The 44,523-nt window shown below is 71.7% G+C and carries 44 protein-coding genes, 1 tRNA gene and 1 riboswitch; of the genes, 23 read left to right on the top strand and 22 right to left on the bottom strand.

Going from position 1 to position 44,523, the window contains the following annotated elements; translation table 11 throughout:
• A partial coding sequence (locus ABD140_RS35295; protein ID WP_344246488.1) for a hypothetical protein occupies positions 1-1,142 on the top strand: 1,142 nt, incomplete at its 5' end.
• Between the two features lie 203 nt (positions 1,143-1,345).
• On the opposite strand, the gene ABD140_RS35290 is transcribed toward ABD140_RS35295, so the two are convergent.
• Both ABD140_RS35290 and ABD140_RS35285 read right to left on the bottom strand, forming a co-directional pair.
• Positions 1,346-1,831 (bottom strand): hypothetical protein, encoded by a 486-nt coding sequence (locus tag ABD140_RS35290; protein ID WP_344246486.1) that lies wholly within the window; start codon positions 1,829-1,831, stop codon positions 1,346-1,348.
• A 276-nt stretch (positions 1,832-2,107) separates the two neighbouring features.
• Complete coding sequence (locus ABD140_RS35285) at positions 2,108-2,461, bottom strand: hypothetical protein (protein ID WP_344246484.1); 354 nt, start codon at positions 2,459-2,461, stop codon at positions 2,108-2,110.
• Between the two features lie 89 nt (positions 2,462-2,550).
• Between ABD140_RS35285 and ABD140_RS35280 the strand changes: the two genes are divergently transcribed.
• Together ABD140_RS35280 and ABD140_RS35275 are read left to right on the top strand one after the other, a co-directional pair.
• Positions 2,551-2,626, top strand: a tRNA-Thr gene (locus tag ABD140_RS35280).
• Positions 2,627-3,051: 425 nt separating this feature from the next.
• Positions 3,052-3,480, top strand: coding sequence for a hypothetical protein (locus tag ABD140_RS35275; protein ID WP_344246482.1), 429 nt, complete (start codon positions 3,052-3,054; stop codon positions 3,478-3,480).
• A gap of 61 nt (positions 3,481-3,541) precedes the next feature.
• Here ABD140_RS35275 and ABD140_RS35270 read toward each other — a convergent pair whose 3' ends face one another.
• The 7 genes from ABD140_RS35270 to ABD140_RS35240 form a co-directional block, all read right to left on the bottom strand.
• On the bottom strand, positions 3,542-5,335 hold the full coding sequence (locus ABD140_RS35270; protein WP_344246480.1) for an ABC transporter permease: 1,794 nt from the start codon (positions 5,333-5,335) through the stop codon (positions 3,542-3,544).
• A 5-nt stretch (positions 5,336-5,340) separates the two neighbouring features.
• Positions 5,341-6,081, bottom strand: a complete 741-nt coding sequence (locus ABD140_RS35265; protein WP_344246478.1) for an ABC transporter ATP-binding protein — start codon at positions 6,079-6,081, stop codon at positions 5,341-5,343.
• Positions 6,078-6,590 (bottom strand): PadR family transcriptional regulator, encoded by a 513-nt coding sequence (locus ABD140_RS35260; RefSeq protein WP_344246494.1) that lies wholly within the window; start codon positions 6,588-6,590, stop codon positions 6,078-6,080. The genes ABD140_RS35265 and ABD140_RS35260 overlap by 4 nt, the downstream gene beginning before the upstream one ends.
• 869 nt (positions 6,591-7,459) lie before the next feature.
• On the bottom strand, positions 7,460-8,395 hold the full coding sequence (locus ABD140_RS35255) for an HAAS signaling domain-containing protein (protein ID WP_344246476.1): 936 nt from the start codon (positions 8,393-8,395) through the stop codon (positions 7,460-7,462).
• Positions 8,392-8,730, bottom strand: a complete 339-nt coding sequence (locus ABD140_RS35250) for a PadR family transcriptional regulator (RefSeq protein ID WP_344246474.1) — start codon at positions 8,728-8,730, stop codon at positions 8,392-8,394. Before ABD140_RS35250 ends, ABD140_RS35255 begins: the two co-directional genes overlap by 4 nt.
• An 80-nt stretch (positions 8,731-8,810) precedes the next feature.
• A complete protein-coding gene (locus ABD140_RS35245; RefSeq protein WP_344246472.1) occupies positions 8,811-10,421 on the bottom strand; it encodes an MFS transporter in 1,611 nt (536 codons plus the stop codon).
• 78 nt (positions 10,422-10,499) lie between these two features.
• Positions 10,500-10,901, bottom strand: coding sequence for an SHOCT domain-containing protein (locus ABD140_RS35240; protein ID WP_344246470.1), 402 nt, complete (start codon positions 10,899-10,901; stop codon positions 10,500-10,502).
• 235 nt (positions 10,902-11,136) lie between these two features.
• Here ABD140_RS35240 and ABD140_RS35235 point away from each other — a divergent pair, with 235 nt between their 5' ends.
• Together ABD140_RS35235 and ABD140_RS35230 are read left to right on the top strand one after the other, a co-directional pair.
• A complete protein-coding gene (locus ABD140_RS35235) occupies positions 11,137-11,703 on the top strand; it encodes an LURP-one-related/scramblase family protein (protein ID WP_344246467.1) in 567 nt (188 codons plus the stop codon).
• Between the two features lie 139 nt (positions 11,704-11,842).
• Positions 11,843-12,178 (top strand): hypothetical protein, encoded by a 336-nt coding sequence (locus ABD140_RS35230; RefSeq protein ID WP_344246465.1) that lies wholly within the window; start codon positions 11,843-11,845, stop codon positions 12,176-12,178.
• Positions 12,179-12,384: 206 nt separating this feature from the next.
• On the opposite strand, the gene ABD140_RS35225 is transcribed toward ABD140_RS35230, so the two are convergent.
• Positions 12,385-13,200 (bottom strand): acyl-CoA thioesterase, encoded by an 816-nt coding sequence (locus tag ABD140_RS35225; protein ID WP_344246463.1) that lies wholly within the window; start codon positions 13,198-13,200, stop codon positions 12,385-12,387.
• Positions 13,201-13,297: 97 nt separating this feature from the next.
• On the opposite strand from ABD140_RS35225, the gene ABD140_RS35220 reads away from it, so the two are divergent.
• Positions 13,298-13,891, top strand: a complete 594-nt coding sequence (locus tag ABD140_RS35220) for a TetR/AcrR family transcriptional regulator (RefSeq protein ID WP_344246461.1) — start codon at positions 13,298-13,300, stop codon at positions 13,889-13,891.
• Between the two features lie 28 nt (positions 13,892-13,919).
• Here the strand turns inward: ABD140_RS35220 and ABD140_RS35215 are convergent, their stop codons facing one another.
• Together ABD140_RS35215 and ABD140_RS35210 are read right to left on the bottom strand one after the other, a co-directional pair.
• On the bottom strand, positions 13,920-15,155 hold the full coding sequence (locus tag ABD140_RS35215; RefSeq protein ID WP_344246459.1) for an RNA polymerase sigma factor: 1,236 nt from the start codon (positions 15,153-15,155) through the stop codon (positions 13,920-13,922).
• 4 nt (positions 15,156-15,159) lie between these two features.
• Complete coding sequence (locus tag ABD140_RS35210; protein ID WP_344246492.1) at positions 15,160-15,501, bottom strand: YciI family protein; 342 nt, start codon at positions 15,499-15,501, stop codon at positions 15,160-15,162.
• Between the two features lie 582 nt (positions 15,502-16,083).
• Here ABD140_RS35210 and ABD140_RS35205 point away from each other — a divergent pair.
• The gene (locus tag ABD140_RS35205) at positions 16,084-16,431 is read left to right on the top strand and encodes a hypothetical protein (protein ID WP_344246456.1); all 348 of its coding nucleotides are present in this window, start codon (positions 16,084-16,086) and stop codon (positions 16,429-16,431) included.
• A 121-nt stretch (positions 16,432-16,552) separates the two neighbouring features.
• Positions 16,553-17,209: a hypothetical protein gene (locus tag ABD140_RS35200; RefSeq protein WP_344246454.1), complete on the top strand. Its 657-nt coding sequence runs from the start codon at positions 16,553-16,555 to the stop codon at positions 17,207-17,209.
• Here the strand turns inward: ABD140_RS35200 and mycP are convergent.
• Positions 17,188-18,642, bottom strand: coding sequence for a type VII secretion-associated serine protease mycosin (gene mycP / locus ABD140_RS35195; RefSeq protein WP_344246452.1), 1,455 nt, complete (start codon positions 18,640-18,642; stop codon positions 17,188-17,190). The two genes, ABD140_RS35200 and mycP, sit on opposite strands and share 22 nt — an antisense overlap.
• Before the next feature lie 70 nt (positions 18,643-18,712).
• Complete coding sequence (locus ABD140_RS35190) at positions 18,713-19,243, bottom strand: MarR family winged helix-turn-helix transcriptional regulator (protein ID WP_344246450.1); 531 nt, start codon at positions 19,241-19,243, stop codon at positions 18,713-18,715.
• A gap of 478 nt (positions 19,244-19,721) precedes the next feature.
• Here ABD140_RS35190 and ABD140_RS35185 point away from each other — a divergent pair, with 478 nt between their 5' ends.
• The 5 genes from ABD140_RS35185 (at position 19,722) to ABD140_RS35165 (ending at position 25,431) form a co-directional block, all read left to right on the top strand.
• Positions 19,722-20,054: a DUF3263 domain-containing protein gene (locus ABD140_RS35185; protein WP_344246448.1), complete on the top strand. Its 333-nt coding sequence runs from the start codon at positions 19,722-19,724 to the stop codon at positions 20,052-20,054.
• A gap of 104 nt (positions 20,055-20,158) precedes the next feature.
• A complete protein-coding gene (gene otsB / locus ABD140_RS35180; RefSeq protein WP_344246446.1) occupies positions 20,159-20,926 on the top strand; it encodes a trehalose-phosphatase in 768 nt (255 codons plus the stop codon).
• Positions 20,927-21,019: 93 nt separating this feature from the next.
• Entirely contained in the window at positions 21,020-22,600 is a 1,581-nt protein-coding gene (locus ABD140_RS35175; RefSeq protein ID WP_344246444.1) for a serine/threonine protein kinase, read from the top strand.
• A gap of 64 nt (positions 22,601-22,664) precedes the next feature.
• Positions 22,665-24,143 (top strand): serine/threonine protein kinase, encoded by a 1,479-nt coding sequence (locus tag ABD140_RS35170; RefSeq protein WP_344246442.1) that lies wholly within the window; start codon positions 22,665-22,667, stop codon positions 24,141-24,143.
• Positions 24,144-24,189: 46 nt separating this feature from the next.
• Positions 24,190-25,431, top strand: coding sequence for an FAD-dependent oxidoreductase (locus ABD140_RS35165; RefSeq protein WP_344246440.1), 1,242 nt, complete (start codon positions 24,190-24,192; stop codon positions 25,429-25,431).
• Here the strand turns inward: ABD140_RS35165 and ABD140_RS35160 are convergent.
• Both ABD140_RS35160 and ABD140_RS35155 read right to left on the bottom strand, forming a co-directional pair.
• Positions 25,428-26,075 (bottom strand): response regulator, encoded by a 648-nt coding sequence (locus tag ABD140_RS35160; RefSeq protein WP_344246438.1) that lies wholly within the window; start codon positions 26,073-26,075, stop codon positions 25,428-25,430. The two genes, ABD140_RS35165 and ABD140_RS35160, sit on opposite strands and share 4 nt — an antisense overlap.
• A 1-nt stretch (position 26,076) precedes the next feature.
• Entirely contained in the window at positions 26,077-28,065 is a 1,989-nt protein-coding gene (locus ABD140_RS35155; protein ID WP_344246436.1) for a sensor histidine kinase, read from the bottom strand.
• A gap of 115 nt (positions 28,066-28,180) precedes the next feature.
• Here ABD140_RS35155 and ABD140_RS35150 point away from each other — a divergent pair, with 115 nt between their 5' ends.
• Entirely contained in the window at positions 28,181-28,885 is a 705-nt protein-coding gene (locus tag ABD140_RS35150) for a hypothetical protein (RefSeq protein ID WP_344246434.1), read from the top strand.
• Between the two features lie 46 nt (positions 28,886-28,931).
• Here the strand turns inward: ABD140_RS35150 and ABD140_RS35145 are convergent, their stop codons facing one another.
• Positions 28,932-30,638 (bottom strand): serine/threonine-protein kinase, encoded by a 1,707-nt coding sequence (locus ABD140_RS35145; protein ID WP_344246490.1) that lies wholly within the window; start codon positions 30,636-30,638, stop codon positions 28,932-28,934.
• Between the two features lie 87 nt (positions 30,639-30,725).
• Here ABD140_RS35145 and ABD140_RS35140 point away from each other — a divergent pair, with 87 nt between their 5' ends.
• Entirely contained in the window at positions 30,726-31,277 is a 552-nt protein-coding gene (locus ABD140_RS35140; protein WP_344246432.1) for an RNA polymerase sigma factor, read from the top strand.
• A 91-nt stretch (positions 31,278-31,368) separates the two neighbouring features.
• On the opposite strand, the gene ABD140_RS35135 is transcribed toward ABD140_RS35140, so the two are convergent.
• Positions 31,369-31,776 (bottom strand): type II toxin-antitoxin system PemK/MazF family toxin, encoded by a 408-nt coding sequence (locus ABD140_RS35135; protein ID WP_344246430.1) that lies wholly within the window; start codon positions 31,774-31,776, stop codon positions 31,369-31,371.
• 40 nt (positions 31,777-31,816) lie between these two features.
• Positions 31,817-33,241, bottom strand: a complete 1,425-nt coding sequence (locus ABD140_RS35130; protein WP_344246428.1) for an alpha,alpha-trehalose-phosphate synthase (UDP-forming) — start codon at positions 33,239-33,241, stop codon at positions 31,817-31,819.
• Between the two features lie 179 nt (positions 33,242-33,420).
• Positions 33,421-33,561, top strand: a riboswitch (SAM riboswitch).
• A gap of 15 nt (positions 33,562-33,576) precedes the next feature.
• On the opposite strand from ABD140_RS35130, the gene thrC reads away from it, so the two are divergent.
• From thrC to ABD140_RS35115, 3 genes are all read left to right on the top strand, one after another.
• Positions 33,577-34,806, top strand: a complete 1,230-nt coding sequence (gene thrC, locus ABD140_RS35125; RefSeq protein ID WP_344246426.1) for a threonine synthase — start codon at positions 33,577-33,579, stop codon at positions 34,804-34,806.
• Positions 34,807-34,808: 2 nt separating this feature from the next.
• Entirely contained in the window at positions 34,809-35,084 is a 276-nt protein-coding gene (locus tag ABD140_RS35120; RefSeq protein ID WP_344246424.1) for a MoaD/ThiS family protein, read from the top strand.
• 236 nt (positions 35,085-35,320) lie between these two features.
• Positions 35,321-35,521: a cold-shock protein gene (locus tag ABD140_RS35115; RefSeq protein WP_344246422.1), complete on the top strand. Its 201-nt coding sequence runs from the start codon at positions 35,321-35,323 to the stop codon at positions 35,519-35,521.
• Between the two features lie 70 nt (positions 35,522-35,591).
• On the opposite strand, the gene ABD140_RS35110 is transcribed toward ABD140_RS35115, so the two are convergent.
• Positions 35,592-36,254, bottom strand: a complete 663-nt coding sequence (locus ABD140_RS35110; RefSeq protein WP_344246420.1) for a hypothetical protein — start codon at positions 36,252-36,254, stop codon at positions 35,592-35,594.
• Positions 36,255-36,646: 392 nt separating this feature from the next.
• On the opposite strand from ABD140_RS35110, the gene groL reads away from it, so the two are divergent.
• The 5 genes from groL (at position 36,647) to ABD140_RS35085 (ending at position 43,250) form a co-directional block, all read left to right on the top strand.
• Positions 36,647-38,272 (top strand): chaperonin GroEL, encoded by a 1,626-nt coding sequence (gene groL, locus ABD140_RS35105; protein WP_344246418.1) that lies wholly within the window; start codon positions 36,647-36,649, stop codon positions 38,270-38,272.
• A gap of 156 nt (positions 38,273-38,428) precedes the next feature.
• Positions 38,429-39,223: a CPBP family intramembrane glutamic endopeptidase gene (locus ABD140_RS35100; protein ID WP_344246416.1), complete on the top strand. Its 795-nt coding sequence runs from the start codon at positions 38,429-38,431 to the stop codon at positions 39,221-39,223.
• Positions 39,213-40,442, top strand: coding sequence for a sensor histidine kinase (locus ABD140_RS35095; RefSeq protein ID WP_344246414.1), 1,230 nt, complete (start codon positions 39,213-39,215; stop codon positions 40,440-40,442). The genes ABD140_RS35100 and ABD140_RS35095 overlap by 11 nt, the downstream gene beginning before the upstream one ends.
• Positions 40,433-41,074: a LuxR C-terminal-related transcriptional regulator gene (locus ABD140_RS35090; protein WP_344246412.1), complete on the top strand. Its 642-nt coding sequence runs from the start codon at positions 40,433-40,435 to the stop codon at positions 41,072-41,074. The genes ABD140_RS35095 and ABD140_RS35090 overlap by 10 nt, the downstream gene beginning before the upstream one ends.
• A gap of 577 nt (positions 41,075-41,651) precedes the next feature.
• Positions 41,652-43,250: a TROVE domain-containing protein gene (locus ABD140_RS35085; protein ID WP_344246410.1), complete on the top strand. Its 1,599-nt coding sequence runs from the start codon at positions 41,652-41,654 to the stop codon at positions 43,248-43,250.
• Between the two features lie 148 nt (positions 43,251-43,398).
• Here the strand turns inward: ABD140_RS35085 and ABD140_RS35080 are convergent, their stop codons facing one another.
• Complete coding sequence (locus ABD140_RS35080; protein WP_344246408.1) at positions 43,399-43,680, bottom strand: hypothetical protein; 282 nt, start codon at positions 43,678-43,680, stop codon at positions 43,399-43,401.
• Between the two features lie 26 nt (positions 43,681-43,706).
• Entirely contained in the window at positions 43,707-44,105 is a 399-nt protein-coding gene (locus ABD140_RS35075) for an NUDIX hydrolase (protein ID WP_344246406.1), read from the bottom strand.
• Positions 44,106-44,523 lie beyond the last annotated feature (418 nt).

Here is a 44,523-nt window from a genome sequence, read left to right as displayed (position 1 = left end):
CAACGAGTACCTCGAACGGCAGCTCGCGGCGTGAACTAACCGCAAATAAGCTGTCCGGAATCGGCAGGGCACATCAGATTGACGATGACCGGGCGGATGGTGGCAACGACGGCTACCTGAAGTCGCAGAAGCGTCTGTACGCAGCACACTGCTTCAAGCGGATCCAGAACCGCGGTCTGGATCGGGAGATCCGCACCAAGATGTTGGGTGACCTGCAGAAGGCGGTGAAACTGAGAGATTCCGGCCGGTGGGATGTCGTCTGCTGGACGTTTCTCTCTAACTATCCGATCCCAGAGCCGATCGCCGCCGAGGTGATCCAGGCCGGCCGTAGTGCTGGGATCGACGTCAGCTGGCTGGGGCCGAGGTACTTTGCTGGTGTTCTGACCGCGACCGAGAGCGTGCGTGTCCAGTTCCCGAACATGGTCGCCAATGATGTGCTCCGTCGTCTCGATGACATCAAGATGATGCTGGAGACCGCGTCCAAGCCGCTCCTCGATGAGCCGGTGAACCGTGTGCCGCGCTCCTCCGAGGAACAGCGTGCGCTCATCGCTCAGGCCCCTCCGGCTTGGGAGTACATGCTGTATGCAGGCGTGCTCCTGCAAGGAAAACAGGCGCTCGAGCCTCGCTGGCAGGACTTCCAGGCTGGGTACAGCAGAAGAACAGGGAGACAGTACGGCAGGGAGGGAGCTATCGACTACTTTACGAACTTTACCGAAGGAGCCCTGCAGATCGTTGACGGCATGAACCTCTCGTTCCTACCCGAGGCGCAACTCCCCGCATTCGGCCCCCCGGGAGCACCTGGCGATCCCGAAAAGATTGAACGTCTCGCCCAGAGGGTCGTCACCACCTATGAAGACCTCATGGAATGGGCGAACGACATCCGCGGTTCGGTCTTCCCGCCCGCCTTCCGAGAAGCGGCTCGCTGGGGTGCTCAAGTGGCCATGCGTCCCATCGCAGACATCCGCTCCTTTATCGACCACGCCGTTGAATCGACGGACCGGATCCCCGCTGCACTCGCGAAGAGGGAAGCGCAGTCCCCACCCGTCGCCTTGAACCTGGTCCTGAAGCTGACAGTCGACGACGACGTCATGGCCAGGTTCTGGCGAGAGAAGAAGAACGCGATACGACGAACGCGCCACTAGATGGCTTTGGGTGAGTGTCTAACTGGGTGACAACCGAGGCGGACGAGGGTGAACGTTGCCGGACTTGGAGGAAGCTGCGAGGCTGGTTAAAGGGAACAGGGAGGCTGCTGGGGATCTTGGCGAAGATGCTTCGCATCGAAGTTGCGGAGGTCGGCTGATCGAGCTCGAAGCGGAAGCTCGCTGCTCTTGAGATGGGTGGGTCGTCAGGCGGTCATTGTCTGGATGATGGTGGCGATGGTTCCGATTGCCGTTATCACGATGCTCACGATGGCCAAGAAGAGCTGCTTGGATTCGATGCTTGCTGCTTCAAAGGGCGGCGCGGGCATTGCTGCTGCGGAGCCTGCACGGCGAGGGCGGCCAGCCGCTGGTGCCGTGATGGGGCGTTGCGGGCGTCCGAGACCGATCAAGCGCAAGAGCACGTTGCGTTTGTCCACGTCGTGGGATGGCTCACGGGTGCAGGCCATCAGGCGGCCATAGGCCCGGAACCGGCAGGGAGTGCCCCTACTGGTCTCCACTCCGCAGAGAGTCGGGACGGCGAACATCTGGTAGTAGCCCCACACCAGAATGGCCAGTCCCCACAGGGCCGGGTTTCCCTGCTGCCAGCCGACCAGGCACAGCAGTCCGATCGCGCTCCACCATCCGATAATTCGGTTTCGTTTCTTCTCCGTCAGGGTCTGCCGTTGCGCCATGTTCTCCGTCCCGGGATGGTAACCGCGGGCCAAGGTAGTCGAGGCCACTCGACATGGCTGCGTCATCTGCAACACTCGAATAGAAAGTTGCGCGAGGTAGTGGCATTTGTTTTCTGTGAGGCTGATGAGGCTTCCACGCCTGCCGTGCCACTGGTCAAACAGAGGGGCTGGTAGGGATTGCCACCGCTGGTCCAAGATGAAGACCAAAGTCTCAGCCAGGGTGGATACTGACGGTCTCCAAGATCATTTCTTCGGCGTTGATCGAGCGGATATCCGTCAGTCCTCAGGTGGAAGCAATCCGCAGGCATGCTCGAGATCGCCGGTGCTGATCAGGTCGCGGATGGCGTCGGCCATGGCGTTGAAGCCAGCGCCGTTGATGACGACCAGGTCGGTGCAGTAGAAGTAGCGGCCGTTGAGGCACTCGCCGGTCTCCTGCCAGCGGGACATGATCTTCGCTATTCCCTCAAGAGTCATGAAGGTTGCGTAGCGGCGGGTGCCGTCCGGGAGGTAGATCGTGGCGTCGGCCTCTTGAGCCGTCGCGGGGTCCATCCCCTCCCAGTGAGGGATCACCAGCTCGAATGCGGGATCAACGACGCGGAAGAGCCAGCCATCGGTATGGACCTCGATCATCGGCCTGATGCTAACGCCTTGCTAACAACGGTCCTGGACAACGGGGGGGGCGATGGATCGGATGGCGTTCGCACAGCAGGTCAGAGATAAGCCCTGGACTGCCGTGGACAGCCCTGATCTTGCTTGTAACCAGCAGGTCATCGGTTCGAATCCGATACGGGGCTCTCGGCTCGAAGGGCCTGTCCGATGTTCGGACAGGCCCTTCGCCATGCCGTACGGCTGACAAGTACAGCGGCCGCTGCCCCTCCGCGCCCTTGGTCCCTCGCTACGCTCGGGGCCCTGCTTTCTGGGGCTCTGCCCCAGACCCCGGGCGAGGGGCTCCGCCCCTCCCGCTCCCCGCCTTCCGGGACCGGTGTTCTTTCTCGTCCAAGGATCTCTGTTCTTCCCCGTTCGAGTAGGTGGGGCGTACCAGAGTGGGCGGCTTTGCGGTCGTGGGGCTTCTTGGTCTGCCTTCGCTGGTGGCGGCGTTCGCGCAGCCGGTGACCTTTCTCGCGTCCGGCCTGGTTGTCCTTCCCTGCCGGGACATGTGTCTCTTCTGGGAGGGAGGGGTCCTCTTCTAGCTTCGGCCCATGTATGGATTCACTGCGTCGATGAGCTTGGGGAACGGAATCCTCGTCCTGGTTCTTATGGGGATGCCTGGTTTGGGCTTTCTGGGTGGGTCCTTGCTCGTGGCGTGGGAGATTCTGCGTGCGAAGCGTCTGGACCGTGTCGCCGTGATCGCACCCGAACCGGGGTGGGTCGTCAGCCGGAGGGTGAGCCGGGGTACGAACGGGATGGTCATCGCCCACATCGGGTTCACCACGGTGGAAGGTGAAGAGGCCGTGGCCAGGCTCCTCACCAGAGGGTCGTTTCTCGACTCGGGCCGTGAGATACGCATCAGGTACGATCCCGCGGACCCCGGGCGTGCGGACTTCGCCCGTGACCATTCCTATGCGGCGGAGTACGTCGCCCTTCTCGTTTTCGTCGTTCTGGGGATCGGCGGGTTGATCCTTCCCCTGGCGGTTCTGATCTCCTCATGATCGTCCTGGGGCTCAGCGGTCGGTCTTGACCTTGTTGGTGAACAGGTAGAGGAGAGGACGTTCACTTCGCTTCGGTGGTGAGGGTTCGGGCTACGGAGTGGCGGGCGGCGAGGCGGGCGGGGACGGCGGTGAGGGCGGCTGTTGCGGGGAGGGCGGCCAGGGCGGCGGTGAGCAGGGTCCACAAAGGGGGCCAGGTGGTGTTCGCGCCGCTGAAGGGGAGGCACAGGAGGAGACCCAAAGGGATGCCGGCGAGGGCGCCGGGGAGGGTCGGCAGGAGTTGGGCGGTGGACAGGCCGGCGGTGATCTGGCCGGGGGTGGCGCCCAGGGTGCGGGCGATGGCCATGGTGGGGCGGGCTTCCTGGGCGGTGGTCCAGGTGAGGGTGATGGTGTTGACGGCGGCCAGGGCGATGAGCACGGCGGTGACGGCCAGGATCACGTGGTGTTCTTGGGCGACTCGCAGGTCGTTCGCCATGGGGGAGCCCGGGTAGCCCTTCGCGGGCTGGGCGTAGATGACCATGAGGCCTGTGACCATGGTCAGCGTGGTGGCGGTGGTGCAGGCGTGCAGGACGGCGCGGCCGGGGCGGCGGGCGATGAGGCGCAGGCCGAGGAGGAGGGGGGTCGGGAGCAGCGCGGACAGCCTGGTCAGGTGGGCCCGGTGCTGGGGGCGGTAGGCGCTGTCGGCGAGCGCGGTGACGGTTTCGGTGCGGACGGCGCGCAGGGTCGGGCCGAGGGTGGTGAGGCCGGCGACGGCCAGGGCGACGATGGTCGTGAGGGCGATGGTGTTGCCGGTCGGTCCGGTGGCGGCGGTGAGCAGGCCGGCGCTGGGGTTGACGACGGAGGGCTCGATCAGACGGGCGGCGACCAGGCCCAGCGCGTCGGCGAGAAGCGCCAGGGTCAGGTATTCGGCGAACAGCACGGTGGCGATGAGGCCGGGGGTGGCGCCGACCGCCTTGAGCAGTCCCACCCGGCGGGTCTGCTTGGCGGCGCGGCCTGCGGCCAGCGTGGCCACGCCGCCGATGGCCAGGAAGCCGAGGAGCCAGCTGCCGATGACCAGGATCGGCTGGCTTCCCTTGAGCATGCGCGAGTCCTGCTCGGCTATCTCCTGCCAGGTTCTGAAGCTCACCCGGGCGTCGGTGAACGCCGGGGCCATGGCGGGGCCGTGCTGCGTCAGTTCTCGGGCCGCGTCGGGGTCCCGCAGCCTCAGGTTGATGAAGGAGGTCACCGGGGTGTTGGACGACGCGAGCGCCCGGGTGTCCTGTTCGGCCAGCCAGACCAGGCCGCCGCCGTCGCTCGGGCCGCCGCCCGGACCGATTCCCAACGACCACGGATAGACCGAGCGGGCCGCGGTCACGGCGATACCGACGACGGGAAGCGAACGGCCGGCGACGGTGACGCGGTCGCCGACGCGGACGTCCAGGGCGGTGGCGAAGCCGCGTTCGACGACGGCGCCTCCGGCGCGCACCCAGGTGCCCGAGGTCACCAGCGGACGGTCGACGGGGCCGGGCGCCGTGCCGGCGGCCTGCACCACCGCGGCTCCCGTGGAGCCGTGCGCCGTGAGCTTCGTGTAGTACTGGCGGTGGGGGCCGCTGTGCGCGACGACCTCGGGCGCGTGCTCCAAGGACTCCAAGACCGTGATCATGTTCCGGTCGGCGCCGGGGGAGAACGCGACCACGTCCGGTCCGGCGGTGGCCGCGCGTGTCTGCCGGTACAGGGCGTCGGTCGCCCCGCCCAGCGACGCGCCCAGGCTCAGCGCGGCGGTGGCGGCGGTGATCGCGAAGAGGAGCATCGCGGCCTGGCCGGGATGCCGTCGCACGTCGGCCAGGACGAGGCGGAACACCAGCAGGATGCGGCCCACGGCGTTCAGCCCTCCAGTTCGATCTGGCCGTCGAGACGCCCGGTGCCGCGTCCCGCCAGCCGGGTGTCGTCGACGAACATGCCGTCGCGCATCGAGACCAGCCGGTCCGCGGTGGCCGCGACCCGCTCGTCATGCGTGACGATCACGACGGTCTGGCCCGCGGCGCGCAGTCCTACGAAGAGCCGGAGCACATCGCGTGTCGCCGCGGTGTCCAGGTTCCCGGTCGGCTCGTCGGCCAGCAGGACCAGCGGCTCGTTGGCCAGGGCGCGGGCGATGGCCACCCGCTGCCGCTGGCCTCCCGACAGCTGCCAGGGCAGATGCCGGGCGCGGGCGGCGAGTCCCACCCGTGCGAGCAGGTCGGCCGCGCGGCGTCTGGCGGCGCGCGGTGAGCGGCCGGCCAGCAGCGCGGGCAGCTCCACGTTCTCCGCCGCGGACAGCTCCTCGACCAGGTGGAAGGACTGGAAGACGAAGCCCACCGACCGGCGCCGCAACCGGGCCAGCGCCCGCTCGCTCAGGCCGTCGATCCGCTGCCCGGCCAGCCACACCTCCCCGCGGGTGGGCCGCTCCAGGCCGCCCATCAGGTGCAGCAGGGTGGACTTCCCGCAGCCGCTGGGCCCCGTCACCGCCAGCGTCTGACCCGCCGGTACGTCCAGGTGGACCTCGTCGACCGCCCGGACCCGGCCCTGCCCCTGGCCGTGCTCCTTGCGCAGTCCGCGGACCCGCAGCACGGCGTCGAACTCGTTCATGACCCCTCGGATCCCTTCCCGGGCTTCGACCAGACGCGTTCGCAGGCCTCCAGCCAGCGCAGGTCCGCCTGCAGCCGCAACGCGACGCCTTCCAGCAGCAGGCCGGCGGTCGAGTCGTCCGGCTCGGCCAGCACCGCGCGCTGGACGTCGCTCAGGCGCCGCAGCAGCTCCCGGCGCTGCGCGTCCACCAGCTCCACCGGATCGGCGAGCCGGGCCGCGGCGGCGGCGGCGAGTTTGAGGTGGAACTCCGCCAGGTTCGGCTTCGGCCAGTTCACCTCCGCCAGCCAGGCCGCCACCCGCTGCTGCCCGGCCGGCGTCAGCGCGTACACCTTGCGGTCCGGCCGGTCCGGCAGTCCCTCGGCGTGCTCGCAGACGACCAGTCCCGCCTTCTCCAGCCGGCCCAGCGTCACATAGACCTGGCCCGCGTTCATCGCTTCTCCCAGCGGCCCGAGAGCCCGCCGCAAACGCGCGCGCAAGTGGTATCCGTGCGACGGCTCCTTAGCGAGCATCGCCAGCACCGCGTCCTGCATGCAGCTCCCTAACGGTTAGCTAATGGATAGCGGTTAGCTGGTGGAGGTGTCAAAGCCGGTCGGGTTGCGGAACCGGGCGTTCCTCGCAATCTGTGGGAGATCGGCCGCCTCGCCGCAGGCCATGGAACCGAAGCCGCACGCTGATCCCACGTACTCCATCACCAACACTCCGCCGGTCTCCACAGACGACAGGACGCTGTACATCCGGGCCCCGAGGAGTCCCGCGCGTTGACCGGTTCGTTCCTCTACGCCACCGTTCGAGCCCGCTTGAGGATCGCCGCCTAGAGTTGTGGTCGGATGAAGTGCCCGGTAGCCGGGTGACCGAGGATCGGTGACGTTGAACAACTCCGGCATGGTTCGCGCGTCTGTCGGCTACGCGGCGCCGTGCCCTTTCTGTGGAAATGACGCCGAGTTCTGGGGAACGCAGGTCCTGGTCGACAGGCGGCTCCGGTGGGATATCGAGCAGCGCTGTCCGCACTGCGGGCAAGAGGTGGCGATATGCGGGGGCTCGGGCCACGATGTCCCGGCCGAGTTGCGGGACAGACTGCTTTCGGCGTCAGGGCCTGTGAGGCTTGTGCTCCCGGCGGGCGCCGGAGCCGCCGTCACGATGAAGGTCCTTCGTTCCGTCTATGGGGGAGATCTCCAGACCACGCGTCGGCTGTTCCAGCAGGTGAGGGAAGGTGATTTCTCCGGGACTCTGCCGGAGGTGATCCTCCTCGTCCGTTCCCTCGATGAGGCGGGGATCGCCGCAGAAGCCGTTCGTTCCGGGGCGCTCCCCGGACGATCCGGCAGAAAGCGGAAGGACCCGCTGGGGGCGGGTCCTGGAGGGGGTGGGGCGGGGGCTCGGGTCAGGTGCGGGTCTGGCGGAAGCAGCCGATGACTTCGGTGGCGCTGATGACGAGGACGACCAGGATGGTGGCGGTGTAGAACTCGTCGGGGACGGTCCAGCCCTTGCCGTCGTTGACGGTGGCGAGGAAGTCGGGGTTGAAGAGCGACTGCTGGTGGAGGACCCAGATGAGGGAGGCGGCGAAGAGGGCCTCGGCGGCGGCGTAGGCGGTGGCGAGGGGGACGGTCCAGCGGCGCACGGCGACGCGGACCAGTTCGCAGAGGACGGTGCCGGCGAGGCCGGCGAGGATCGGCCAGATCCAGCCCGACCACAGGGCCGGGTCGAGGATCGGCATGTGGTCGCCGTCCGCGCGGTAGGGCTCGGCGACGTGCTGCCAGATGATCAGCGCGAGCAGCAGCGTGCTGAACGCGGCGGAGGCCAGGGTGCTGGCGCTCGCCGCCTTCTCCGTCTGCGGGGCGTCGGGCAGGTCGTCGGGGGTCCAGCCCTCGGTGCCGCGGAACAGGCGGTCGAGGGAGCGGGAGCGCTCCACCACGGCGAAGACCACGGTGAGCCAGGCGATCATCTGGGCGCCGACGGCGAGCAGCGCGCCGATGCCGTCGCCGATCGCCGAGCCGACGTCGCCGCCGTCGAGGACGTCGACCGCCATGGACGCGGCGACGACCACCGGCAGCACGCCGGCCAGCAGGACCTTCAGCGTCCGGGCGTACGCCGGGTAGAGGTCGGGGCCGATCAGGGCGAGCGGCCGGTCGGCGTAGCGGGCGGCGAGACGGATCGGGTCGCCCATCTCGGTGAGCACCTCGTGCTCGGTCGCACCGCGCGCCTCGGTGGTGTCGGCGATCACGGCGCGCAGCTCCTCGGCGACGTCGTCGCGCTGGTCGGCGGGGATCCGCCGGACGACCTCGTGTACATAGCGCTCGGTCAAGGTGTTCGCGTTCATGCCTTCTCTTCTGTCAGTCGTGAGATCGAGGCGACGAGGTCGTGCCATTCGTCCACCAGGCCCGCCCGCACCCGGGAGCCTTCGGGGCTGACCCGGTAGAACTTCCGCGGCCGGGACTCGTCGGTGTTCCACTCGCTGGTGAGCAGCTCCTGCTTCTCCAACCGGCGCAGCAGCGGGTAGAGGGTGTTGCCGTCGACGGAGACACCCGCATCGTTGAGCGTCTCCAGCAGCGCGTAGCCGTACTGCGGCTCCTCGAGCAGCGCCAGGCAGGCCAGCACGACGGTGCCGCGGCGCAGCTCCTGGGCCTGGGCCCGGATCAGTTCCTCTGGGGACATGTCAGACACCATAGTGTGCGCCGCACACTAATGTCCACTGCCCAATGACTCGAGTGCTCTTCCCTGGTGGCGCGGGTGTCTTACGGGCGGTCCGCGCCCGTGTGGCCGGGCGCCGGTTCCTCCGGGCGGCGGGAAGGGAGGCCGCGGGTGAACATGAGGCCGAGGACGGCGATGCCTCCGGCGCCGAGGATGGCGGTTTTGAGGCCGGTGAGCTGGGCTGAGGAGTACTGCTCCACGAGGGCGTCGGCTTCGCCCGGCGGGATTCCGGCCTCGGCGAGGGCGACGCGTACCTCGTTGGAGGGCACGAAGGAGACGCCGGATTGCAGGGAGACTCCCGCCTGCTCCTTGACGGCGGCCGACACCCGGGGGTCGTCGGTGATCCGTTGGGTGAGCGCGGCGGCCAGGGCGCTGATGACCAGGGCGCCCATGAACGCCGTGCCGAGCGCCGAGCCCAGGTTCTGAGAGGTGTACTGGAGGCTGCCGGCCTCGCTGCGGTCCCTTTCTCCGACGCTGGACTGCACGACGTTGCCCAGTTGGGAGGCGAGCAGGCCCATGCCCAGGCCGAGCACCGCCATCGCCATGAGGAAGGAGAGGTCGTCGATCCGGGGGTCGATGGTGGTGAGCAGCCACAGGATCGCGACGAGCAGGACCGCGAATCCGGACCGGACGACGGTTCGGGGCGCGGCGATGCGGGACAGCAAGGGACCGCTCAACGATGCCAGCAGCATGGTGACCGACACGGGGAGCAGACGCAGACCCGTCTGGAACGCGTCCAGGCCCTGGACGACCTGGAGGTAGAGCGGGATGGCGAAGAACAGGCCGAGGAGGATGGTGTTCTGGCCGAGCAGCACCGCGAGCCCCGAGCGCAGAGGCGTGACGTCGAAGAGCGCGAAGTGGATGAGCGGATCGCGGCCGTGCTCCTCGCGGTGCCGTTCCCAGGCTCGGAAACCCCACAGCAGAAGGACCCCCGCCCCGATCACGAACACCGTGAGCGAGAACCCGAAGACCGTGACCGGTGAGTTGCGCGGCCGGAGGAGACCCCAGGAACTGCTCTGCAGGATGCCCAGGACGACCAGTGCCAGCCCGGCCGCCGACAGGGCCGCGCCGACGGCGTCGAAGGACGCGCGCCGGCCGGAGGGCGGATCCCGCTCGATCCAGCGCAGCACCGCCAGCATGGCGACGACGAGGACGACCTCGCCGACGAAGACCAGCCGCCAGGTCAGGTAGGAGGTCAGCCATCCGCCGAGCAGCGGGCCGACCGCGATGCCCGCCCCGGCCAGTCCGCCGATGACGCCGTAGGCGACGACGCGGTCCCGCCCCCGGTAGGCGCCGGCCACCAGGGCGGCGAGGGCGGGCAGGACCATCGCCGCGCCGAGGCCCTCGACGACCGACCAGCCGAGGGCCAGCATCCACAGGGTGGGCGCGGCCGCGGTCAGCGCGGATCCCACGCCGTACACGACCAGGCCGGCGCCGAACAGGCGGCGCCGGCCGAACATGTCGCCGAGCCTGCCTCCGGTGATCATGAAAGCGGCCATGACCAGGGAGTACAGGGTGATGACCGCCTGGATCGCGGTGACCTCGGTGTCGAAGTCCTCGACCAGCCGGCTGATCGACACGTTCATCACCGAGGTGTCCAGCACCATCAGGAACTGGGCGGTCCCCAGCACGACCAGCGGCTTCCACCGGCCCATCTCGCCTCCCCCGACCGGCCTTCCCCGAGGGGCTCCCGGAGGGGGAGCCGCCGACGGGGCCGCCGTGGCAGTTCCCGCTCAGGCCGCGAGCACCTGCTCCTTGGCCCGCTGGTACTCCTCCTCCGTGATCTCGTGGCGGTTCTTGAGGTCCACGAGCGTGGCCAGCGCGTCGGCGTGGTTCGAAGGCGGACTCTCCGCCCTCTCCGCCGCGAGGTGGCGCGTATAGGTCTGGAGGGCGACGCGCCGCTCCCGCTCCATCTCGCGGTCGGCCATGCCGCCCCCGCGGGCGAGGAGGTAGACGAGGACGCCCAGGAAGGGCAGCACGATCACCAGGAGCGTCCAGCCCGCCTTGCCCCAGCCGCCGAGGTCGTGGCTGCGGAAGATGTCGGCGAAGACCCGGAAGAGGATGATCAGCCAGATGATCCACGCGAAGAAGACGAACATCGTCCAGAAGATGCTGAGAAACGGATAATCGTCCATAAGATAAATTCATATCTCATGCAGGGATTATTGCGGAACTTTTTGGTGGTCATCTTTCTTTCGTTATTGCGTAGATTCCGATCTTTCTTGGACGGTCCGGGGTGCGGTCGCCTTGCGCGGTCCCTGCCTCGGCTTGGCCTGGTGTTGGAGGGGTCGTGGAGATGCTGGGAGCTTTGGTCGTGAATTGACCATTTAGCTTATTTATGTGGGGGCTTGCGGGGGAATAGTGGTCTTGGTGGTGGGGAAAGGCCTCTGCGCTGGTGTCGACGAGGAGGAGGACGAGATGTTCGACCGCAAGTCCGGTACCACTCCGGTGGTCACCGAGACCTACCAGATGCAGCAGAAGATGCTCTCGTTCGGCGATGACTTCTGGATCGAGAACGGCGTGGGGCAGCGCGTCTTCCGCATCAACGGCAAGGCCCTGCGGCTGCGCAGGACGTTCAGGCTGGAAGACGCCGGCGGCCGTGAACTGCTCGACATCCACAGCAAGATCCTCCGGCTGCGGCAGACCTTCGTCATCGAGCGCGACGGGGAGACCGTCGCGACCCTGAGCAAGGCGCTGATCAAATTCCGCGACCGGTTCACCGTGGACGTCGCCGGAGGAGAGGAACTGCACGTCCGCGGAAACATCGTCGACCACGACTACGCGATCAGCCGGAACGGCGTCGACATCGCCAGGGTCTCCAAACGATGGATCCGCGCCCGCGACACCTACGGCATCTCGATCTCCTCCGGAGAGGACGTCCCCCTGCTCCTGGCCATCGCCGTGTGCATCGACGCGACCAGCCACGCCGACCGCTGATCGCGGCGGGCCTCCTGTCCTGGTCCATGTCCTGAGGAATCGCCCCGAACGAAGGACATCGGTCTCAAGCTTCCGGGACGGCGCCACCTCGACCATGAGAGCACCGCCGGGACCGTCCCGCGTGGTGAAGGAGAACCTCATGAGCGCTCGCACGAAGATCAGAGCCGTCGTCCTGGCCGCGGCCCTCGCCGCCCCTGCCGCGGTGGTCGGGACGGCCGCCCCCGCTCACGCGGAACCGACCGGTTGCACGATCACCACCAGGAACATCGGCACGACCCTTCCCAAGCTGCTCACAACGGCGCAGTGCACCGGTGGTTCGGGCTACTACCGCGCCGTCGCCAGGTGCACCTCCATGGTCGCGCCCTTCGCCACCCGCACGCTGGAGGGGGCGTGGGCCACCGCAGGCCCGACACCTTCCTCCTCGTACACCACCTGCATCGGCTACCTGCGGTCCGCCGTCATCGAAACCGCATGACTTGAGGACACCGCCGTCTGCGGCGGCGTTCAGGCGGCGTTCAGGCGGCACCCGGCACGGGACGGCCGCCCGGGGCGCGGTTCCGGTATCGCGGTGGCGGTCTCGCCGTCTTCGCGGTACCGAGGCGCCTTTGCCGGTGGCTCGGGCGTACCGGCTCGGGTCCGTGATCGGCCGGGGCGAACGCCCCGGGGAAGGCCGATGGCGGGTCAGTCCTTGAAGTAGACCCACTGGTGGGTGGTGGCGAGGAGGGTGCCGGTGCGGGACCAGAGGTGGGCGGTCTGGTCGAAGTAGCCGCGGGTGAAGCGGTGGGCGCGGGCGGAGCCGAGGACGTAGCCGTCGGGGTGGGACTGGAGCTCGGCCGCGTCGGCGTGGAAGTAGATGGTGAGGGAGACGGTGCCGGCGGCCATGTAGCGGGCCTGGCGGAGGAAGACGCGGGGGTAGAAGGCGTCGCAGAGGGACGTCAGGCCGAGGTGGTCGAGGGGGCGGGGGCGGGCTTCGCGCATCCACAGGGTGGAGGTGGAGTCGGGGGTCTTGTCGTCGTCGTCCTGGGGGATGGGGCCCTCGACGAAGCGCATCTCGTAGTTGTGGGCCCAGCGGATGAACTCGGGGAAGTCCGAGGCGGGGACGTCTTCGGGGGCGGGGACCTGCGGCATGGCGGTCTCGGTGTCGGACCAGGTCTCGCGGCGGGTGCCGAAGACGGCGGTGGCGGTGGTGGCGACGGTGCCGTCCTGGACCAGTTCGAGGATCCAGTGCTGGTTGGTGCGGTTGGTGCGTGCGGGCCGGGCGGTGATCTCGAACTCGCCGTCGGCGACGGGGCCCGCGTAGTTGACCGTGAGGGAGAGCGGGTCGCCGAGGCGGTCGGGGTGCTGGAGGACGGCCTGGAGGAGGGCGGCGGCGGTGACTCCGCCGAAGGGGCCGACCATGTTCGCGTAGTCCGGGTGGGTGCGGCCGAGCAGGCGGCCGTCGGCGGCGGGGGTGAGGGCGACGGCCGCGTCGAACGGGTGCGGGAGGGCTTCGGACACGCTGGGGTCTCCTCGGGAAGGTCGGCGCCGGATTCCGGTGCGGGCAGAGAATATGTATGTCACTCTACATAAGAAAGTGGGAGCGGAAAGGGGCGGGATGGGCAGGAAGCCGGATCCGAACGGGCCGCGCAAGGCGATGATCCGCAGCGCGATCGCGCTGATCCGCCGGCGCGGTGTCGCCGCCACCTCGTTCGCGGACGTGCTGGCCGACAGCGGCGCGCCGCGCGGCTCGGTCTACCACCACTTCCCCGGCGGCAAGTCCCAGCTCGTCGAGGAGGCCACCCGCAGCGCCGCCGAGTACCTGGACGCCGGGGTGGCCGGGGTGCTCGCGGCCTCGGACACGCCGGGCGCCCTGCGCGCGCTGGCCGACCTGTGGCGGCGCGGCCTGGAGGAGGGCGACCACACGGTCGGCTGCCCGATCGTCGCGGCGGCCCTGGGCACCGAACGCGCCGCCCGCGACGTGGCGGGCGCGGCGTTCGAGAACTGGCGCGGCATGATCGCCGACAGGCTCGTCGCGGACGGGGCCGAACGGGGGAGGGCGCGCTCCGTCGCGATGCTCGTCGTCGGCGGCCTCGAAGGCGCGCTCATCGTCGCCCAGGCCCGGCGCTCCTCGGCCCCGCTCGACGAGGCGGTCGAGGAGCTGAGCGCCCTGTGCCGCTCGGTGACCGCGCGGCCGGGGGACGGGCGCTGACCGCGTCCGGAACGCGGGAGGCCCGCCGTCAGGGGTCGACGGCGTGCAGCCTCCGCCGCAGATGGGCGCGTTCGGGGTCGGTCCCGGCCAGGGCGAGCGCCCGGCGGTAGGCGTCCGCGGCCTCGGCGCGGCGGTCCAGCCGGGCGAGGAGGTCGGCGCGGGCCGCATGGTACGGGTGGTGGGCGTGGAGCTCGGCGCCCAGGGCGTCCAGGAGGAGCAGGGCGGGTCCGGGCCCGTCGCGCATGGCCAGGGCGGCGGCGCGGTTCAGGGCGACCAGCGGGGACGGGGCGAGGGCGGAGAGGACGTCGTAGAGGGCGACGATCTGGGGCCAGTCGGTGGTGGCGAAGGTGGGGGCCTCGGCGTGCAGGGCGGCGATCGCGGCCTGGACGGCGTAGGGGCCGGCCGGGCCGCCCGCGAGGGCCGGGGGCAGGAGGGGGAGCGCCTCCTCGATGAGGGCGCGGTCCCAGAGGGTGCGGTCCTGGTCCTCCAGCAGGACGAGGCCGCCGTCCGGGGCGGTGCGGGCGGCGCGGCGGGCGTGGGTCAGGAGCATCAGGGCCAGGAGGCCGGTCGTCTCGCGTTCGGCGGGGAGGAGGCGGCGCAGCACGCGGGTGAGGCGGATGGCCTCCTCGGCCAGGTCGGGACGCTGGAGGTCGGGGCCGGAGCTGGCGGCGTAGCCCTCGGTGAACAGGGAGTAGAGGGTCTGGAGGACGCCCGGGAGGCGGGCGGGCAGCTCGTGGGGCTCGGGGACGCGGAAGGGGATCCGGGCTTCGCGGATCTTCTTCTTCGCGCGCACGACGCGCTGCGCCATCGTCGCCTGGGGGACGAGGTGGGCGCGGGCCGCCTCAGGGGTCGTCAGGCCCGCCAGGCAGCGCAGCATCAGGGCGCCGCGCGCCTCCGCGGGCAGGGCCGGGTGGGCGCAGGTGAAGAACAGCCGCAGGCGCTCGTCGGGGATGTCGGCGCCCTCGTCCACGGCGGGCGGGGCGGCGCGGTCGGTCTCGGCCTGCAGGACGGCCAGCCGCGCCGCGTACGCCTGGTCGCGGCGCAGCCGGTCGACGGCCTTGCGGCGGGCCGTCGTCAGCAGCCAGGCGCCGGGCCGGTCGGGGACGCCCCGCACGGGCCAGTGCACCAGCGCCGCTTCGAGCGCCTCGGAGGCCGCCTCCTCGGCGAGGTCGAGGTCGCCGAAGCGGCGGACGAGGACGGCGAGGAGGCGGCCGTGCTCCTCGCGGAAGACCGCGGCGACGGCTCCGGCCGCCTCCCCGCCCATGGCCTCAGGCCCCGAAGTCGGCGACCGGGCGGACCACGACGCTGCCGCCGCCGCGCGAGCCGGGGCAGCGGGCCGCCCAGTCCAGCGCGGCGTCCAGGTCGGGGACGTCGATGACGTAGAAGCCGCCGAGCACCTCGCGCGTCTCGGCGAACGGCCCGTCGACGACGGTCCGCTCACCGTCGGCGCCGACCCGCACGGTGGTGGCCGACACGAGGTCCGCCAGCGACTCCCCCGACACGTAGATCCCGGCGTCCTGTACAGACTTGTCGTATTCCATCCAGTCCTGGACGTCGCAGCCCTCGGCGCCGCCCTCCGCGTCGACCGCACCCGCCTGGATCAGCAGCATGTACTTCACGGTTCGCACTCCCATCGTTCCGTGCGGCACGGCGCCGCACACCATGACGACGCACGGGGTGCGTCCGGATCGACAACGCCCTCCGACTTTTTTCCGGCGCCGCCCCGGGACGGCCCAGGATACGTCCGGCGCGCTCGGGAGAACCTCCCCCTTTCCCGGCCTCCCGGACGTCGGGGCCGCCGGGAGGAGAATTCCGCTCGGGAAGGAAGGGCTCCACTTCCGACATGGCGGAGTCCACAGGAAGGGCGGCTCACCGACGGACTTATCCACAGCTGTGGATGGAGTTGTGGATAGTCGGACACGGGAGAGAAGGGCGAGGGATCTGGGAGACGCGTGGCTTTCGGTGGCTCTGGAGAACTGCGGGAAAAGGCATCGTTATTGGGTTGAGCTGGGACGATGCGGGCGTGGCATGGGATGCTCGCCGCATCGGGGGTCGGGAGGGGGAGAAGGTGCGTGTCCTGGTGGGGCACGTGCTCGCACCGGGAGGTCATGACAATGTCACCGCATCGGACGTCCGGGTCGGAGACACGCCCGCGCAGGCCGGTGTTCCGGCACGGGCTGACGATTCTGGGGATGGTGGTGCTCTGGGCGCCCGCGGCGTGGGCGTACGGCCTGCTTTCGGACTTTCTGCGAGAGCGCGATTATTTCTCAGGGAACTACCTGCTGTCAGACACTTTGACACTGCTTCCCTGGGCCTTCCCGGCGCTCCTTCTGCTGCCCGTCGTGAGGGCGGTGGGTTACCGGAAGCGGGATGTTCTGTTCTGTTTCCTTCCGATGGTGAACTGGGTCTTCACGGTGCGGATCTGCTGGCGGGTGGCGGGGCTGCCGTATGTGGACTGGCCTCCGCGGTGGGACGGGAACGTCAAGGGAGCGTCGGGGCGGCGGCGTGTCGGGTCCGGGTTCGATAGATCGTCGGCATGAGTAGGGCATAAGCGGGGGGCGGGAGGCGGCGGGGTCCGCGTTAGATGTGGGCGGCTTCGAGAGGGCGTCTGAAAGGACCGGAGACGTGGAGTGGATGCCGCCGATGGGGGATTACCGGAGTGTGCCGTTGCGGCCGCGGTGGGACGGGCCCGGATGGGGGACCGTGATGCTCGCCGGGGTGGTGGTGGCGGGGATGGGCTGGGCGGTGCTCGCCGAGCGGGGCGAGGAGGAGAAGGGCGCGCCGGCGGTGGTCGGAGCGGCGCCGGCGGGGAACGGGACGGCGGTCGCCGGACTCGGCGGGGCCGAGGAGGGACGGGAGTCCGAGCCGCTCGGAGGGCCGGAACCGGCCGGAGGCCCGGAGACGTCGGGTGAGCCGGAGGAGCAGCGGGTGCCGGTCGCCTGGGTGCGGAAGACGGGTGAGGGGGCGAGGACGGCCGCCGAGGAGGCGCCCCGGCGGGGCGGGGCGGCGCCGGGACGGGCGGCGGAGCCCGCCAAGCGCGTCGGACGGCGGCATGGGGCGGAGCCGGCGCGAAGGGCGCGTCCCGCCCGGCGTTCGAAGGCGCGGGCCGCTCGGTGGGTGCGGGCGGGCGAACATCGGCGGGGTTTCCGGGCGGGGCCGTCGGCAGGGCCGCGGAACGTCCGGCCGCGCCCCGTGGAGAACGCGTTGTCGGAGTTCGTCGGGTGGGAGTGCGAACGGCAGGCGGCCGGGTCGGGGCTGTTCTGCGCGGCGGTGCTGGAGCAGATCTTCGCGGCCGGTCAGGCCCACGGCGGGCGGTAGGACTCGTCGTGCGGGTCGGCTTCCGGGATCGCGGGAGTGGGGACGGACGGCCGGGACTCCTCGGAGGGGGAGGCGGACACCGCGGCCGCCGAAGGCCCCGCCGGGGCGGGCACCGAGACGGACGCCGAAGCGGAGGGCGAAGGGTCGTCGAGGCCCATGAGGGCGCCCACCTGCTCGTCGTCGGAGCCGTCCTGGCGGGCCTTGCGGCGCGAACGCCAGGCCAGGCCGAGGCCGGCGGTGACCAGGATGGTCCCGCTGGCGAGGACGATGATGACGAAGCCGGAGAAGCCCTCATCGTGCTCGGCGGCGTCGTCGTCGGCGGTCCCGGCCTTGGTGACGGAGGCGTTCGGTGCGGTCCGCGCGGGCAAGGGCGGGGGGTCGGCGGTCGGGTCGGTGGCCGCCTGCTCGGCGGGCGACAGGATCACCGAGTCCGCCTTGACGGCGATGCGGTGGGCGGCGGTGAGCGCCTTCCAGGCGTTCACCACGCCCGCGCCGACCAGGTCGTCGCGGCCGGAGGCGGGCTTGTGGGTGGTGCCGCGCTCCAGCGCCTCCTTCACCTGGGCGGGCGTCAGGCCGGGGTAGCGGGAGCGGATGAGCGCGGCGACGCCGGTGACGATGGCGGCGGAGGCGCTGGTGCCGTCGTCGGTGGCGTAGGAGTTGTCCGGCTGGGTGGTGACGATGCCGACGCCGGGCGCCGCCACGGAGATCCACGCGTTGTGGTTGCTGGACTTCCAGTGCTTGAACGACTTGTCGACCGCGCCCACGGCGATGACGTTGTCGTAGGCGGCGGGGAAGTTGCGGCGGTTCTCCTCGGCCCCGTCGTTGCCCATGGACGCGATGACGACGACGCCCTTGGAGGCGGCGTAGTCGATGGCCTCCTGCTCGGTCCGGCTGCCGGTGTAGTCGGCCTTGCCGCCGCCGAGGGACATGTTGATGACCTTGGCGCCGTTGTCGACGGCGTGGCGGATGCCCTTGGCCATCGCGTCCTTGTTGAGGTCCAGGAACTTCTTCTTCTCGCGGGCCGGGTCCTTGTTCTCCCAGGTCACCTTGAGGGAGAGGATCTTCGCGCCGGGCGCGACGCCCATGACGCCGTCGCCGCGGTTCGCCCCGTGGCCGCGCCCGGCGATGATGCCGGCCATCGCGGTGCCGTGCAGCGCCCAGTACTTGCTGCTCGTCGGGGTGCTGCGCCCGGTGTAGTCGGGCCCGGTGACGACCCTGCCCTTGAGGTCGGGGTGGGTGGGGTCGACCCCGGTGTCCAGGACCGCGACGGTCACGCCGGCGCCCCGCGAGAACTTCCACGCCTTGGCGATGCGGAGGTTCTGGTGGATCCACTGCATGTCGCGGATCTGGTCGGCGTGGGCGGCCGCGGGCACCAGGACCCCGGGGGTGCCGACGAGCAGTGCGAGGATGGGCAGTGCCGCGCGCGCCCGCATGCGGTCCTCCTCATTCATCGTCGATGGGACATTGTGCCATGCGCCGCGGGCGCTCCCCGCGTCCGTCCGCTCACCCAGAGTCCCGTGCCCGGGAGAAGATCTCGCGGAGGTCGCCGGCGTCCATGGGCTCGGCGCAGACGCCTTCGGTGAACGCGGTGAGCAGCCTGGCGAACTCCCGGCGGTCGGCTTCGGGCCAGTCCCGCATCACCCGGGCGACGTAGGCGTTGCGGTGCCTGTCGGCCGACTCCAGCACCCGCTGCCCCGCCTCGGTGAGCTGGAGGTCGGCCCGCCGCGCGTCGGAGGCGGACGCGCGGCGCGAGACGAAGCCCGCGTCGATGGCGTGCCCGACGAGCCGCGACGCGGTGGAAGGGTCGATCTCCAGCCGTTCGGCGACGGCCCCGACGGTCACCTCGCCGCCCCTCTCGCCGAGCCGTCCGACGGCGGAGACGACCATGAGGTTGGACAGCTGGAGGGGCCGCCCGCCGGGCGTCTGCGTCCCGACCTTGCGCACGAGGTCGGGGCGGGCCCAGGCGCGGCGCAGCCGCAGCAGGGAGCTTCCGATCCGGGAGAGCACGGCATCGTCGGCGGAGGTCTCCATCATGCCTTCCCGCGGGTCGGGGACCGCGCCGGACGGGCGGCGCGACCGATCTTCACCTGCACGCTACATGCGTCTCCCGGGCGCGCGCACCGGGCCCTGGAGCGCGCGCCGATGGCGCTCCGGGGTTTCCGGTCGCCGTTTTCGGCCCGTGGCGTGTTCCGTCGTCCCTCCATTCATGATCTCTTTTCACCGTCATATTTCTCTGAAAACCATGATCGGTGGTGAAAAAGCGGTGACCATGTCGACACGCTCCGCAGATCCGCAGGTCAGCGGCGTGCGGCAGGGAGGGATGTGACCGAAGTGACAGCCGGGAAACGGGCGGGGAGAGAGGAGGCGGGGAAGGGAGGAAAACGGCGTGGCCAACGGGTGGATAACCGTGTAGATGGACGACCGGAATGGCGGTCAGGTGTCGGATGGGCCCGCTAGAGTGATGCGCCAAACCCGGACGACGGGATCACAACCCCATGGAAAGGGACCCCCGATGAGCGCGGCCGATGCTCCAGAAGAGGACCCTGTGCCCACCTCCGCCACCGAAGGGGAGGACCCGCGGGCCTTCCCCGCCGACCTCCTGTCCGACCGGGACCGCGACATCCTCGCCTTCGAACGGCAGTGGTGGAAGCACGCGGGCGCCAAGGAACAGGCGATCCGCGAGACCTTCGAGATGTCCTCGACCCGCTACTACCAGCTGCTCAACATCGTCATCGACCGGCCGGAGGCGCTCGTCCACGACCCCATGCTGGTCAAGCGCCTGCGCAAGGTGCGGGCGCAGCGCCAGCGCCAGCGCGCCGCCCGCCGCTTCGGCTTCAACCCCTGACCTCTGAAGAGGGAGCCGCCACGCGTGTTCTTCCGGGGGAGGACCCCCGGCCCCCGGGTCCCCGCTTCGCTGCGGTCGCCCGGCGTTCCTGAAAGACTGGGAGCGTGACCGTACTCGCGCCGCTCCTCAAAGAACCCCGCGAGGCGCTCGTCGCCCTGGACTTCGACGGCACCCTCGCGCCCATCGTTCCCGATCCCACGCAGGCCAGAGCGCTGCCCGAGGTGGCGCCCGTGCTGCGGAGGCTGGCCCCCGCCCTGCGCTCCATCGTCATCATCACCGGGCGCCCGGCGGCGCTGGCCGTCGAGTACGGCGGCCTCGCCGACGTGCACAACCTGACGGTGCTCGGCCAGTACGGCCTGGAGCGCTGGACGGAGGGCGAGCTGGTGAGCCCGCCCGAGCACCCGGGCGTGGCCGAGGCCCGCCGCAAGCTCCCCCTCCTGCTGGAGCGCGCCCCCGAGGGCGTGCACCTGGAGGACAAGGGGCACGCCCTGGCGGTGCACACCCGCCGGGCGGCCGAGCCGGAGGTGGCGCTGGAGCGGCTGCGCTCGATCGTCGCCGCGCTGGCCGAGCGCACCGGCCTGGTCGTCGAGCCGGGGCGGCTGGTGCTGGAGCTGCGCCCGCCGGGCATGGACAAGGGCAGGGCGCTCACCGCGTTCGCCGCCGAGGTGGGGGCGGGCTCGGTCCTGGTGGCCGGGGACGACCTGGGCGACCTGGCGGCCTTCGACGCCGCCGACGCCCTGGACGTGCCTGCGGTGAAGGTCTGCAGCGGATCGGACGAGGTCACCGCGCTGGCCGAGCGCGCCGACATCGTCGTCGACGGGCCGCGCGGGGTGGTGGCGCTGCTGGGCGAGCTCGCCGACGCCGTGACCTGAACTATTTTCATGAACTAGCCACCGGGGGGTCGGGGGTTCTATGGTTTCGGCCACGCTGGGAGAACCTTGACCTATAGATGACCTGGGGGTGCCATGCCCGAGGCGGAGCCGCTGCGGCCGGGCGATCCAGTGCGGCTCGGTTCCTACCGGCTGCTCGGCAGACTCGGTGAGGGCGGCCAGGGTGTGGTCTACCTGGCGCTGGGCGGGCCGGGCCGGCAGGTGGCGCTCAAGCTGCTGCACACCCGGCTGACCGGCAACCCCCAGGCGCGCCACGCCTTCGCGCGCGAGCTGGCCGCCGCGCAGAAGGTCGACCCGTTCTGCACCGCCCGGGTGCTCGCCGCCGACGTGGAGGGCGACGTCCCCTACATCGTCAGCGAGTACATCCACGGCCTGTCCCTCAAGCAGATGGTGGAGAAGTGGGGGCCGCGCAAGGACACCCAGCTCCACCGGCTGGCGATCGGGACGGCCACCGCGCTGGCGGCCATCCACAAGGTCGGGGTGGTGCACCGCGACTTCAAGCCCTCCAACGTGCTGCTGGGCCCCGACGGGCCGCGCGTCATCGACTTCGGCGTGGCCCGCGCCCTGGACCTGATGACCGCCCCGTCCAGCGGCGGGCCGATCGGCACCCCCGCCTACATGGCGCCCGAGCAGTTCTCCAACACCCCCGCCGGAACCTCCGCGGACGTGTTCTCGTGGGCCTCCACCCTCGTCTACGCCTCCTGCGGCGAGCCCCCGTTCGGCGACGACTCCATCTCGACGGTCATCAACCGCATCCTGCACGTCGATCCCGACCTCGGCGGGCTCTCCGGCGGGCTGCGCGAACTGGCCGCGGCCTGCCTGGTCAAGAACCCCGCCGACCGCCCGACCGCCGAGCAGCTCATGCTCGAACTCATCGGTTCGGGCGGCCAGGACCGGGAGCCGCCCACCGCGCCGCCCCCGGTGGCGCTCACCTCCGCGGCGCCCGCGTCCGCCCCGCAGCCGCCCGCCACCCGGTCCGCCTCGCTTTCGACGGTCTCCCGTTCGGAGATCCGGGCGGTGGAGCGGGCCCAGCGGCGCGGCGGCAGGGCCAAGGCGGGACTGCTCCTGCTGGCCGGCGCGCTCTCGGGGGCGCTGGCGTTCGGCGCGGTCATGGCCTGGCCGTCCGGCGGCGAGCAGAACCCGCGGTCGGGGCAGCCCGCGGCGGGCGTCGCGCCCGCCCAGGCGATGCCGGAGACCGGCCCGGCGATGGAGCTGAGCTCCACCGACGGCTACACCTACACGATCGCCGCGGTGCAGGGCGGGACCGAGGAGATCGGCGGCGAGAAGTACGCCTACATCGACTACACGCTCGCCAACGTCCAGGAGCAGCCGGTCCCGCTGGAGAAGCCCGGCGACCTCTTCCTGGCCCGGGACAAGGCGCCCGAGGGCGTGGCGTGCGCCGACCAGCCCGGCGCGCCCGCCGACCGCTGCACGGTCGAGAACACCACCACCGTCCGGGCGGTCCTGGGCGGTTCCCAGCCGATCCTGCTCGTGGACGGCGAGGAGCACATGGCCGCCGGGTCCACCTATCTCCTGCGGGTGCGCACCCGCGACCCCGTCAAGGAGGAGCTGACCGCCAAGGACCTCGGGCTGTACGTGTGGGAAGTGCGCTTCATCTCCGACCGCATGGCGCGGCATGTTGCCTTCCCCGGCTGACCCTGGCCGCACCCGGCCAGACGTTCCGGCTTACGGCGACCCCCGCCGGGCGAGTATTCCGGGCATGGAAGACCTCCTGCCCGCCGATCCCGGGGAGATCGGCCCCTACCGGCTGCTGGCGCGGCTGGGACGGGGCCCGCAGGGCGCGGTCTACCTCGGCGAGCGCGAGGGCGGCCTGGCGGCGGTGAAGCTGCTGCACGCCCGGTTCGGCGGCAGCCCGTGGCTGCGGACGCGGTTCGCCCAGGAGCTGGCCGCGGCCCAGCGCGTGGCGGACCCCGGCGTGGCACGGGTGCTGGGCGCCGGGCTGGAGCGCGGCGCGCCCTGGGTGGCCTCGGAGTACGTGCGCGGCCTGCCGCTGCGCGACGTGGTCGAGGGCGCCGGACCGCGGACGGGGCCGCCGCTGGACCGGCTGGCCATCGGGACGGCCGGGGCGCTGTGGGCGATGCACCGCGCCGGGGTGATCCACCGCGACCTGCGGCCCGGCAACGTGCTGCTGGACTCCGGCGGCCCCCGGGTCACCGACTTCGGCTACGGCCCGGCGCTGGACGCGGGCGGCGTGCGCGGCGCGCAGGGCGGCCCGGCGTTCCGCGCGCCCGAGCAGGTGTCCGGGGCGGAGATCGGCTCGGCCGTGGACGTGTGGGGCTGGGCCTGCCTGGTGGCGTACGCGGCCACCGGGCGGCCGCCGTTCGGCGACGGCGCCGCCGCCGAGGTGGTCGAGCGCGTCATGCACGGCGAACCCGACCTCGCCGGGCTCGACGGGAGGCTGCGCCACCTGGTGGAGGACTGCCTGGCCAAGGACCCGCGGGAGCGCCCCTCGGCCCAGCGGCTGCTGCTGGAGCTGAACGGCACGACCGCGCCTTCCGCGCGCTCCTGGCCGTCCCTGCCGGTGATGCGGGTGCCGCCGCGGCGGCTGCAGCCGAAGGTCGAGCCGATCCAGCCGCACCTGGGCCTGAACGGCATGCCGGCGGTGCCGCTGCGTCCGCTGCTGGTCGCCGCCTCCGCGCTGGTCCTGATGGTGTTCGGCGGCGCGGTGGTCACCTGGAACGACGGCCGGAAGGCGGTCGTCACCCGGCAGGCCGCGGCGGCCTCCGCGGCGCCGGCGGCGTCGGTGGAGCTCAACGGCCCGTACCGCATCAAGGCGCTGCGCGGCGGAACGACCGGGACACGCGCCTTCATCGAGTACGAGCTGGCCAACACCGCCCGCAAGCCGGTGACGCTGGAGACGCCGGGCGAGCTGCTCATCCGCTCCGAGGCGCTGCCGGAACCGGTCAGGGCGCGGTGCCAGCCGGTGCGGGGCATGTGCGCGCTGCGCACCGGCACCGTGGTGGTCGACAGGCGGAAGGGCACGCCCGTCCCCCAGGTGGGGGAGAACGGCGCCCTGACCATGCCCCCGAAGGCCAGGTACGTGCTGCGGGTCTCCACCGCCGAGTCCGTCGGCGCCGAGCTGGTCCAGCGCGATCTCGGCCTGTACGTGCTGGACCCGAGGTTCAGCGAGAAGGCGCTGACCCTGCCCTTCAAGCGGGTCTCCCGCCCGGCGGAGTGACCCCGGAGGAGTGAGGAACCGCGCCGGGCGGGGCATGGGTCCGGGCATGGAGAAGACGACCTGCGCCATCGCGGGCGGCGGCCCGGCGGGGCTGATGCTGGGGCTGCTGCTGGCACGGGCGGGGGTGGAGGTCGTCGTGCTGGAGAAGCACGGCGACTTCCTTCGGGACTTCCGCGGCGACACCGTCCACCCGTCGACGCTGGAGATCCTGGACGAGCTGGGCCTCGGCCGCCGGTTCGCCGAGCTGCCCCAGCACAAGGCGGAGCGGATGACGGCCGTCACCGACGACGAGGAGCTGCTCGTCGCCGATTTGACGCGGCTGCGGGGACGCCACCGCGCCATCGCCTTCGTCCCGCAGTGGGACTTCCTGGACCTGCTGGCCGACGAGGCGCGCCGGTACCCGAACTTCACGCTGCGGATGAACTGCGAGGTCCTCGAATTCACCGGCTCCGGTCTGAGGTACAAGGACAAAGGCCAGGTGACCGCAGCGAAGCGAGGATCGCCTGACCTTTCTTCGGGGGGCCCGGGGGGTCGCCCCCCGGACGAGGAAGGCGCGGAACACGTCTTGGAGGCGGTGCTGTCGGTCGCCGCGGACGGCCGCAGGTCGGTGCTGCGGCGGGGGCTTCCGCTGCGGGAGTTCGGCGCGCCGATGGACGTCGGCTGGTTCCGGATGCCGCGCGAGCCGTCCGACCGCGTCGACCCGTTCCTGCGGGTGGGCGGCGGCGGGCGGCTCATGGTCGCCATCGACCGCGAGACCTACTGGCAGATGGGCTACGTGGTGCCCAAGGACAGCCCGGCGGGCGACCGGGCCGCGGTCGGGGCCGCCGTCGCGGAGCTGGTGCCGTGGCTGGCGGACCGCGTCGGCGAGATGGGGGAGATCAGCACCCTGCGGGTCCAGGTCAACCGGCTGCGCCGCTGGTACCGGCCGGGCCTGCTGTGCGTGGGCGACGCCGCGCACGCGATGTCGCCGGTGCTGGGCGTCGGCATCAACCTGGCGGTCCAGGACGCCGTGGCCGCCGCGAACCTCCTGTGGGAGCCGCTGGTGAAGGGCCGCGTGTCCACCGCGGACCTGGCGGCCGTCCAGCGCCGCAGGATGCCCGCCACCGTCGCCATCCAGAGCCTCCAGCTGCTGGTCCAGCGGCGGCTCATCGCCCCCGCGCTGGCCGGGCGCTTCTCCACCGCCCCGCTCAAGGCGCTGTCCCGGCTGGGCCCGCTCACCCGCCCGATGGTCACCCTGCTGGCCCACGGCGTCCGCCCCGAGCACGTGCGCGTGCCCGAACGCCCCTAGCCCAGCCCGGCGTCCCTGGCCAGGGCGACGGCCTCGGCGCGGCTGCGGGCGCGCAGCTTGGCGAGGATGTCGCTGACCCGGTTGCGCACGGTCTTCTCCGACAGGAAGAGGCGCCGGGCGATCGAGGCGTTGTCCAGCCCCCGGGCCAGGTGGTCGAGGACCTCCCGTTCGCGGTCGGTGAGCTGGGGGAAGGGCACCGGCACGGGCGCGGCGCCGGACGGGACGCGGGCGAAGAAGGCGAGCACCCGGGTGGCGATGCGCGGCCCGAAGACGGCCTCGCCGCGCGCCACGCCGAGCAGGGCGCGCCGCACGTCCTCGCCGTCGTCCTCCTTCAGCAGGTAGCCGCGGGCGCCGGCGCGCAGCGCGGCGAACACCGAGTCGTCGTCCTCGTCCATGGTCAGGACGACGACCGCCACGTCGGGGAACCGGGCGGTGATCTGCTTGGTGGCCTCCAGGCCGCTCATGCCGGGCATGCGCAGGTCCATCAGCACCACGTCGGGCAGCAGCCGCCCGACCGCCTCCAGCGCGCCCGGCCCGTCCCCCGCCTCGCCGACGACCTCCAGGCCGTCCAGATCGGCCAGCACCGTGGTCATGCCGGTGCGGAAGACGGGATGGTCGTCGACGACGAGCACTCTTACCGACATCTCACTCCTTCAGGGGGAGGACCGCACGGACCCGGGTGCCGCCGCCGGGGACCGCCAGCAGGTCGAGCCGGCCGCCCACCTCCTCGGCCCGCTCCCGCATGCTGCCCAGCCCCACGCCGGCCCGGGGGCGGGCGGGGAGTCCGCGGCCATTGTCCTCCACGGTGAGGACGAACCGGCCGCCGCTGATCTCGGCCAGCAGCCGCAGGCTGCCCGCCGCGCTGTGCCGCACCCCGTTGCTGACGGCCTCGGCCGCGATCCGGTACGCGGCGACCTCGACGGCCGCGGGCAGGTCGGCGCACTCCGGCGCGACCAGGTGGGAGCAGACCGGCGTCTCGTAGCCGCTCACCAGCTCGCGCAGCGCGCCGGGCAGGCCCAGCTGGTCGAGGATGGGCGGACGGAGCCCCTGCACGACGGTCCGCAGGTCGCCGACGGCCGCCTTCACCCGGTCGCGCTGGCCGCGCAGCTGCTGCGACCACTCCTCGTGTCCGGCCCTGCCGAGCCTGCGCGCGAGCGCGTCGAGCTGGTGGGCGGTGCCGGCCAGCACCGGCCCGAGCCCGTCGTGCAGGTCGGCGCGCAGCCTGCGGCGCTCCTCCTCGCGGGCGGCGACGATCCGGGCGCGGGAGGCCGCCACGTCCTGGACGAGCCCCGCCGCGTAGGCGAGGGTCGCCGCGCGCCCGGCGACCTCGGCGACGGCCTCGCGCTCCTGGGGCAGCAGCCGCTCGCCCGGATGGCGCAGCCCCACGCGCAGGTCGCCGAGGTCGCGGCCGAGCGCCGGGCAGGGCACGGTGTGCAGGTCGGTGACGGGGCTGCCGGAGGAGACCTCCGCGGCGGGACCGGCGAACGCGACGTAGGGCACCTCCAGCTCCCGGCGCAGGGCGTCGACGAGCCGCTCCAGCGCCTCGACGGGCTCCCCGGCCGGGGCCACCTGCCGGCCGACCCGGGAGACCACCGCGTACGGGTCGCGGCGGTGCCCGAACAGCAGCGACTCCACCCACCGCTGCACCGCGCCGTGCCCGGCGGCGACGGTGACGGCGGCCGCGCCGACCAGCAGGTAGCCCAGGCTGCTGCCCATGGCCAGCCGGCCGAGCCAGATGACGGCCACCGCGTAGACGGCGAGCACGAACCCGCTGAGCAGCGTGTAGACCACCGACCTGCCCAGCAGCGCCTCGACGTCGAACAGCCGGTGGCGCAGCACGGCCACCACGATCGAGGCGGGCAGGGCGAACAGGCCGGCGCTCATCGCGATCTCCGGCAGGGGCGCCGTGCTGGAGTACAGGGCGGCGAAGCCCAGGCAGACGCCCATGACCAGGCCGCCGAGCATCAGCCACTGCAGCTGGTCGCGCTCCACGCCGGTGGCCCGCCTGCCCCGCCACACCAGGCAGGCGACGCCGCCGAGCGTGCCGAAGAACAGGGTGGCGTAGGACCCGGCCATCGTCACCGTGCCCAGCGGACCGGCCAGGCCCTCGACGCCGAGCGGGTTGACGACCCGGGGGGAGATGTCCGTGCCGCCGGGATGGAGCATCGCGGCCAGCGCCGCGCACCCGCCCGCGGCCGCGACGGCCCTGGCGAACAGGCCCCAGCGCCGGGACGGGGCCCTGCCGTCGGGGAAGAGGACCGGGAGCAGCGGCACGCACAGCCAGTAGACGGCGAAGCCCCAGGAGGCGACCCAGGCGCCGAAGGCGGCGCCGGGCAGCGGCCGGATCATCGCGTCGGCCGCCGCGTAGTGCGCGAGCAGCAGGTAGGGGCCGATGACGGAGGTGAGCAGCAGCAGCCAGGCGGCGCGGTTGCGCGGCTGGCGCACCGCCACGAGCGCCCCGACCGCGGGCCAGACGGTGCCCAGGACCAGGTCGGCCGAGTACAGCGGGATGATCTCGGCGCGGGCGGCGACCCAGTGGTGCAGGGGGATGACGGCGGCGCAGGAGAGGACGCCCGCGGCCGCGACGGCGCAGGCGGCGCGGACGAGCGCGCGGTCGCCGAGGACCGGTTTCATACCGGCAATCGTGCATTAACCGGCAAAGGGTGTCAGCCATCCCGAAAGGGCTTCCCGGCGGATCGGTGCGGGTGTCCCTGTCACCCGGGACGGCTCCCGCCGGACCGTGCACCCCATGACAGAGCCCTACGCAGCACCAGGCATCCCCGTCCCCCCGCAGCCGGCACGGCCCGCCGGAGGCCGGGCCCGCTGGCCCCTCCTCGGCGTCGCGGCCGGCGTCCTCGGCATCGCCGCCACCCTGGTCTCCGACGTCCACCCCCTGGTCGAGCAGGGCCAGGGCTACACCAGCGAGTACCTCGACGACGTGCCCCGGATGATGGCGCACATCAGCATCGTCACGGGCTTCGCCGCGGTCGCCCTCCTGCTCGTCCTCGCCGCGGCCTGGCGCCGCCGCGTCGAGCCCCGGCTGCCCGGCAGCACCGCCGCCCACGTCGTCCCCCACGCGCTGACCGCCTCGGCCGGCGCGCTGACCCTCGGCTACGCCTGGAAGGGCTCCCTCGCCCTCTACCTGCCCGGCGGCGTGGAGGCGGGCGGCTTCGACGCGGCCGGCCTGTACACGATGTTCGTCCTCAACGACTTCGGCAGCTTCATCGGCTGGCTCGGCGTCGTCGTCGCCGCGGGCGCCATCGCGTGGATGGGGCTGCGCGAGCGCACGGTCTCCCGGTGGATCGGCGCGATCAGCCTGCTGCCCGTCGTGGTCGTCGCCGGGGCGGTCTGCGCCACCGGCCTGCCCGGCTTCCAGGGCGTCATCGGCCCGGTCTGGCTGACCGTCGCCTCCCTCGGACTGGCCTTCGGGCGCAGCACGATCGTCCGTGACTGACCCGCGGCGCCGTCGGGCCCCGCGTCCCCGCAGCGGGGGCGCGGGGTCACGGCGCCTGGAGCTCCAGGCCGTCGAGGATGCGGTCGGTGAGGTCGGGCTCCCCGGTCTGCTTGATGCGGACCCAGGCGGCGTAGGCGCCGCCGGAGTCCACCAGGCCCGCCTCGGTGATCATCGGGACGCCGCTCTTGCATCGGGTCCACAGGGTGATGGTGGCGGTCAGGCCGCCGACCTTCCGGGTGCGCGGCTCGCCCTTGGTGCAGGTGCCGGAGTGGTCGGCGGGCCGGGCGGGCGGGACGTCCGAGGCGGTGGTGAGCCCCACGAACAGGCCGGGGCCGGTGTCCTCGGCCTCGCGGAAGTTGTCCTTGTCCGGGGTGGCCCGCAGCACCGGCCGGGCGGCGGAGTCGTCCAGGCCCGCGTTGCTCGCCGGGTTCCAGGTCGGCTCCGCGCCGTCCAGCACCCACGACCGCGGCACCCTGGCCTTGATCTTCTGGCTCGCGTCGACGACCTGCGCCATCGCCGGCCCCGGCGGGGGAGAGGGCTCGGCCTCGCCGCCGCTCAGCCGGACGAGCACCACCGCCACCGCGCCGATCACCAGCACGCCGACCCCGACCACCGCCGGGATCAGCATCCGGTTCGCCCGGGACGGCCCCGGCCGCCGCGCCGGGGGCTGCGGCGGGGCCGAAGGCGCCCGGTACCCCTCGGCCGGCGGGGCGGGCGGGCCCGGCTGCTGCGCGGCGGGCTGCTGGAACGGGGTGTCGGAGCGCCGCCCCAGCAGCGAGTCGCGGTCCAGGTAGGTGGCCTCCGGGTCGGCGGGAGGGAACGGGATCGCCGTGGTCCGCTCCGGGTCGGGATCCGGCTCGGTGACGCGCGCGTAGGGCTCGTAGTTCTGCAGGTCGGGCGAGGTCTCCAGCAGGGAGGGCCGCGGCGGGGGCTCAGGACGGGCCACCGGGACCGGCTCCTCGCCGCGGCGCAGCGCCGCGATCGCCTCGGCGTAGGCGGCCGCGGTCGGCCAGCGGTTCTCCCGGTCGGACTCCAGCGCCTTGAGGATCACCGCGTCGACGGCCGGGGGCACCTCCGGGTTGTGCCCGCTGGGCGGCACCCGCACCGGGGCGGGGCCGGGCGCCCGCCCGGCCAGCAGGTGGTAGCTGAGCGCGCCGACGCCGTAGACGTCGGCCCGCACGTCCAGGCCGCCCCCGAACCTGGCCTGCTCGGGCGACATGTAGCCGGGGGTGCCCACCGGGAGGGTGAACGCGCCCGAGGCGTGGGCCAGCGCCTTGGCCAGGCCCAGGTCGGCGATGAGCAGCCGCTCGCCCTGCCCGTCCTTGGTGGTCTGGAACAGGATGTTGGACGGCTTGAGGTCGCGGTGGATGACGCCCAGCTCGTTGATCACCTCGACGCCCTGGGCGATGTCCTCGATCAGCTCCAGCGCGTGGGCGACCGGAAGTGGCCGGTCGCCGGACATGCGGTCGGCCAGCGACCCGCCGTCGGCGTAGGACATGGCGAAGTAGGGGCGGCCGTCCGGCAGCTCGCCGAACTCGTGCACCCGCACGAGCCGCTCGGAGTCGGCGCGGCGCAGGATCCTGGCCTCCTCCAGGAAGCGGTTGCGCACGTCCAGGTCGTCCAGCAGGGCGCCAGACAGTACCTTGATGGCGACCTGGTCGTTCAGGTCGTCGTCAAGACCCAGCCAGACGGAGGCGAAGGCCCCCTGTCCGAGGACCCGATCAATTCGATAACGGCCGACGGCCGAAGGCATGGACACCCCGATATCATGCCCAAAGACTGGTCATGATTGGGAGCGCGATCTGCGCGGGTCGGCGTTCCAAAGCGAGCAGAGGGCGGCATGGCGTTCAACGAGCGGACCGAAGAACTGGCGCTGCGCGCGGCCAAGGGCGATCAGGCGGCTCTGAACGAGCTGCTCGGCGCGATCCAGAACGACGTCCTGCGGCACACGGGCCGCTTCCTGCCCTGCCGGCAGGACGCGGAGGAGGCGTGCCAGGACGCGCTGCTCCAGGTGGCCCGCAACATCCACCGGTTCGAGGGGCGGTCCCGCTTCTCCACCTGGCTGCACGTGGTCGTGGCCAACTCGGCGCGTTCGACGTACCGCTCCCTCAAGCGCCGCTCGGTGGAGCAGGCGGGCGAGCTGCCCTCGCAGCGGCCCGACCCGCGGCGCACCAGCGTCATCGCCGGCTCCCGCGTCGACATCCTCGAGGCGATGGAGACGCTGGAGGCCCGCAAGCCCGACCTCATCCAGGCGCTGGTGCTGCGCGACGTCTCCCAACTGGAGTACAGCGAGATCGCCGAGCAGCTCAACCTGCCGCTGGGCACCGTGAAGTCCCGCATCCACGAGGCGCGCAAGCAGGTGCGGGCGACTCTCGGCGAGTCATACGGATGACGCGGAACAGGCGACCGCGGCGGACCGGGGATCGGCTGTCGCACCTCGGGGGTCCGGGGGCCGTCCCCCGGACGGGCGGGTCCGCCGCCGCTCAGCGCGGCATGCGCCAGCCGTAGCGGCCGATCAGCACGGCGGCGACGCGGGTGAACCGGTCGGCGTCCAGGACCGCGCCCTCGCGGCGCAGGTCCCGCTCGTCGAGCTCGAACACCCGGTCCAGGCACAGGTAGGAGTCGCGGTTCTCGCGGTCCCAGGAGCCGGGGCCCAGCGGGTGCCAGCCGCGCTGGCCCGCGCGGTCGCGGCTGGACAGCTGCATCGCCAGCAGGCGCCTGCCGTGCCGCCCCACCACGAGCAGGGGGCGGTCCTTGCCCTGGGAGGGGTCCTCCTCGAAGGGGACCCACGCCCAGACGATCTCGCCGGGGTCGGCCAGGCCGTCGAGCTCGGGGGAGTACTCCAAGCGCGCGGCGCTCTCGACGCCGTATACCTCACGAATAGCACCCATCGGCGGATGATATCCCCGAGCGGCGCGACCCGGCGGGAGCTCAGTCCAGGGCGTCCAGCTGCTCGGCGAACCACTTCCCGGGCGGGAGCGCGGTGGCGGCGGCGGCGAGCCGCTCGGTGCGCGAGCGGCGCTCCTCGGCCGACATCAGCAGCGCCCGGTTGAGGGTGCGGGCGGTCTGGGAGACGTCGTAGGGGTTGACGGTCAGGGCGTCCTCGGCGAGCTCGCCCGCCGCGCCCGCCTCGGTGGAGAGCACCAGCGCGCAGCCCTTCTCCGACAGGACGGGCCCCTCCTTGGCGACGAGGTTCATGCCGTCGCGGATCGGGTTGACCACCAGGACGTCCGCGAGCCGCAGGGCGGCCAGGGAGCGGGCGTAGTCGTCCTTCACCTGGAGCACGAGCGGCGTCCAGTCGGGCGTGCCGAACTCGTCGTTGATCTCCGCGGCGAGGCGCTCGACGGCGGCGGTGTAGTCGCGGTAGCGGGGGAGGTCGGTGCGGGAGGGGTAGGCGAAGGCCACGTGCACCACCCGTCCGTGCCATTCGGGGTGGTGCAGCAGCAGCTCCCAGTAGGCGGCCAGGCCGCGGACGATGTTCTTGGACAGCTCGGTGCGGTCGATGCGCAGGATCATCTGGCGGCCGCCGGTCTGCTCCAGCAGTGCGGCGCGGCGGTCGGCGACGTCGTCGCGGTCCGCGCGCTCGCGCAGTTCCAGGCCGTCCACGCCCAGGGAGTGCACGCCGACGCGGGTGACGCGCCCCTGGTGGCGGACGGTGCGGGCGAACCTGTCGACCTTGGCGCCCAGGACCGCCTCGCAGCAGTCCAGGAAGGACTCGGCCCACCGGTCGCACAGGAAGCCGGCGTGGTCGGCGCCGAGGATGCCCTCCAGCACGGCGGCGGCGATGTCGTCGGGCAGCAGGCGGAAGTACTCCGGCGGCGCCCACGGGGTGTGCGAGAAGTGGGCGATGCGCAGGTCGGGGCGGCGCTCGCGCAGCATCCGGGGGACCAGGGCCAGGTGGTAGTCCTGGACGGCGACCTTGGCGCCGCGCTCGGCGTCCTGGGCCAGGGCGTCGGCGAACGCCGAGTCGTACGCCTCGTACGACTGCCAGTCGCGCCGGAACGTGCTGTCGAAGTGCGGCTCGTTCGGGGTGTCGTAGAGCAGGTGGTGGACGAACCAGAGGGTGGAGTTGGCCACCGAGTTGTAGGCGCGCTGGAACGTCGTCTCGGGGATGTCCAGCATCCGGACGGCGCCCGTCTCGTGCCCGGCCCGGTCGAGCCGGCCGGACGGGTCCTGGCGGGCGGCGAGCCGGTCGGCCTCCGACAGCGCGGCGCACACCCAGACCAGGTCGGTCCCGGCGGCCACCGAGGCGAGCCCGGAGACCAGGCCCCCGCCGCCGCGGCGCATGGCCAGCGCGCCCTCTTCGGACAGGGAGAAGGACACCGGACCGCGGTTGCTGGCGACGAGTACCTGCATGGCCCGAGTCTCGCACGCCGGATCCCGGCCGCCGAGGGGAGGACCGTTCCCACCGGCCGGAGAGTGATCAAGCTAACAGCAGGGCACGTCCAAGGAGTGAGACCCCCTGTGCTCTTAAACGGACACCTGCGATAAAGTCGGCACACAACTTCATACAGCCCGTGAGTCTTCTTCACGGGCGCTCATCCAGAGGGGTGGAGGGACCGGCCCTGCGAAGCCCCGGCAACCCTCCCGGCTCGCCTTCGCGCCCATGCGAGGCTTCGGCCGGGACGAGGTGCCAACTCCGGCCTGTGACCAAAGTGGCGCAGGAAAGATGAGGGAGAGGCCTCGCACCCATGCCCGACCTGGGTAACGCCACCGCGCTGATCTGCCGCGAGTGCGGAAACACCGTCGAACTCGGCCCCTACTACGCCTGCTCGGAGTGTTTCGGGCCGCTGGAGGTCTCCTACGACCTCAGCGGCGTGACGCGCGAGTCCATCGAGGCGGGGCCGCGCAACATCTGGCGCTACAAGGACCTGCTGCCGGTTCCCTCGAACGTCGCGGAGATCCCCAACACCGAGCCCGGCTTCACCCGGCTGGTGAAGGCCGACCAGCTCGCCTCCGCGCTGGGGCTGCAGTCCCTGTGGGTCAAGGACGACAGCGGCAACCCCACCCACTCCTTCAAGGACCGCGTGGTCGGCGTCGCCCTGGCCGCCGCCCGCGAGCTGGGCTTCAAGGTGCTGGCCTGCCCCTCCACCGGCAACCTCGCCAACGCCGTCGCCGCCGCCGCGGCCCGCGCCGGCATCCGCAGCGCCGTGTTCGTGCCCTCCGACCTGGAGCAGCAGAAGATCATCACGACCGCCGTGTACGACGGCACGTTCGTGACGGTCGACGGCAACTACGACGACGTCAACCGGCTCGCCTCGGAGCTCGCGGGCGAGCAGGAGGACTGGGCGTTCGTGAACGTGAACGTCCGCCCGTACTACGCCGAGGGCTCCAAGACCCTGGGCTACGAGATCGCCGAGCAGCTCGGCTGGCGGCTGCCCGACCAGATCGTCGTCCCGATCGCGTCCGGCTCCCAGCTGACCAAGATCGACAAGGCGTTCCAGGAGCTGATCAAGCTCGGACTGGTCGAGGACAAGCCCTACAAGGTGTTCGGCGCCCAGGCCGAGGGGTGCAGCCCCGTCTCGGCCGCCTTCAAGGCGGGCCACGACGTGGTGCGGCCGGTCAAGCCCGACACCATCGCCAAGTCGCTGGCGATCGGCAACCCCGCCGACGGCCCCTACGTGCTGGACGCGGTGCGCCGGACGGGCGGCGCGGTCGAGGACGTCACCGACGCCGAGGTCGTCGAGGGCATCCGGCTGCTCGCCCGCACCGAGGGGATCTTCGCCGAGACCGCGGGCGGCGTGACCGTCGGCGTGCTGAAGAAGCTCGTCGAGAGCGGCGGGCTCGACCCGGCGCTGGAGACCGTCGTCATCAACTCGGGCGAAGGCCTGAAGACCCTGGACGCGGTGGCCCCGGTGGCCAAGCCGTCCGCCAACATCGCGCCCAACATCGAGGCGTTCCGCGCTACCGGATTGGTCTGAGCATGAGTGTTTCCGTTCGCATCCCCACCATCCTGCGCACCTACACGGGCGGCGAGTCCGAGGTGAAGGCCGAGGGCGGCACGCTGCGCGAGGTCATCGCGGACCTGGAGAAGAACCACACCGGCATCGCGGCCCGGGTGCTGGACGACGCCGGCAAGCTCCGCCGGTTCGTCAACGTCTACGTTGGCGACGAGGACGTGCGCTTCGCCGACGGCCTGGACACCGCGACGCCCGAGGGCGTCCAGGTCTCGATCATCCCGGCGGTCGCCGGAGGCTGACGGCCCCGTGGGAAAGCCCGTCCGAAAGGGCGGGCTTTTTCCGTTGCCGCACGCGGAGGCCATGGCCACACCCGGTCGTGACAATTCCCCGTTTCTTTTCACGCCGGTATCTTCCGGTGCCATCTCCATCACGGGTTGGTTTCCGGACTATCTCGGAAGGGGATCGGGGTTCCGAGGTGGACGCCCCGGTCGCTCCGCGGTCCAGGGGGGCCGCGGCTCCAGGCAGGGTTCGTGACATGGCTCAGGGCACCGTCAAGTGGTTCAACGCGGACAAGGGCTACGGCTTCATCGCGGTCGACGGGGGGAAGGACGTCTTCGTCCACCATTCGGCCATCCAGATGGACGGCTACCGCACGCTGGAGCAGGGGCAGCGGGTGGAGTTCGAGATCGGCCAGAGCGACAGGGGGCCGCAGGCCGACCTGGTCCGCGCCCTGTGACCCGCCGCTTCGAGGAGACCCGCAGGCCTGCGGGTCTCCTCGCCTCGTCCGGGATCCGCCGGACGCCGGGTCACCGTCCGGCGGAGGTGCGGCGCCAGCCGTCCCCGTAGCCGTCGCGGTCGTACCGGTCATAACCGTCGTCGTACCGGTCGTCGTCATCGTCGTACCGGCCCTGCCAGTCGTCCCGGCCCTGCCAGTCGTCGCCGTAGCGGCCCTGCCAGTCGTTCCAGTCCCACAGCTGGAACGGGCGGCTGTAGTGGGCGAAGGTGCGGTAGGTCGGCGGGACGTAGACGCGGTACCACTGGCCCCAGTGCCTCTTGCCGCTCAGCCGCTGGCCGCGCAGCCGGTCGGCGCGGCCCCAGAACCGGTCGCCGTGGAAGCGGAAGTTCACCTTGCCCCAGCGGTTGGTGCGCTTGCACCCGATGGTGTAGAAACCGCCGCTCCAGTCGGACCTCTGCTGGAGGCAGGCGCGGGCGTAGGGGAGCGGCGCGCGGCGCCCCCAGTCGGAGGTGCGGTAGACGAGGACGCGGGCGCCGCCGCTCCGGCCGTTCCAGGAGTAGGCGCGCACCTTGGTGCCGACCCGGAAGCGGTGCGCCTTCGTCTGTCGCCTCTCCTGCTGCCGTGCCTGCTCCTGCCGCGCGGCGGTCTCGGAGGCCTGCGCCGGAGTGCCAATGGCGGACGCCAGGCTCAGAGCCATCACGCCGGAGAGCGCCAGCCCCAGGGTCTTCTTCACTGTCCGTCCCCTTCTCATCGGACGAAGTAACCATTGCCCCCAGGAACTTCACCTCGCTACCCTTCGCGTAAAGTCAACTACAGATAGTAATTTCCCTAGCTCATTACCCCACTGTGTGACGAGTCCCCCCATAACCCCCAGGTGCTTCGCCGCGGGCGGCTCTTGCCTGCTCAGCACCGGTCCCGCTTGCACTCGACGGGGGAGAGTGCTAGACAATGGTTAGCACTCTCCCCGTGAGAGTGATAACTCTGCAGAACTTTCTGGGTCGGGACGACGAGGTCTCGCCGCCGCGGCACACATGGGGCCGCGGGAACGGCGCGGCCGTCCGTCGCGGGCGTCTGCCCGATCCGCCATGTTCCGTATCCACTCCATCCAAGGAGGATCTGGAGCCTATGGCTGCCAAGATGATCGCGTTCAACGAGGAGGCCCGGCGCGGTCTCGAGCGTGGCATGAACCAGCTGGCCGACGCCGTCAAGGTGACCCTCGGTCCCAAGGGCCGCAACGTCGTGCTCGAGAAGAAGTGGGGCGCCCCCACGATCACCAACGATGGCGTGTCCATCGCCAAGGAGATCGAGCTCGAGGACCCGTGGGAGAAGATCGGCGCCGAGCTGGTCAAGGAAGTCGCCAAGAAGACCGACGACGTCGCCGGTGACGGCACCACCACGGCCACCGTGCTGGCGCAGGCTCTGGTCCGCGAGGGCCTCCGCAACGTCGCCGCGGGCGCCAACCCGATGTCCCTGAAGAAGGGCATCGAGTCGGCCGTCGCCGCCGTCTCCGAGCAGCTCTCCCAGCTGTCCAAGGACGTGGAGACCAAGGAGCAGATCGCCTCCACCGCCTCCATCTCCGCCGCCGACACCGAGATCGGCGCCCTCATCGCCGAGGCCATGGACAAGGTCGGCAAGGAAGGCGTCATCACCGTCGAGGAGAGCAACGCCTTCGGCCTGGAGCTCGAGCTCACCGAGGGCATGCGCTTCGACAAGGGCTACATCTCGCCCTACTTCGTGACCGACCCCGAGCGCATGGAAGCGGTCCTGGAGGACCCCTACATCCTCATCGTCGGCGGCAAGGCCTCCTCCAACAAGGACCTTCTGCCGGTGCTCGAGCAGGTCATGCAGGCCGGCAAGCCGCTGCTGATCATCGCCGAGGACGTCGAGGGCGAGGCCCTGGCCACCCTGGTCGTCAACAAGATCCGCGGCATCTTCAAGTCCGTCGCCGTCAAGGCCCCGGGCTTCGGTGACCGCCGCAAGGCCATGCTCGGCGACATCGCCGTGCTGACCGGCGGCCAGGTCATCACCGAGGAGGTCGGCCTCAAGCTCGACTCCGTCACCCTGGAGCAGCTGGGCCGCGCCCGCAAGGTCGTCATCGCCAAGGACGAGACCACCATCGTCGAGGGTGCCGGCGACGCCGGTGAGATCCAGGGCCGGGTCAACCAGATCCGCACCGAGATCGACAACACCGACTCCGACTACGACCGCGAGAAGCTCCAGGAGCGCCTGGCCAAGCTCGCGGGCGGTGTCGCGGTCATCAAGGCCGGCGCCGCCACCGAGGTGGAGCTCAAGGAGCGCAAGCACCGCATCGAGGACGCCGTTCGCAACGCGAAGGCGGCCGTCGAAGAGGGCATCGTCCCCGGCGGTGGCGTCGCACTGCTGCAGGCCTCCGTCTCCGCGTTCGACAAGCTGGACCTGTCGGGCGACGAGGCCACCGGTGCCGCGATCGTCAAGAAGGCGCTCGAGGAGCCGATCAAGCAGATCGCCGTCAACGCCGGCCTCGAGGGCGGCGTCGTGGTGGAGAAGGTCCGCTCGCTCCCCGCGGGCCAGGGCCTGAACGCCGCCACCGGCGACTACGTCGACATGTTCGCCGAGGGCATCATCGACCCGGCGAAGGTCACCCGGTCCGCGCTGCAGAACGCCGCCTCCATCGCGGCCCTGTTCCTGACCACCGAGGCCGTCATCGCCGAGAAGCCGGAGAAGAACCCGGCTCCGGCGGGCATGCCCGACGCGGGCGGCATGGACTTCTGATCCACGCCTGACAGGCTTCACCGCTTCACCGCAAAGGGCGGTCTCCTCCGGGAGGCCGCCCTTTCGGCCTTTCTCCGGCGGGGTGTACCTGGATACACCCTTGCCGGGCACTCACCTCCAGCGTGCGGAGCCGTGCGGCACGGAATCGTCGATGCCATGCGAATGGACTCCCCGGACAAGCGAATCCTCACCGTTTTCCTGGTCACGGCTTTTCTCGGCGCGGGTGCGCTCGGGGCGGCCCAGGCCCTGACACCGCTCTCGCCCGACCTGCTCACGCTCAACCAGTTCGGGCCCGCGGTCGGGGTCGGCTCGGTCGCGCTGCTGTGGCCGGCCCGGGTGCGCGTCCTCCTGGCGGGCGCGGTGTCCGGTCGGGGTGCGGGGGCGGGGCGCGGCGGGCTCCTGCTGGCGGCCGCTCCGCTGATCGTCGTGTCGGCCGCCGCGGTGTGCGCGGCGCTGGGCGGGGAGGCGGCCGCCGCCCTGCCGTACTCCCCGTTCGCGCTGCTCGTCGTGGCGCAGTTCGCCGGGGCGTGCGGGGAGGAGATCGGCTGGCGCTGCCTGATGCAGCCGCTGCTCGGCGAGCGGTTCGGCACCCTGGCGGCCGCCGTCATGGTCGGTCTGGTCTGGGGCGCGTGGCACGTCCAGGTCTTCGCCGGACATCCCGCGTACGCCGCCGCGTTCGTCGTGATGGCCGTGGCGCTTTCGGTCGTGATGGCGGTGGCGCTGGACGGCATGGGGGCGCCCCGGCTGCTGTTTGCCGGTGGTTTCCACGCTCTGGTAAACCTCGGGATGGCGGTGGCGATGAACGAGGAGGCGGGCGAGGTGCTTCCGATGTCCGCGCTGGCGGTGGCGGCCACTTTCGCGGCGTTCCTGTGGATCGCGGGCCGCCGGGAGACGCGCACGGGCCGCGGAGCGCGTACGTCCGGTGCCGTGGCGGCGGGCGATGCCCGTTAGCCGTCCGGCTCCCGCGGCCCTCGCCGGATGCCTGCGGACGAGCCTGCACGCCATCGCGGCGGGATACGCCGGATCGGTCGTGACGCTCGTTCTCCTCCTCCTGCCCCTGGGCGTCGGGTTCCCGCTGCTGCCTCCCGCCGCGCGGTTTCTGCGCGCCCGCTCCGACGCCGCGCGGGCGCGGACGGCCCGCAGGACGGGGGAGACGCTCGCCGAACCGGATCCGCTGCCGGACGAGGAAGGCGCGGGCGTCCGGCGCCGTGCCCACCTGATCCTCACCGACCAGGGATTCTGGCGTGATCTGGAATGGGCGTGGCTGGAGCCCTGGGCGGGCGGCCTCCCCACCGGTCTCCCCCCGGCCCTCGTCGGCTACGGCGCGACGGGCGTGCTGCTGCAGCCGATCTTCTGGTGGTTCCTCGACCAGGACTCCTACGCGTACTTCCCCGTGCACAGCACCGCGATGACGGGGGTGACGGTACTGATCGGGCTCCTGCTCACGGCCGCGGGCGCGCTCACCGCGCCGGCCGCGCTGGCCCTGCACGAGCGGTGGAGCCGCGCCATGCTCGCCGCGCCGCGCAGCACCCGGCTCGAACGCCGGGTCGTGCGGCTGTCCGACACCCGGGCCCAGGCGCTGGACGCGCAGGACGCCGAGCTGCGGCGCATCGAACGCGACCTGCACGACGGCGCGCAGGCCCGGCTCGTCTCCCTGGGCATGACGCTCGACCGCGCCACCCGGCTGCTGGACAGCGACCCCGACCACGCCCGTGAGCTCCTGGCCGACGTCGGCCGCAGCTCCCAGCAGGCGCTGGCGGAACTGCGCGACCTCGTCCACGGCGTCCACCCGCCGGTGCTCGCCGACCGGGGGCTCGGCGACGCCGTCCGCTCCCTGGCGCTGGACAGCTTCCTGGACGTCCATGTCGAAGCCGACCTGCCGGGAAGGCTGCCTTCCCCGGTGGAGGCCGCCGCCTACTTCGGGGTGAGCGAGGCGCTGGCGAACGCCGTCAAGCACTCCGGCGCCCGCGAAGTGCGGATCACGCTGCGCCATGAGGCCGGCCTGCTGCGCGTCACCGTGACCGACGACGGCCGCGGCGGCGCCGACCCGGCCCGCGGCACGGGACTGGCCGGCGTCCGGCGCAGGCTGGACGGCTTCGACGGCACGCTCGCGGTGACGAGCCCGCCGGGCGGGCCGACGTGCGTGGTGCTGGAGGTCCCGTGCGCGTAGTCCTGGCCGAGGACCTCTTCCTCCTGCGCGACGGGCTGGCCCGCACCCTCCGGGACGAGGGGCACGAGGTCGTCGAGGTCGACAACGGCCCCGGACTGCTGCGGGCCCTGCTCGCCGAGGACGCCGAGGCGGCGGTCGTCGACGTCCGGCTGCCGCCGACCTTCACCGACGAGGGCCTCCAGGCCGCCCTGGAGGCGCGCCGCCGAAGGCCCGGCTTCCCCGTGCTCGTGCTCTCCCAGTACGTCGACTCGCTGTACGCCGGGGAACTGCTGGCCGGAGGCGAGGGCGGGGTGGGCTACCTCCTCAAGGACCGGGTCACGAACACCGAGCAGTTCCTCGGCGGCCTGCGCACGGTCGCGGCGGGCGGGACGGTGATGGACCCGCAGGTCATCGCCAGGATGCTCGCGCGCAACGAGGCGCGGGGGACCATCGGCGCCCTCACCCCGCGCGAACGCGACGTGCTGGGCCTGATGGCCGAGGGCAGGTCCAACGCGGCGGTCGCGGCGACCCTGCACATCAGCGAGAGCGCCGTCGCCAAGCACACCGCGAACATCTTCGACAAGCTGGGCATCGCGCCGTCCGCCGAGGACAACCGGCGGGTCCTGGCGGTCCTGGCCCATCTCAGGCGCTGACCCACCGCCCGTGCGGAATTAATTCCATTGCGGCGAGGCCGCCGTATGAGGCAGAGTTCGGGTCGTCGGCAGAACGAAAGTCTCGCGGAGAGGAGCAGCGAATGGAATGCACATCCCGGCGGCGCCGGCGAAGAAAGCCTTCCTTCGGAATGCGCCTCGCCGAAGGCGGGCACGTTCCGCACTGAACTTCCTCTTGGTGCGCAGGCAGCGGTTACTTCTTCGGTCCATCGGTCGCGGGTTCGAGTCCCGCCCGGCCCGCAAGGTCCGGTAGCTCAGACGGCAGAGCAATGGAAACGTACCGCCGCCGACCCTGATCTCAAGAGGAACCGCCCGGTGCGCAGAGGACGGCTACTTCCACTGTTAATGGAGAGGTTGCGGGTTCGAGTCCCGTCCGGTCCACGAGGGTCGGTAGCTCAAACGGATAGAGCGCTTAAAAACCGTCTTCGCCCTGATCTCGGGCTCCCCCCTTTTTTCCTTCCGGTGCGCAGGCCGGAGCTACTTCGGTTCGACTCCGCACGGCCCCGAATCTTTCCGGCAGGGGCGATTTCTTCGGCCACCCTGATCTCGGGAGAAACCCATGAGCAAGTTCAACCGCGCCGGCCGCTTCGCGACCAGCCCCGTCAGGGGGGTCCGGGGCGGCACCACGCACGAGGGCGGCCCCGGCCACGCCCGGGACGCCAAGAGCGAGCTGTTCGTCCTCGCGGTCGCCAACATGGTCGGCGAGCAGACCTTCTACGAGACCGCCGACGACCGCGACGCGCGCTTCCGCACCCTCGTCGGCGAGGTCGCGCTCACCGACCCCGCCTGGCTCACCCGCATGATCGGCTGGCTCCGCGGCGACGCGGGCATGCGCTCGGCGTCCGTGGTCGCGGCGGCCGAGGCCGTCATGTCGCGGCTGTGCGCGTCCCTCGACGGCGGCAACCGGCAGCTCATCGACGCCGCGCTGCGCCGGGCGGACGAGCCCGGCGAGCTGCTCGCCTACTGGACCGGCCGGTACGGCCGCGGCATCCCCAAGCCCGTCAAGCGCGGCATCGGCGACGCCGTGCGCCGCCTCTACGACGAGCGCTCCCTGGCCAAGTACGACTCCGGGACGTCCCGGTCCGCACCGCGGCGGAGCGAGGACCGGTCCTCGGGGACCTCCTCCAGAAGGTTCCGTTTCGGCGACGTGCTCGAACTGACCCACCCGAAGCCGGCCTCGGCCGTCCAGGGCGACCTGTTCAAGCACGCCATCGACCGGCGCCACGACCGCGACGAGGCGGTCCCCGCCTCGCTGAAGGTGCTGCGCGCCCGCGCCGAGCTGCTGGAGCTCCCGGTGGCCGAGCGCCGCGAGCTGTTCTCCCGCCCCGGCGCGGTGGAGCGGCTCAAGGCCGCGGGCATGACGTGGGAGTCCGTCGCGGGCTGGCTCCAGGGCCCGCTCGACGCGCCGGTCTGGGAGGCGCTGATCCCGTCCATGGGGTACTTCGCGCTGCTGCGCAACCTGCGCAACTTCGACCGGGCCGGTGTCTCGGACGAGGCGGCGGAGCGCGTCGCGGAGCGGCTGGTCTCCGGGGCGGCGGGCTCGCGCGTGCTGCCGATGCGCTACCTGTCGGCGTACCGCGCGGTGTCCTCCGACCGGTGGGCGCGGCCGCTGTCGCGGGCACTGGACGCCTCGCTGGCCCACGTGCCCTCCCTCGGCGGGCGGACCCTGATCCTGGTGGACCGTTCGGGCTCGATGTTCTTCACCCAGTCGGAGCGGTCGCAGCTGTCCTACGCCGACACCGCCGCCGTCTTCGGCACGGGCCTGGCGCTGCGCGCCGAGCGGGCCGACCTGGTGGAGTTCGGCAGCACGCACCGCCGGATCGAGGTGCGGCGCGGCGACTCGGTGCTGAAGACCGTCGAGAGGTTCGGCTCCCTCGGCGGCACCGAGACCGCGGCGGCGGTCCGCGCCCACTACCGGGGGCACGACCGCGTCGTGATCGTCACCGACGAGCAGGTCTGGGCCGGCCACAGGGGCGCCGACCCGACGGCGGGGGTCCCGGCGAAGGTCCCGGTCTACACCTGGAACCTCGTCGGCTACCGGCACGGCCACGGCCCGTCGGGCACCGCGAACCGCCACACCTTCGCGGGCCTGTCCGACCACGGCTTCGCCATGATCCCGCTCCTGGAGCGGGGCCGCGACGCCCCCTGGCCGTTCTGACCGGACCGGCCGGTCGACCCGGGCCCGGGCGAGCCCCCACTCGCCCGGGCCCACCCTCCCCACCCGACGGCATTCCCTGCGCAGAACGGCTCCGCCCCGCGTTCCCGGGACTCCGCCGATCCCGGATCCCCGCGGGCGGCTTCCCCGTTCAGATCGACAGCGGTGTGACCCGCAGCGCCCGGAAGTCGCAGCCGTCCTGGGGGCCGGGCTCCCAGCCGTGGAGCACGACCTCCGTGCCGGGAACCAGCGTGCGGTACCCGGGCATCTCGATGACGGCGAACATGACGAAGCAGCCGCCCGGCGTCTCGGGCGCGTCCACCACGCCCCATCCCTCTTCGCCGTGCCACTCGCGGACCCGGGCGATCACGGGCGACGGCCGGCGGGCGGGGCCGCTCTTTCGTTCGGGGGCGGATCTTCTCCGCTTGGGCATGGACGTCCTTTCGGCGGGGGCGGGGGTCAGCGGTCGAGAAGGCCGTGGGAGAGCGCCAGGTCGAGGGCGGCCGCGGAGGCGGGGGCCAGGAGCCCGCGGTCGGCGGGGGAGACGAGGAGGAGCTCGTCGATCTCGGCCGACGGGTGGAGCGGGCCCGTGTAGGGCGCGGTGAAGCAGACCATGCGGACGGACGTGTAGCGCGGCTGGTCGTGGGGTTCGGTGACGACGGTGCCGAGCGGGGTGAAGTCCTCCGGGGACAGGACCGGGCCGAGTTCCTCCGCCACCTCGCGGGCGACGGCCTCGGCGGGGGACTCGCCGGGCTCGGTCTTCCCGCCCGGGAGGTAGAGCAGGTCCCGGCCCCGCGCACGTACCGTGAGCAGGCGTTTCTCGCGGACGTGGATCCAGGCGACGACGTCGAGTTCCATGCGTTCATTCTCTCCGGGTGCGCCAGTTTGACGTTCCCCGCGTCCGGGCATAAGTTTCTCTTCGCCCCGCCGGGAGCGGGCCGCAACGAGGGAGACCGAGGGGCGGCCGGACGGAGGGGAACCCCAGAGCAACCCGATGAGGGCCTGGTTCGCCATGCCTGAAATGGGACGAACGGGACGGAGTTTGACACTCCGGACAGAGTCGCTAAGCTGGAAGGGTTGCACCGCAAAGGGAACGCAAGTGACCAGAGCGGGGCAGGGCGGGACGGAAGTTGACAAACTTCCCCGGCCTGGTAAGTTAGAAGGGTTGCTCCGGAGGAAGGCCGAAAGGCCGGACGAACGAGCGAGTCCGTTTCTTGAGAACTCAACAGCGTGCTAAAAGTCAGTGCCAAATAAAAGGCCAGGACTTGTTCCTGGT

The sequence above is a fragment of the Actinocorallia libanotica genome, from assembly GCF_039525175.1.
Lineage (GTDB): Bacteria > Actinomycetota > Actinomycetes > Streptosporangiales > Streptosporangiaceae > Actinocorallia > Actinocorallia libanotica.
The sequence above is the reverse complement of the archived record's forward strand: the minus strand, read 5'-3'. Positions and strand labels throughout refer to the sequence as shown.

What these genes read in the sequence shown, in the direction of transcription:
- ABD140_RS35290 (WP_344246486.1), bottom strand. Translation starts at nt 1,831, where the DNA reads ATGGCGCAACGGCAGACCCTGACGGAGAAGAAACGAAACCGAATTATC.
- ABD140_RS35285 (WP_344246484.1), bottom strand. Translation starts at nt 2,461, where the DNA reads ATGATCGAGGTCCATACCGATGGCTGGCTCTTCCGCGTCGTTGATCCC.
- ABD140_RS35275 (WP_344246482.1), top strand. Translation starts at nt 3,052, where the DNA reads ATGAGCTTGGGGAACGGAATCCTCGTCCTGGTTCTTATGGGGATGCCT.
- ABD140_RS35265 (WP_344246478.1), bottom strand. Translation starts at nt 6,081, where the DNA reads ATGAACGAGTTCGACGCCGTGCTGCGGGTCCGCGGACTGCGCAAGGAG.
- ABD140_RS35260 (WP_344246494.1), bottom strand. Translation starts at nt 6,590, where the DNA reads ATGCTCGCTAAGGAGCCGTCGCACGGATACCACTTGCGCGCGCGTTTG.
- ABD140_RS35255 (WP_344246476.1), bottom strand. Translation starts at nt 8,395, where the DNA reads ATGAACGCGAACACCTTGACCGAGCGCTATGTACACGAGGTCGTCCGG.
- ABD140_RS35250 (WP_344246474.1), bottom strand. Translation starts at nt 8,730, where the DNA reads ATGTCCCCAGAGGAACTGATCCGGGCCCAGGCCCAGGAGCTGCGCCGC.
- ABD140_RS35245 (WP_344246472.1), bottom strand. Translation starts at nt 10,421, where the DNA reads ATGGGCCGGTGGAAGCCGCTGGTCGTGCTGGGGACCGCCCAGTTCCTG.
- ABD140_RS35240 (WP_344246470.1), bottom strand. Translation starts at nt 10,901, where the DNA reads ATGGACGATTATCCGTTTCTCAGCATCTTCTGGACGATGTTCGTCTTC.
- ABD140_RS35230 (WP_344246465.1), top strand. Translation starts at nt 11,843, where the DNA reads ATGAGCGCTCGCACGAAGATCAGAGCCGTCGTCCTGGCCGCGGCCCTC.
- ABD140_RS35220 (WP_344246461.1), top strand. Translation starts at nt 13,298, where the DNA reads ATGGGCAGGAAGCCGGATCCGAACGGGCCGCGCAAGGCGATGATCCGC.
- ABD140_RS35215 (WP_344246459.1), bottom strand. Translation starts at nt 15,155, where the DNA reads ATGGGCGGGGAGGCGGCCGGAGCCGTCGCCGCGGTCTTCCGCGAGGAG.
- ABD140_RS35210 (WP_344246492.1), bottom strand. Translation starts at nt 15,501, where the DNA reads ATGCTGCTGATCCAGGCGGGTGCGGTCGACGCGGAGGGCGGCGCCGAG.
- ABD140_RS35205 (WP_344246456.1), top strand. Translation starts at nt 16,084, where the DNA reads ATGGTGGTGCTCTGGGCGCCCGCGGCGTGGGCGTACGGCCTGCTTTCG.
- mycP (WP_344246452.1), bottom strand. Translation starts at nt 18,642, where the DNA reads ATGCGGGCGCGCGCGGCACTGCCCATCCTCGCACTGCTCGTCGGCACC.
- ABD140_RS35190 (WP_344246450.1), bottom strand. Translation starts at nt 19,243, where the DNA reads ATGATGGAGACCTCCGCCGACGATGCCGTGCTCTCCCGGATCGGAAGC.
- ABD140_RS35185 (WP_344246448.1), top strand. Translation starts at nt 19,722, where the DNA reads ATGAGCGCGGCCGATGCTCCAGAAGAGGACCCTGTGCCCACCTCCGCC.
- ABD140_RS35175 (WP_344246444.1), top strand. Translation starts at nt 21,020, where the DNA reads ATGCCCGAGGCGGAGCCGCTGCGGCCGGGCGATCCAGTGCGGCTCGGT.
- ABD140_RS35170 (WP_344246442.1), top strand. Translation starts at nt 22,665, where the DNA reads ATGGAAGACCTCCTGCCCGCCGATCCCGGGGAGATCGGCCCCTACCGG.
- ABD140_RS35165 (WP_344246440.1), top strand. Translation starts at nt 24,190, where the DNA reads ATGGAGAAGACGACCTGCGCCATCGCGGGCGGCGGCCCGGCGGGGCTG.
- ABD140_RS35160 (WP_344246438.1), bottom strand. Translation starts at nt 26,075, where the DNA reads ATGTCGGTAAGAGTGCTCGTCGTCGACGACCATCCCGTCTTCCGCACC.
- ABD140_RS35155 (WP_344246436.1), bottom strand. Translation starts at nt 28,065, where the DNA reads ATGAAACCGGTCCTCGGCGACCGCGCGCTCGTCCGCGCCGCCTGCGCC.
- ABD140_RS35150 (WP_344246434.1), top strand. Translation starts at nt 28,181, where the DNA reads ATGACAGAGCCCTACGCAGCACCAGGCATCCCCGTCCCCCCGCAGCCG.
- ABD140_RS35145 (WP_344246490.1), bottom strand. Translation starts at nt 30,638, where the DNA reads ATGCCTTCGGCCGTCGGCCGTTATCGAATTGATCGGGTCCTCGGACAG.
- ABD140_RS35140 (WP_344246432.1), top strand. Translation starts at nt 30,726, where the DNA reads ATGGCGTTCAACGAGCGGACCGAAGAACTGGCGCTGCGCGCGGCCAAG.
- ABD140_RS35135 (WP_344246430.1), bottom strand. Translation starts at nt 31,776, where the DNA reads ATGGGTGCTATTCGTGAGGTATACGGCGTCGAGAGCGCCGCGCGCTTG.
- ABD140_RS35130 (WP_344246428.1), bottom strand. Translation starts at nt 33,241, where the DNA reads ATGCAGGTACTCGTCGCCAGCAACCGCGGTCCGGTGTCCTTCTCCCTG.
- thrC (WP_344246426.1), top strand. Translation starts at nt 33,577, where the DNA reads ATGCCCGACCTGGGTAACGCCACCGCGCTGATCTGCCGCGAGTGCGGA.
- ABD140_RS35120 (WP_344246424.1), top strand. Translation starts at nt 34,809, where the DNA reads ATGAGTGTTTCCGTTCGCATCCCCACCATCCTGCGCACCTACACGGGC.
- ABD140_RS35115 (WP_344246422.1), top strand. Translation starts at nt 35,321, where the DNA reads ATGGCTCAGGGCACCGTCAAGTGGTTCAACGCGGACAAGGGCTACGGC.
- groL (WP_344246418.1), top strand. Translation starts at nt 36,647, where the DNA reads ATGGCTGCCAAGATGATCGCGTTCAACGAGGAGGCCCGGCGCGGTCTC.
- ABD140_RS35100 (WP_344246416.1), top strand. Translation starts at nt 38,429, where the DNA reads ATGCGAATGGACTCCCCGGACAAGCGAATCCTCACCGTTTTCCTGGTC.
- ABD140_RS35095 (WP_344246414.1), top strand. Translation starts at nt 39,213, where the DNA reads ATGCCCGTTAGCCGTCCGGCTCCCGCGGCCCTCGCCGGATGCCTGCGG.
- ABD140_RS35085 (WP_344246410.1), top strand. Translation starts at nt 41,652, where the DNA reads ATGAGCAAGTTCAACCGCGCCGGCCGCTTCGCGACCAGCCCCGTCAGG.
- ABD140_RS35080 (WP_344246408.1), bottom strand. Translation starts at nt 43,680, where the DNA reads ATGCCCAAGCGGAGAAGATCCGCCCCCGAACGAAAGAGCGGCCCCGCC.
- ABD140_RS35075 (WP_344246406.1), bottom strand. Translation starts at nt 44,105, where the DNA reads ATGGAACTCGACGTCGTCGCCTGGATCCACGTCCGCGAGAAACGCCTG.